We start from the raw sequence: 57671 nt of genomic DNA, 5'->3' as shown, positions 1-57671 counted from the left end.
GATGCTCGTCATGCACGCGCGCTGGTTCGGCACACCGTCGACCTCGACGAGGCAATCCTGGCAAACGCCCATGCCGCAGAAGACGCCGCGGTCGGCGCCGGTGCGCGTCGCGCGCAGACCGCGAATGCCATGGGCCGTCAGCGTTGCCGCCACCGTCTCGCCGGCGCGCGCTTCGATCGACCATCCTTCGAAATCGATGCGGATGGGATCGCGCACCGCCGGTTCGACGCTGTCGAGCCGGGCGGTCATCAGGCCGTACGCATCTTGTCCGCTGCCCAGGCCGCAACCGACGCCTCAAGCACGCCCATCGGCACCGGACCCGACTTCAGCACCAGGTCGTGGAAGTCGCGCACGTCGAAACGCGCGCCCATCTTCGCCCGCGCGGCCTCGCGCGCCGCGAAGATGCGATTGGCGCCGACCTTGAAGGCGCAGGCCTGGCCGGGGATGACGCAGTAACGCACGATCTCGCGATCGGTCGAGATCGGCGGCTCGCCGGCGTTCTCGACCATCCACTTCACCGCCTGCTCGCGGTTCCAGCGCTCGTGATGCATGCCGGTATCGACGACGATGCGCGCCGCGCGGAACAGCTGCGACTGCAGTCCGCCGATCTGGCCGAACGGGTTGTTCTCGTAGACGCCCAGCTCGTCGGCGACATTCTCGGCATAGAGCGCCCAGCCTTCGCTGTACGCGGAGAAGCGCACCAGCTGCCGGAACAGTGGCAGCGCCGGCGTATTGCGCATCACGCTCGCCTGATAATGATGGCCGGGGACGCCTTCGTGGTGGATCAGCGTCGGCATCCGCCACGCTGCATTCTCCTCCGGCTGCAGCAGGTTGACGGTGATCAGGCCTTTCCCCTCGCTGCCGAGGCCATGGTACATCGCGCCCGGCGATCCCGGCTCGACGGCCGGCGCCATGCGGCGCACTTCGACCGGGTGGATGTCCACGGTGTGGAAGCCGTTACCAAGCTTCGCCGTCGTGTCCTTGATCTGCTGGTCGGCCAGCGCCAGCAGCCTGGCACGACCTTCGTCGCCGGTGGCGCGGAAGCGCGGATCATTGTCGAGCGCCGCCAGCCGCTCGCCGACGGTGCCCTTCGTCAGTCCCTGCGCCTTCAGCAGCCGGTCGATGCGTGCGGACAGGTCCCGGCACTGCTCAAGACCTTCCTTGTGCAGCTCACCCCCGGTGACGTTCGCCGTCGTGTTCGCGCGAAGCGCCGAGGCGTAATAGGCCTCGCCATCGGGCAGCCGCCACACGCCGGCGGTATCGGAGGCGCGCGGACGCAGCGCTTCCAGCGCGGCAATCTGGCGGTTGAACGCCGGCACGATCCGCGTGCGCAGGATGGTCTCCGCGCGCTGCGTCTGGTCGCCATAGCCCTGCGCCGCGATGCGCTTCAGCATCGGCGCGATGAGCTGGCTCTTTGCCGGCGGCTCGTCGCGGATCGCCTTCAGCTGCGGGATGGTGCGGTCGATGACGAAGCTCGGCGGCGTCACGCCGTTCGCTGCGTCGTAACGGATGAGATCGGTTTCCTGGTCGAGCACGATGGCGAAGCCGTCGAGCCGCGACAGCCAGTGCTCGACATCGACGGCGGCATCGAGCGGCTGCCGCTCGCCGATGGAGCCTGGCAGCCACCACCATGCGCCGCCCATCTGCTGAACGACATAAGGGCTCGGCCGCAGGTTGAGGTCGACGAAGCCGTAGCGGCCGAGCAGGTCGTCGAGCGTCGTGTAGACGAAGCGCGCCACATCATAATCGAGGGTTGCCCCGGACGACAGCGCGCCACGGTCGATCCGCGACAGGTCGGACAGTGCGACCTTGATCGCGGCGCGATCACGCTCGCGCGCGGCCTGCGACCGATCGTCGAGCTTCCCCCGCGCGTCCGGATAAGCCTTTGGGTCGTGGCGGCTGCTGCTCGCTTCCTGCGGCATGCGGCGGAGATAGGCTTCCCCGTGACGCTGCAGCAGCGCCGCCAGCGCCGCGTCCTGCTGCCCGGCCGCCGCGAATGCCGGCACTGCGCCGCTCATGGCAAGCGCTGCCGCGCCCTGCAGGAAACTACGCCGCTCGATCATGCAACCTCCACCCGTTCAGCAGGAAGATTGTTGCGGCATCAGCGCGGCCATCGCAACGAAAATCGCGCACAGCGATTGCGCTATCGAACCGACAAGTGTTGCAGATTTTCAACTGCTCGGCTGCATATCGAATCTGCCTTTAGCGGTAAATGTACGATTACTATATGTTATAACAGGGTTTTTACGAGTTATCCACAAAGTGCAGGCGCTCGTTACGGCTCGTTGACTAAATCGTATTGCGGACACTATAGCCGCATAGCGAACAAAATTCGGAGAGATTCTCATGTTCAGGGCGGTTGGTCGTAAAGCTTTATTGTTGGCGTCGGTGGCGATGGTGAGCCAGGCTCCGGCCTGGGCGCAGGACGCCGCGTCGACGGAGGAGCCGGGTGAGGAGATCGTGGTCACCGGCTCGCGCCTGTCGTCGCGCGATAACATCAGCAGCAGCCCGGTCAACACGACCACTTCCGAAGAGCTGGCGCTGCAGGGCACCGTCAACATCGAGGACGCGCTCGTCGAGCTGCCGCAGGCGGTTCCGGGCACCTCGAGCAGCAACAACAACGGCTCGAACGGCACCACCACGGTGAACCTTCGCGGCCTTGGCGACGTGCGCACGCTCGTGCTCGTCGACGGCAAGCGCTGGATCCCGTCCGGCAACACCGGCGTCGTCGACCTCAACACAATCCCGACCGCGCTGATCAAGCGCGTCGAGGTGGTCACCGGCGGCGCCTCGGCGGTGTACGGTTCGGACGCGCTTGCGGGCGTCGTCAACTTCATCCTCGACGATTCGTTCGAGGGCGTGCGCGTCGACACCAGCTACGGCATCACCGAGCGCGGCGACGGCGGCACCTTCGACGCCAACCTGACCGTTGGCGGCGAGTTCGGCGACGGCCGCGGCAATGCGACGGCGTGGATTGGCTATACCGAGCGCAAGCCGGTGTTTCAGGGCGACCGCGACTTCTCGGAATTCGCGCTGGCCGCCAACCGCACCGACGACGGTCTGATCCGTTCGGGTTCGACGACCTCGTTCCCGACCAACATCCTGCTGTCGGCGGTTTCCAACCGCTTCATCGACACCGACGGCGATTCGACGGTCAGCTTCGGCCCCAACGGCGAGCTGGTCGGCGTCGCGTCCAACTACAACACCAACCCGGTGAACTACCTGCTGGTCCCGCAGAAGCGCCTGCTCGCGGGTGCGAACTTCACCTACGACTTCGATGGCGTCGAAGCCTTCGGTCGCCTGACCTTCGCCAACAACCGCGTTTCGACGCAGCTGGCGCCGTCGGGCACCTTCTTCTCATCCTTCTTCATCAACCCGGACAATCCCTTCATTCCCGCCGCGACGATGGCGGCACTGGCTCGCGAAGCCGGCCCGGCGGGCACCAATGCGCTCGGCCAGTACCGCGTGTCGATCGGCTACCGCTTCGCTGCCCCGCGCAAGTCGGACTTCTCGCGCAACGCCTATCAGGTGTTGACGGGCGTCCGCGGCGATATCGGCGATCGCTGGAAGTGGGAGGCGTTCGGGCAATATTCGCGCACCGAGATGCAGACCGCGCTGTTCGGTGACGGCGACGCGAGGACCGTCCAGCAGGCGCTGCTGGCGCGCAACGTGGGCGGCACCATCCAGTGCATCGATCCGTCGAACGGTTGCGTCCCGCTCAACCTGTTCACCAGCGATCCCAACAAGATCTCGCAGGCGGCCATCGACTTCATCAGCCTCGACCTTCAGGTCCAGGCGACCACCGAACAGAGCGTGCTCGGCGGCACCTTGGCCGGCGACCTCGGCGACAGCTTCACGTCGCCGTGGGCCGGGAGCCCGATCGGCCTCGCCTTCGGCGTCGAGTATCGCGACGAGGACTCGGTCAATCGTCCGGACGCCAACTATGCGGCTGGCCGCTCGTTGGGCTTCACGTCGGCACCGATCGTGGTCGGTGGCCTGAATGTGAAGGAAGTCTACGGCGAGGTTCGTGTGCCGCTGATCGAGGACAAGCCGTTCTTCCACGCGCTGACCTTCGAGGGCGGCTACCGCGTTTCCGACTATTCGACGTCGGCCGGCACCATCCAGACCTTCAAGGCCGGCGGCGACTGGGCGCCCATCGAATCGCTCCGCTTCCGCGGCCTGTACCAGCGCGCCGTTCGCGCGCCGAACATCAACGAGCTGTTCCAGCCGCAGGTCGAAGGCGCCACGACCGGCACCGACCCCTGCGCGGGTCCGACGCCGGCTGGTTCGCGCGAGCTTTGCGAAGCCACGGGCGTTCCGGCCGGTCGCTACGGCGCCGTGCCGCTGCCGCCGGCGGGCCAGTTCCAGTCGTTCCAGGGCGGTAACCCCGACCTCGACGTCGAGAAGTCGAACACCTACACCATCGGTGCGGTGTTCCAGCCGAGCTTCGCGCCGCGCCTGTCGATCACGGCCGACTATTATAGCGTGAAGATTACCGATGCGATCGCGCCGCTCGCCGGCGGTGCGCAGAACGCGCTCAACGCCTGCTATCTGACGACCAAGGACGTCAACAGCGTGTTCTGCCAGCGCATCGTTCGCGATCCGGTGAACGGCGCCCTGTTCGGCGGCAACGAGCCGGGCATCTACGCGACGCAGGTCAACACCGGCCGCATCTCGACGAAGGGTGTCGACGTCAGCGCCAACTACAGCTTCGACCTCGGCGAATGGGGTGGCCTGCGCGCCAACTTCGTCGCCACCTATGTCGACAGCTTCATTCGTCAGGGCGGCCAGGGCCTGCCGGCCTTCGAATGCGCCGGCCGCTTCGGCTCGGTCTGCAACCAGGTGACACCGGACTTCAAGACGACCACTCGCCTGACCTGGGACATCGAGCCGGTGCTGCTCTCGCTGCGCTGGCGTCACCTGGACAGCGTCGAGCTCGACCGTATCGCGCTCGGCACCGACTCCAACGGCCGTGCGCCGGTGGAGAAGCTCGGCGCTCGCGACTACTTCGACTTCGACTTCGCGGTCGACGTGCGCGAGGGAATGACGATCAGCGGCGGCATTGCCAACCTGTTCGACAAGACCCCGCCGATCTTCGGAAGCGACGTCGGCGGTAACGGCGCCAGCGCCAACACCTACCCGGGCACCTACGACGGTCTCGGTCGGTCGTTCCGCATCGGGGCGCAGCTCCACTTCTAGCGGATACGACCTGTATCATCGTGGACCGCCGCGCCGGGTGCCTGAAGCATCCCGACGCGGCGGTCGACACTTTAATTCCGGGAGCGTGCACCTCCATCCAAGCCGCTCTGCCAATGGGTAATCGCCGTGATCCTTCGCAGTGTCGCGCTTGCGCTCCTCGTTTCCCTACCGATGGTCGGACTTCACGCGCAGTCGCCAGCTCCCGCACCTGCCGCCCTTATGACGGCAGCCGTCGATCCGGCACTCTACGCCGGTCTTTCGTACCGAATGGTCGGGCCGTTCCGCGGCGGTCGCGCGACCGCCGTAGCCGGCATCGCCGAGCAGCCCCACACGTTCTTCATGGGCACCACCGGCGGCGGTGTATGGAAGACCGACGACGCTGGCGGCCACTGGAAGAACGTCACCGACGGCTTCCTCGACGTCGGCAATATCGGCGCGATCGACGTGGCCGACAGCGACCCGCGCATCATCTATGTCGGCACCGGCTCGGCGGGCATCCGCGGCAACAGCTCGGTGGGCCGCGGCGTGTGGAAGTCGACCGACGGCGGCGCGACATGGCGTTACCTGGGACTCCCGGAATCGGGCGCCATCGGCAAGCTGCTGGTGCATCCGACCAATCCTGACATCGTCTATGTAACAGCGCTCGGCCGCCCCTTCGGCCGGAACCCGGAACGCGGCGTCTATCGCACGCGCGACGGCGGCGCCACGTGGGAGCAGGTGCTGTTCCTGAACGACGGCACTGGCGCGGTGACGCTCTCCATGAGCCCGGACAATCCGGACGAAATCTACGCCGGCATGTCGCGCATCGAGCGCAAGCCGTGGACGATGATCTCCGGCAGTCCCGAGGGCGGCGTCTACCGCACCACCGATGGCGGGGCTTCGTGGAAGAAGCTTGCCGGCGGCCTGCCGACGGGGCTCGTGGGCAAGGTCGGGGTGACGGTGTCGCCCGCCAACCCGAAGCGCGTCTGGGCGCTGGTGGAGGCGGAGCCGGACGGCGGGCTCTATCGCTCCGACGACCGTGGCGAGACTTGGACGCGGATCAACACCGACGCGCAGGTGCGCGGGCGGCCGTGGTATTATGCGCACGTACGCGCCGACCCGGTCGACCCGAATACCGTCTTCGTGATGAACGTGCCGCTGCTGCGTTCCACCGATGGCGGCGTCACGTTCAAGGTGGTGCCGGTGCCGCACGGCGACGTCCACGACATCTGGATCAACCCGCGCGACCCGAGAATTTTCGGCGTGGCCGACGACGGCGGCACGGTGGTGACGCTCAACAACGGGCGCACCTTCTCGTCGATGTACAACCAGCCCACCGCCGAGCTGTACGACGTGGTGGTGGACAATCAGATTCCCTACCGCCTGTACGGGTCGCAGCAGGACAGCTCGAGCATCAGCGTGTTGCAGCGGCGGTTGAACAACTCGCTGCGCCCCCAGCAGGAGTGGGGCTATGCCTCGGGCTGCGAGACGGGGCCTATCGCGTTGCACCCGGACCATCCGGAGATCGTGTTCGGCGGCTGCTACGGCGGCCACATCAACCGGCAGGACATGCGCGACGACACGCGCGTGAGTGTGACGGTCTATCCCGAGGCGTCGGCGATCGCGCCGCGCGACAAGATCAACCGGTGGCAGTGGCTGTCGCCGATCGTGGTGAGCCCGCACGACCCGGCCACCGTGTACCACGCGAGCCAGTATCTGTATCGCAGCCGCGACCGCGGCAACAGCTGGACGCGGATCTCGCCGGACCTGACGACGAACGACAAACGCTACCAGGCGTGGCCGGGCGAGCCGATCACCGCGGACAACCCCAACGGGGCGGAGACGTTCACGACGATCTTCGCGGTCACGCCGTCGCCGCACGACGCGCGCACGATCTGGGTGGGCACCGATGACGGCCGCGTCCACATCACGCGCGACGACGGCAAGAGCTGGACCGACATCACCCCGGCGGGGCTGCCGCCGCTCACCACCGTGAACCGCCTCGAGGTGTCGCCGCATGCGCCGGGCCGCGCCATCGTGGCCGCGCATCGCTACCGGCTCGACGATTTCAGTCCCTACGTCTACCGCACCGAAGACTACGGTCGCACGTGGACGCGGATCGCCGACGGCACCAACGGCATCCCCGCCGACCACCCGGTGCGGGTGGTGCGCGAGGACGACAAGCGGCGCGGGCTCTTGTACGCCGGCACCGAATTCGGGCTCTTCGTCTCGTTCGACGACGGCGCGCGGTGGCAGTCGCTGCAGCTCAACCTGCCGGCCTCGCCGGTGATGGACCTCAAGGTGCACCGCGGCGATCTGGCGGTGGCCACCCAGGGACGTTCCTTCTGGATTCTCGACGATCTGGGACCGCTGCGAGAGCTGGCCGCCGATGCGGCTCCCCGCGCGGCGCGCCTCTATGCCCCGCGCACGGCCGCGCGCGGCGTGGTCGGGGCGCCGCTCCGCGAGGTCGACCTCGTCCTTCCCGACGACCTGCCGCACGGCGCGCTGATCCACTATCTGCTCGCCGCCGACGCGCCGGAGGCGACGGTCGAGGTTCTGGATGCGCGCGGCACGGTATTGCGACGCTTCAGCGCCGGCGGCACCGGCGCCGAAAAGCTGGCGACAAAGGCCGGATTCCACCGCCTCGTGTGGGACCTGCGCGCCGATGGGCCGTTGGCGTCGGAGCCGAACGGCACCATCAAGCGTGACGGGCAGGGGATAAAGGTTTCACCGGGGCGCTACACCGTGCGGCTCACTGCAGGGTCGCTCGTGGAGACGCGTCCGCTGACGGTGACCGGCAATCCGCGCGCGCGCAGCATCACACAGGCCGATTACGACGCTCAGTACGTCCTGGCCAAGGCCGTGCGCGACACGATCACCGGCATGAACCGCGTGCTCGCCGATGTGCGCGCGCTGCGACGCGCCGTGCCAACCGCGGCGATCACCGCCACTGGCGCCGGCCCAGAGCTGGCAAGCCGCGCCGCCGCGCTCGATGCCGCGCTCCGTGAGGTGGAGGCGTCGATTGCGCCGCTGCCTGTGCCGGGCGTACGCGACGTGCCCGCCGGCCTGAGCGCACACTATGACACGCTCTACGGCGCGCTGGTGGGCGACGGCGGCTACGGCTCGGGGAGTGCCGAAGGACGTCCGACCGCGAGCCGGTTCCAGCGCAAGGCGGACCTCGACAGGCAGTGGCAGGCGGTGCGAACGCGGCTGAAGGCGCTCGCCGCCGAGGAGTTGGTGCGATTCAACGAAGAGGCGCGCGAACGCGGCCTTCCCGAGCTTAGCCTGTCATCCGCGTAGCGGCGCACGCCACAGCGCGGTATCGACGTCACCTACGAGACGATCCGCTGCTGGTGCGCCAAGTTCGGGCCGCAGATCGCCGCTGAGCTGAAGCGCCGGCGGCCGGCGCCCCTCGACGAGATGGTCTGCAATGTCCGCGGTCAGCGGATGTATCTCTGGAAGGGCGTCGACGACGAGGGTGAGATGCTCGACATCCTGCTCGACTCGCCGAAAGATGCTGGGCTTCAAATCTTAACACACAGCGAAGCGATTTCGCTCTTCCTTCGACCTCATCTACAACACACAGCCTCATCTCGCAGCCGCAAGGCTCTGCGAGCGATGAGGGGCGAAGCAATGCGCGAGTGGCGCGAAGTCACCGCGGCATAGGTGGACGCTGGAAGGGGCCTTTTGGCCTTTGAAAAGTTAACCTGACAGCTCTTGATGTCATTGCAAGGCCGAAGGCGCTAAGTTGAAACTCCCAAATCGCTCCAGAATTCTTGCCGCTCGCTAATCGAAGAAAGCCAATGATCGGCGTGTAAGCATCCCGTTCGGATCGCCTAGAGCGCGCGCGATGCTGAAATGGTCGTCGCCGGGCGTGGTGAGCAATGACACGGACGACCCCGCTGCCTTGGCGGCAGCGTAAAAGCTTCGGGTCTGCGCCTGGAATCCTGCCGGCTCCGTACTGCCCACGGCCAGGACAACATTGTTGGCGCCGGCAAGCGCCGCGCCGCTGATCGAAAGGCGCCGGCAATCATCTGCGCTGAGCGCAAGCGCCTTGATCTTCCCCAGCTCGGCGATGGCGGTCAGATCGAACAGCCCGCTGATCAACTGCGTGGCAAGCGGGTCGAAGGGTCGCCTGGGTGATGCCGTCAGTGCGGCGGCCAGATAGGCGCCGGCCGAATGGCCGACGACCGCTATGCGATCCAGGGCGAGTCCCCACCCCAGTGCCTCGGCGGCGATGCTCGCCGCCGCCGCTTCGACATTGGCGATAATCGCGTCGAGCGAATGGGCGGGCGCCAGGCCGTAGGTGACGGAGATATACGCGATACCGGCTTTGGTGAAGCAGGGCGCGGGAAACGCGACGGCATCCTTGTTGCCCTGTACCCAGAAGCCGCCGTGCAGGAAGATCAGCGCACCGCGCAGTCGACCGGTCGGGAAGAAAACGTCGTAAGCCAGTCCGGGCGCATTGCCGTAGGCGACGGTATGCCGCGACGGCGCCACAGCGACTGCAGTGCGGCTCGCTGCCACCCATTCGGCGACGATGTCGGGCATCGATGCAGCGACGCCCGACATCACGTCATAGTCGGCTTCGAGCCGCGGGTCGCTCATCCGAAACGGTAGCGGACCCGCACCCCGAAGGTGCGCGGCGGGGCGAGCAGCGCGTTCCGCGGAAAGCCCGTTCCGGTGCTGAGGAAGGTGGTCGTCACGATCAGCTTGTCGGTCAGGTTGCGACCATAGACGTCGAACGACCAGCGCTCATCCTTGGTAGTGAAGCCGATCGATGCGTTGATCTGCGTATAGGCTTCTTGCTCCTGAACGGGGCGGTTGTAGAAGTCGAGGAACACATCATCCTTGTAGCGCATCTCGCCGCGCGCCTTGACCTGTCCGGCCTCCAGGGGGATGTCGAGATTGATGCCGGCGGTCACCGCATGCTTCGACGTATTGGGCAGCACGTTGCCCGACAGGTTGCGGCTGACGTTGGTGATGTTGTCGACCGCGATCAGCTCGTCATACTGGGCGTCGAGATAGGCATAGGCAATGTCGAAGTTCAGCCCGTCGGTCGGCGCCAGGACCGTCTCAACCTCAAGACCGTTCACGGTGGAGTCCGCGGCGTTGGCGGTACGAACGAAGCCACCACGCGTGCTGGTGATCTGCAAGTTACTATAATCATAGTGGAACGCCGCGAGATTGAGGCGGAAGGCGCGATCGAGCGAGGTGTATTTGACGCCCGCTTCATACGACCAAACGAATTCCGGATCATAGGCTGGCGAGAACTGACCCATCGAGAAGCCGCCGCTGCGGAAGCCGCGCGCTGCCTGTAGATAAATCATCGCCTGATCGGTCGGACTGTATTCGAGCGTGAAGCGCGGCGTAACGGCGCTGGTCTTGTCGGTCTGGTCCTTGAGACATAGTCCTCCGCACAGCGGCGGGAATACCAGCGTCCCTTCCGGCACGCCGAGCAGGATACGGTCGGCATATTCGACCGCGCGGCGCTTCTCGCTCGACCAGCGCAGGCCGGCAGTGGCGCGAAGCTCGGGCAGAATCTGCACCGCGACACGACCGAACAGCGCATAGCTGCGGATGTCCTGCCGGGCGCCGGCGCGGAGGCCGGTGATCGCCGGCGCGAGGCCGATCGATCCTTCGGAGTCGACATTCTCGTCGAAATAGCTGGCGCCAAGCAGCCACTCAAACCCGCTGCTGTCGCCGACCAGCGTCAGTTCCTGCGAAATCTGCTCCGCCGATTCCTCCTGCGTGAAGCCGTTCAGACCGGGAAGGTCTGTTCGATAGAGGGCGGTCGAGGCGTCGAGTTCCGATTTGAAGAAATAGGAAGTGTCGCGATAGCCGGTGACCGAGGTCAGCTCGATTGAATCCGAGAGCGAAAACTTTGCCTCGATCGTCGCGGCAGCGAGATCCTGCTCGTTGAACGGATCCTGCTCGTTGCTGATGTTGCGCGGGTTGATCGCCGTTTCGAGACCATTCACGATCCGCGTCGGCACCGTGACGCCGCCCGCCAGCACCGGCGGCCGGACGTTGTTGAGGCCATTGCCGAGATAGACGAACGGGCCGGAACGGTCGCGCGCCCGGTAATAGTCGCCGATCACCGTCAGCTGGAAGGTATCGGACGGGTTGAATTCGATCGTGCCCCGGCCGGCGAGCGTATCGAGCGTGTCGATCTCGGTGCCGGTTGCGAGGTTGGTGCCGAAGCCGCCGCGCTTTTCGGCAGCGAAGACGAAACGGGTGCCGACCTTGTCGCTCAGCGGCGCATTGAGGATCGCCTCGGCGCGGCGCTGTTCGTCGCTGCCAACGCCGAGCTCGATCTCGCCTTCGAGGCGATCGGTCGGGCGCTTGCTGATGATGCTGACCGCGCCGCCGGTTGCGTTGCGGCCATAGAGGTCGCCCTGCGGCCCCCGCAGGATTTCGATACGCTCCATGTCGAGGAAGGACGAGCCGCCCTCGATGCTGCGGCCGATGTAGACGCCGTTTTTGTAGAGTGCCACCGAGGCGTCCGACGCCTGCGAGGTGTTGGTGTTGCCGATGCCGCGAATGTTGATGCGGGTGTTGCCCGAATAGGTCGAGATATTGAGCGAGGGAACCACGCCGTCGAGGTCGGCGAGATTGCTGTAGCCGCGCTCTTCGACGAGATCGCCCGACAGCGCAGTAATCGCGATCGGAATGTCCTGGATGCTCTCGCCGCGACGCTGCGCGGTGACGATGATCTCTTCCTCGCCCTCCGCCTGGGCAAGCACCTGCGCCGCCGATCCTCCAAGAAAAGCAATAAAAAGCATGCGAAAAGCGGTCGATTTGGACGAAGAGATGCGCGTCATGAGCCTTGCCCCACATGCTGCGGATGAATTTGTGTACAACAAAATACTGAACACGTTCATAGGCAACGTCAAACGACTGTCATCTTCTTGAGAATTGTTATCACTAAACAATTCGCTGAGTGAAAAGTCGGGTGCACCAGCAGGAAACTTCGTATTAACGTCTGTAACCTTGGGCGAGTATTTCAAACTGTTGCTGCGTGCTGAACCCGCACTCAGACGATCAGCGTGATGCGCCCGTGTGGCCGCAGCGCCTCCATGTGAAGCGTCGATTTCTTCTCCCTGATCCTTAGCGCGCCGCCGACCGCGACGAAGCGATACTCGTGGCGGCCGACATAGATGTCCTGATGCCCGCGCTGGTGCCGATAGGTGACGAAGCAGGAGGCGGCGCGCGCGGTGTCGGCGGTCGCTTCGAGCAGCTGCACGTTGGTAATGGTGTGAAGCACCTTCGACCGCGGATACTCGGCGTGGCAGGTCTTCTTCATCAGCCGTTTCACCCGCTCGCTGAGGCGAAAGCCGTTGTCAGCGATATAGTAGAGCGAGCTGGTCGACGAGGCGCCGGCCGGCGTGTCGCAGGCCGGGACGTAATAATGGCAATCCTCGGTCAGCAACTCGCGCCATTCGGGCAGCTTCCACGCGTCGAGCAGCGCGGCCTCGTGATAGAGGAAGTCCTCAACCTGGCGAGGGGTCAGCGTTCTCAGGTCCATGGCCTACGCCGCCTCCCCGCTCATGAGCCGATTCCACTGGGCCCAGAAGCCACGCATATGGCCTTCGTCCATCCAGTCCTCATTGTCCTCGCGCGGAATGCCCTTTGATACCTCGTTCCACAGCTCCTGCCGGCTGCTGAGCTCGTAGCTGACCTGGCAGGTTTCGAGCGCCTCGATGTCGTCGGGGGTAGCGAAGCCGCCAGGCCCCAGGAATTCGAGGAAATTGTTGAGCCGCGCCGAGCGCATTTCCTCGCTGTCGTCCTTGGGCGACAGCATCCACATGAAGGCATCCATGTAGCCCGGGCGAACCGGTTGAAACGATCGGATCGCGATCGCGTGGATGTTAAGTAACGCGAGATTGGGGAAAATCAGTAGGTTGAAACTTTGCCTGGTCACCCGCTCGGCGCGCTCGGCGCCGAGGCGCGCCTCGACCTCCTGCGCTTTCGCCTCGACCTGTTCGCGCACCGCCTCCCCCAGCGGCGGCTTCCAGTCGGCAACCGGCCGGCCCCAGGGGCCATAATATTGGGCGACGCCGTGACCGTTGCTGAGCTTGCGAACATAGCCTTGCGCAGTCGAAAGGTCGGGCGTCACGCCGGGCGACGCGTTGACCAGATAGTCGATGTAGCTCGGGTGCGTGCCGGGGCCGTGGTAGATGTCGATGCTATTCTCGGCGAGGCCCTTCCAGTTGCAGCGGATGCTGTATTCCTGGGTGCCGCCGACGACCTCCATGTCGGCGACGCTCTGGTCCATGATGACGTCGATATACTCCTTCGCGTCGGCCAGATAGTCGGACAGCGACATGATGGCGGGGTCGAAGCTGATGAAATAGAGGCCGCGGTAGGAGTCGATGCGCGGCACCGACACAAGGTCGACCTCACCGCACGAATTGAACTTCTCGCAGAAGCCATCGGCTCCCTGCAGGTGGATCATCTCGCCTTTGTTGTTCCACGACCAGCCATGGTAGATGCAGGTGAAGCTCTTCGCGGTGCCGCTGCGCTCCCGCGCGATCTGCGCGCCGCGGTGCGGGCAGATGTTAAGGAAGCAGCGATAGGCGCCATCGGCGCCGCGCGAGAAGATCAGCGGCCGCCGCGCGATCGTCCGCGTCAGATAGCTGTTGGGCTTCGCGAGCTCCGATTCATGGCCGACATAGAGCCAGCAGCGGTCGAAGACGCGCTCTAGCTCGGCGTCGAAGGTCTGCGGGTCGGCATAGGCCTTCCGGTTGACGCGGAACGAGCCGCGCGCCGGGTCGATCTGCACATATTCCGTCGCGGGCATGGTGTCGGTTCGACTTTCATTGAACATGTTGACTGAGCCCCAGTTCGCTGGCGGGCGCGAGCGCGTCAATCGACACCCGGCCCGAACGCGTTCTTGACTGCGCTGGCGCACCGATCGCGGCACTCGGCGACAATGATCGCTCGCTCAATTGATGCCGCGCCGCAGCGTCTCCGAGGGCGCCTCGCCGAAGCGGACCTTATACTCGCGCGAGAACATGCTGAGATTCTGGAAACCGCAGTTCATCGCGGTCTCGGTGACCGATCCGCCGAAGCCCGCGGTCTGCAAGAGCTCCTTGCGCGCCTGCTCGAGCCGGAGTTTCTTGAGCAGCGCCATCGGCGTGGTGCGGCGGAACTGGCGAAAGCCGTAGAATAGCGCCCGCGGGCTGACGCCGGCGACCTTGTGGATCTCGTCCATCGTCACCTGCTCGCGCAAATTTCCGAGTAGAAAGCGCTCGACGCGACGCACGTAATAGGGCGCCACCTGGTTGTCGCCGTGGTCGAGTTCGGCGCTGTAGCTGTTTGGGATCGAGGTGATCAGTTCGATCATCATCAGATGCTCGATCTGCCGGACGGTTCGCCAGTGCAGCGGCATGTCGTCCGCGTTGCGAAGCTGAAGCAGAATGTCGGACACGCGCCGCCACAAAGCAGCGATCCGCAAGCTCTGGTCGATGGTCGGAAAGTCGAATAGTAGCGGCCGGTCAAGGTCGTAGCCCAGCTCCTTTTCGAGCGAGCGCTGCAACGCGCTACGGCTGATCCATACCATCAGCTGGCGGCAACCATGGTTCCAGGTCTTGCGCGACCGGGTGTCGGGATTGATCACGAACATCGATCCGGCGCCGGCAAGGAAACTTTCGCCGCCCTGTTCGACGACGCACTCGCCGCCGATGTTGAGCTGGAGGAGATATCGATCGTCGAGACTTGGCGCCGTCACGTCGAAGCGACCCTCGCAGGCCACCGTAAGATGATCGAACGTCATATGCTCGAACGAGCGCTGCTCGTGCGTCAGCCTGAACCCCGGCCGCAACATGTGATGCGTCAGTTCATAGGGCCGTGTGATCCGATCCGAATAGGCGCGCGCCTCTCGGAATTGATCGGTGTCGAACAGCATCCGGCCGAAGCTCGGAAGCGCCTGTGCGGCAGCGTAGCAATCCGGTGTCATGACTTGGCCTCCCGTTCGTAGCGTACCACTCGCGCAAAGGAATCCAAGCGGCAAAATGAACATGTTCAGCAACAGGGCGATCCGGAATATGCGTTGGTCGGAAAGGCGCTGCATTGTGCGAAATTCCGTGCGCCTCACCCCCATGCGATGCCCGGCACCGAAATCTGAGCCGGGAGAATGATCGATGAGCGAGCCGAAGCTGTTCCAGCATGCGCAAGGAAAGCTGGCCTATCATGAGTTCGGCAGTGGGTCCGAAGTGCTGGTATTGCTGCATGGCGGCGGCCCCGGTGCAGGAGGCCTCAGCAATTATCGCCGCAATGTCGATACGCTGGGCGCCGAATATCGGCTGATCGTTCCTGACTTCCCCGGCTTCGGCGATTCCGATCCCATCGACATGAGCGGCGGCGTGTTCGCCTCGTTCGCCGGCGTCATCGTCGAACTGCTCGATCATCTCGGCATCGCAAAGGCGCATTATGTTGGCAACTCGCTGGGCGGCGCGGTGTCGCTCAAGACGGCGCTCGACCATGGCGACCGTGTCGACAAGCTGATCCTGATGGGCGCCGCCGGCGGCAAGCAGATCCTCACTCCCGCGCTTTCCGAGGGGCTGAAGCACCTGTTCGGCTATTACCGCGGACCCGGCCCCTCGCTCGAAAAGCTGCGCGTCTTCCTGTCGACGATGGTGCACGACGTCACCGCACTGACTCCCGAACTGATCGAGGAGCGCTACCGCGTCAGCACCGACCCGCGCCAGATTGCGCATAATCCGTTTGGTCAGGACCCGATGCCGGTGATCGAGGAGCTATGGCGCGAGCCGCTGGCGCGCGTCACGCACAAGACACTGATGATCTGGGGCCGCGACGACCGCACGATCCCGCTCGACAGCGCGCTCATCTATCTGGCGCAGCTCCCCGATGCCGAGCTGCATGTCTTTTCCAACTGCGGGCATTGGGCGCAGTGGGAGAAGGCGCCCGAATTCAACCGGCTGGTCTCGGAATTCCTGACGCGCTAACCAGAGCCACAGCATGTCAAACCCACTCTCGCTGGTGCGCGGCGATACCGGCACGCCGCTGTTCGAACTGACGATCGGCCAGGTGCTCGGCCGGGCCGCTGCCTCATGGCCCGACGATATCGCTGTGGTGTCGAGCCATCAGGATATCCGGCTGACCTTCCGCGAGCTGAAGGCGGCCGCCGACCGCATGGCGAAAGGCCTGATCGCCATGAGGCTCGCGCCCGGTGCGCGGATCGGCATCTGGTCGCCCAACCGCATCGAATGGGTGGTGACGCAGTACGCTGCGGCACGCGCCGGGCTGATCCTCGTCTGCATCAACCCCGCCTATCGATCCTCCGAACTAGAGCATGCACTCAACCTCGTCGGCTGCGAGGCACTGGTCATGGCCGAGCGATTCAAGACCTCGGACTATGTCGCAATGCTCCGCGAGCTGGCGCCCGAGCTCGACGCGGCGACCCCGGGCGGGCTGCGCGCCGCGCGCCTGCCGGCGCTGCGCTGGGTGGTGCTGATTGGCGGCGCGTCGCCGGCCGGGATGATCGGCTTCGACGATGTGGCGGCGCGCGGGGCGGCGGTGGACGACCCGACGCTCGATGAACGTCAGGCGACGGTCGGCCTCGATGACCCAACCAACATTCAGTTCACCAGCGGTACCACCGGCCGCCCCAAGGGCGCGACGCTGACGCACCGCAATCTCGTCAACAACGCTTTCTTCAACGGCCAGCGGCAAGGACTGGCGCGCGGCGATATCGTCTGCGTGACGGTGCCGCTCTATCACTGCTTCGGCATGGTGGCAGGCAGCCTCTGCTGCATGGTGACTGGCGCGACCGCGGTCTATCCGTCGCTGTCGTTCGAACCAGGCCCGACGCTCGAGGCGGTGGCGCGCGAGCGTTGCACCTCGGTTTACGGCGTGCCGACGATGTTCATCGGCATGCTTGAGCATCCGGACTTCGCCGACATCGAGCTGGGCTCGCTGCGTACCGGCATCATGGGTGGCGCGCCCTGCCCTGAAGCGGTGATGCGCAGCGTCATCGACGACATGGGGATGACGGGCGTCACCATCGCTTTCGGCATGACCGAGACCAGCCCGACCAGCTTCCAGACCGGCACCGGCGATGACATCGCGCACCGCGTCGAGACGGTGGGGCGCGTCCACCCGCATATCGAGGCGAAGGTCGTCGGCACCGATGGAGAGATCCTGCCGTGCGGCGAGCCGGGTGAGGTGCTGGTGCGCGGCTATTCGGTGATGCGCGGCTATTGGGACGATGCACCCCGCACCCGCGAAGCGATCGATGAGGATCGCTGGATGCACACCGGCGACATCGGCACGATCGATGCCGACGGCTATTGCCGGATCGTCGGCCGCGCCAAGGACCTGATCATTCGTGGCGGCGAGAATATCTATCCGCGCGAGGTCGAGGAACTGCTCCACACGCATCCGGCGATCGCTGAGGCGCAGGTGTTTGGCATCGCCGACGCGCGGCTGGGGGAGAAAGTCTGCGCGTGGGTTCGTGTCACTGAGGGTAACATGATTACCGCCGACGAGCTTCGCGCCTTCTGCAAGACGCGGCTCAGCCACTTCAAGGTGCCCGAGCATGTTCGCACCGTTGACGCCTTCCCGATGACGGTAACCGGCAAGCCGCAGAAATTCCTGATGCGCGAGGCGATGCAGGCCGAACTCCTGGCCGAGGGCCTGCACTAGCCTCCGATGTCGACGAACACCTCGCCGTTTTCGACAACGGCGGGGTAGCTGCGGAGCGCGTGAATGCATGGCGACGAGATCACCGCGCCGGTGCGGATGTCGAACCGCCCGAAATGCCAGCCGCACTCGATCGCGAAGCCGTCGAGTTCGCCTTCCTCGCTGAGCGACGACTGGCCGTGCGTGCAGGTATCTGACGTGGCGTAGAAGCCGCCGTCGACGCGATACAGCGCGATCGGCTCGTTGCCCTCGAGGCGCAGGATGCCGCCATCGGACAGTTCGTCTTCCCGGCAAGCTCGAATACGCGGCACGATCATCTCCCTGCTGATCATCAGAATCTACTGAACATGTTCATTTTCGTCAACCAGCAGTCGTTCCAGCTATTGACTGCCTAGCATGTTCAGGCAAACTGAACACGTATAGCAGACAAGGCACGGTCATGGCGGAACGCTCGTTCACCAAAGAGATCGACAAGCTTCGGCTTGGCAGCGGCGAAGAGTTCAACGGCGAGGGCATCCTCGCCGTGACCAAGGCGCTGCTCGAATCGGGCGTCAGCTATGTCGGCGGCTATCAGGGTGCGCCGATCTCGCATTTGCTCGACGTGCTCTCGGACGCGCGCGACATTCTCGCGGATACCGGCATCGAGTTCGTTGCCTCGAGCAGTGAAGCGGCGGCGGCGGCGATGCTCGGCGTGTCGGCGACCTATCCGCTGCGGGGCGCGGTGGCCTGGAAATCGACCGTCGGCACCAACGTCGCCAGTGACGCGCTCGCCAATCTCGCCTCGACCGGGGTGACCGGTGGCGCGCTGATCATCCTCGGCGAGGATTATGGCGAAGGGTCGAGCATCATGCAGGAGCGCACGCACGCCTTCGCGATGAAGTCGCAGGTCTGGCTGCTCGATCCACGGCCCAATCTGCCCAGCATCGTCAAGGCGGTGAAGACCGGCTTCGAGTTGTCCGAAGCGAGCCGGACGCCGGTAATGCTCACCTTGCGCATCCGCGCCTGCCACCTCTACGGCCGCTTCACCTGCGGCGACAATGTGCGGCCAGCCATGACGATGCGCGAGGCGATGGAAGAAACGCGCGACTTCGGTGCCGAGGGCTATACCGGCCCGCCGCACACCCTCCGCCATGAACAGGAGAAAATCCACAGCCGCTTCCCGGCGGCGCTCGACTTCATCCGGCGTGAGAAGCTCAACGAGATCTTCGACGGCCCCGACGACGATCTCGGGATCATCGTCCAGGGCGGCATGTACAATAATCTGATCCGCGCGCTGACCCAGCTCGACCTGTGCGACGTGTTCGGCGCCTCGCGCATCCCGATTTACGTCCTCAACGTCACCTATCCGCTCTGCAACGACGAGGTGGAAGATTTCTGCCGTGGCAAGCGATCGGTGCTGGTCGTCGAGGAAGGGCAGCCCGAGTTCATCGAGGAAGCGGTTCGGGCGATCCTCCACAAATCGGCGCTCGCGACGACGGTGATGGGCAAGGGCGAACTGCCCCGGGCGGGCGAATATAGCGTCGAGGTGATCCGCAACGCACTGGCGGTGTTCGCCGCGGGCAAGCGGCCGAACGCGTCACGCGATGTCATCCGCGTCGACGCCGCGGTCGGGACGACGCCGGCCGGTGCCGCGGGGCTTGCGCAGAACATCGCGCCGCGCTCGCCTTCGCTGTGCACCGGCTGCCCCGAGCGGCCGGTGTTCACCGCGATGAAGATGCTGCGGCAGGAGCTGGGACATTTCCATGTGAGCGGCGATATCGGCTGCAACGGTTTCGTGTTGCTGCCGCCGTTCGGACTCGGCCAGGGCACCTTCGGCTACGGCCTGTCGGCTGCGAGCGCCTCGGCGCTGCCCGGCGTGCCCGGCAAACGCAGCATCAGCGTGATGGGCGACGGCGGCTTCTGGCACAACGGCCTGAGCAGCGGCGTCGTCAACGCCATTTACAACAAGAGCGACAACGTCATCCTCGTCGTCGACAACGACTATTCGGCGGCGACGGGGGGCCAGGACATTCCCTCGACACGCGCCACAAACATCGCACGCAGCACCAAGCATGATATCGGCGACGCGGTGCGCGGGGTCGGCGTCAACTGGGTGCGCGAGGTCACATCCTACGACATCGAGGAAGTGAAAGGCGCGTTGCGCGACGCGCTCACTACCGAAGAAACCGGCCTCAAGGTTGTGATCGCTACCTCGGAATGCATGCTCAACCGGCAGCGCCGCGAAAAGCAGGTGGTAAAGAAGAAGCTCTCTGCCGGGCAACGCGTCGTCCGTCAGAAGTTCGGCGTCGACGCCGAGACCTGCACCGGCGACCGCAGTTGCATGCGGCTGTCGGGCTGTCCGTCCCTCGGGCTGCGCGACAATCCCGACCCGCTGAAGCGCGAGCCCGTCGTCCATGTTGAGGAATCCTGCGTCGGCTGCGGGCATTGCGGCGAGGTCGCGCATGCAGCGGTGCTCTGCCCGTCTTTCTACCGGCTCGACATCGTGACCAACGAATGTCCCTCGGAGCGTTGGCGCGCGCGGTTGCGCCGATCGGTGATTGGTTTCCTGCAGCGCCGGATCGAGCCGATCGAGGCGAACGCGTCATGACGGCGCGCATCACCACGATCGCGATCAACGCGATGGGCGGGCACGGCGGCGGCGTGCTCGCCGACTGGATCGCCGAGACTGCCGAAGCTGAAGGCTATTTCGCGCAGATCACCTCGGTACCCGGCTTCGCCCAGCGATCGGGCGCGACGATCTATTATGTCGAGATCTACCCGCGCGCCGGCGCGCCCGCCGCCCCGGTCTTCGCGCTGATGGCCGTGCCGGGCCACACCGACATCGTCATCGCCTCCGAGCTGGCAGAAGGGGGGCGTTCGGTGCTGCGCGGCTTGGTCACGCCCGACCGCACGACACTCATCACCTCGTCGCACCGCGAATATACCACTGAGGAGAAACTCTCGCGCTTCGACGGGCGTCGCGATTCGACCGTGGTGTTCGACAATTGCGTCGCCGCGGCGAAGCGCTTTGTCGCCTTCGACATGCGCGAGATCTCCGCTCAGGCAGGCTGTCCGCTGAGCGCGGTGCTGTTCGGCACGCTCGCCGGCGCGGCGGTGCTGCCCTTCGCGCGCGACGCGTTCGAGCGGACGATCCGTCACGGCGGGATCGCGGTGGCGGCGAACCTGCGCGGCTTCGCCACCGGTTATGACCGCGCGGTCGCGGGGACGCAGTCGCTCCCCGACGTGGAGGTCCGCACAACGGTTCCGGAGGCGCCGATCGGCACCGACCTGGCGGCCGAGGTGCGGCGGCGCTTTCCGGCGCAACTGCACGACCTGCTCGACCTCGCGGTCGCGCGCCTCATTGAATATCAAGGTGCGGGCTACGCGCGTCGCTACCTTGATCGACTGCAGCCGATCGTGGCGACCGACACCGCAGGACGCGGCTACGCCTTGTCGTTGGAGGTTGCGCGCCTGCTCGCGCTGCGCATGGCGCATGAGGACGTCATCCGCGTCGCCGACATCAAGACGCGCCGTCGCCGCTTTGCCAGCGTCGCCTCGGAGAACCGGCTGGTGGCCGATGGCACCTGGGACGTCACCGAATTTCTTGCGCCGCGCCCCGAAGAGGCCTTCGATCTGCTACCGGCCTCGATCGGCAAGCGGCTCGCCGCATCGCCGCTGGCGCACCGGATGTTCGGCAAGTTGCTGCACGGCGGCTTTACCATTCGCACCTCGCGCCTGCGCGGCTTTCTCCTGCTCTACGTGATCGCCCGGCTGCGCGGGTTGCGCCCGTACAGCCTCGGGCAGCAAATCGAGAGTCGCCTCATCGATGAATGGCTCGACCTGTTGCGCGGGATGAGCGCCGATTACGCGCTAGCGCTGTCCACCGCGCAATTGCTTACATTGGTGCGCGGCTACGGCAGCACGCTCGAACGCGGCCGGCAGAGCTATCACGCGATCGTAGCGGCCTTGTCATTGCTCATCGGGCACGCCGACGCGGCCGAACGCGTCGACGCCCTGCGCGAGGCGGCGCTCGCCGATGAGGACGGCAAGGCGCTCGACCGGGCCATCGACGCCTTGTCGCAATCGCTGCCGGCGCGCGCCGCCTGAGGAGATTCTATGCCAGCCTTCGTCCAGGAAAAGCTGATCCGCTTCCAGCATTGCGACCCCGCGGGGCTGATCTTCTACCCCAAGGCCTTTGAGCTTGGCGGCGAGGTGATCGAGGACTGGTTCACCTGCTTCGCCGGTCGCACGCCGCATGCCTTCCATGCCGTCGAGCACAAGTCGCTTCCGACGGTGAAGACGACCTGCGAATTTTTCGGCCAGATCCACGTCAGCGACTTGCTGAGCTACGAGCTGGTGGTCGAGGAAATCGGCCAGAGTTCGGTCAACGTCGCGATCACTGCATCGAAGGACGGCCAACCGCGCTATCGGATGAGCTCGACACTCGTTCAGGTTGGTCGCAAGTCCGACGGACGCTACGGCGCGCTGGCATTTGCCGACGACATGCGCGAAGCGCTTGAGCGATACCGGCGGCAACCGGCTGAAGCCAGCGGGGAAGGGGCGTAGATGGCGGCAAATCCGAAAGCACAGAAGGCGGCAAAGTCCGTGCCGAGCGACGGCCTTCGCCAGAGCATTATCGAGGCTGCGCGCCGCTCCTTCGCTGAAGAAAGCTACGCCGGCCTCACCATGCGCAAGATCGCGGCGCGCGTCGGGTGCACCGCGGGTGCGATCTATCTCTATTTCCCCGGCAAGGAGGATCTGCTCCGCCATGTGTGGGAAGACGAGTTCGCCAACCTCCATGTCTATATGCGCGGCGCGGTCGACCAGACGCGCGACCCGATCGAAAAGGTGCGTCAGATCTTTCTCGCCTGGGTGCGTTATTTCCTTCAGCACGCTGAGGATTTCCGCATCATGTTCGTCTGGCAGGGGCCGGGCGTTGAACGCGACCGGGTCGATCCCGCCTCAAGCTTCGGCCGTTCAACCGAGTCCTACCAGTATTTCCGCACAATGCTCAGCGAAGTCATCCGCGACGCACCTGCCGCGCCACGCGATCTCGACATGGCGATGCAGAGCCTGCTCACCGCTACCTTCGGCGTCGTGGCGATGGCCAACGGCCCGAGCCAGTTTCCCTGGTTCGACCCCGAGGAGGTCGCCGAGACGATCGTCGACTCGATCCTGCGCGGCTGGGGCGTCGAGGTACGGCGCGTCGCCTGACATGTTGCGTCGCTTCGACATCGTGGTGGTCGGCGCCGGCCATGCCGGCGTCGCGATCGTTGGCCGGCTGCGGCAGGCAGGCTTCGCGGGCAGCCTCGCGCTGGTCGGTGACGAAGCCTGCGCCCCCTATCAGCGCCCGCCGCTGACCAAGGGCTTCCTGGGCGGCGGCATGGCAGTGAAGGAACTGGCGCTGGCGGACGACCTCGCCGCGGTCGGCGTTGAGCATCTCGCGGGCGTCCGGGTCGAACTGATCGACCGTGACCGTAAGCAACTCCGGCTCAGCGACGGGTCAGCGATCGGCTTTGGAAAGCTGGCGCTTGCCACCGGCAGCCGGCCGCGACGGCTGGTGGTTCCAGGCGCTGAGGCCGCAGCGCCATTCTATCTGACGACGATGGACGATTGTCTCGCCTTGCAGGCGCGGCTGCCCGCCGTCGCCGGTGTCACGATCATCGGCGGCGGCTTCATCGGCCTCGAAGCAGCGGCGACGCTGCGTGGCCTGGGGCGCTCCGTTGCCCTCATCGAGATGCAGGATCGCCTGCTCGCACGCTCGGCCAGTCCGATCCTGTCGGCCTATCTCGAGGTTCTCCACCGCCGCGAGGGAGTGGATATCCGCACCGGCACCGGGATCGAGGCCATCGGCGCCGCAGGTGTCCGCTGCACCGACGGCAGCGAGGTCGCGGCCGATGCGATCATCGTCGGTATCGGCAGCCTTCCCAACGATGACCTCGCGCGCGCCGCCGGGCTGCGCTGCGACGATGGCATCGTCGTCGATCGCCACGGCGTCACCTCCGACCCCGACATTGTCGCGGCGGGCGATTGCACACGCCATCCGAACGACTTCGCGCCGACCGGCACCTGCCGCCTCGAATCGGTGCAGAACGCCGTCGATCAGGCCGAGGCGGCGGCGGCCACTTTGCTCGGCACGCCGACACGCTATCGGAGCGTCCCGACCTTCTGGTCCGATCAGTTCGACGCGCGCATCGGCATCGTCGGCATCGGACAGGGCGCGGAAGAGCTGGCGATCCGCGGCGAGATCGAATCCGGGTCTTTCTCGGTCTATGCCTTTCGCGATGGCCGGCTGGTCGCGGTGGAATCGATTAATCGACCGAAGGACCAGCGGCTGGCGCGCAAGATCATCCTGTCGCGCAACATCACCCCTGCGCAGGTGCGTGACCCCTCGATCGACCTCGCCGCAGTGCCGGCATGAGCCGCGTCGCTTGGCTGCGCTGATGGACACATCGTTGCGGCGCCCCGGTTGCCGCGGCGGCGTGGTCCGCGCTTCCTAGCGGGATCGTCGCTTGCCGAGGGGGCCATGCCGCAGTCGTTTCCGTTCCGTCACCGCGAGCTCGGCTATCTCGCGCTCACCGTTTCCGATCTGGCCGCATCGCTCAAGTTTCACCTCGACGTCGTCGGGCTCGAGGATCGCGGGCAAACAGATGGTGCGCAATTCTTGCGCTGCGGCGATCGCGACTATCAACTGCTGCTCGTCGAGGGCCCCGTACCCGGCCTGCAGCGTGTCGCCTGGGAGGTCGAAGACGACCGCCAGCTCGACGCCGCTTTCGCGCACTATGCGGTGCAAGGCTATCAGCCGGCGTGGATCGACGCTGCCGAAGCACGCGCGCTCCGCCTCGGTCGCGCCTTCCGCATCCGTCAGCGGGCGACCGGCATCGCCTTCGAATATTTTACGGGAATGAGCCGTCCCGTCGAACCCTTCCGCTCCGACCTCGCTGGGATCGACCGCCTCGGGCATGTCGTGTTCACCGTCGAGCACTTCGACGAATGCCTCGCCGAACTCACCGGCACGATGGGCTTCCTCGTCTCCGACTATGCCGGCGACGGCGTCGCCTTCCTCCGCGCCTTCCCCAATCCGCTGCACCACAGCTTCGCCATCCAGCGCGGCAGCGACGACCATCTCCAGCACGTCAACTTCATGGTCGACGGCATGGACACCATTGGCACCGCGGTGAACCGCCTCAACGACAGCGGCACGCCGATCGTCTTCGGCCCCGGCAAGCACTTCCCGTCGGGAAGCATCTTCCTCTACTTCCTCGACCCCGACGGCATGACCTTCGAATATTCGGCGGGGATGGAGGAGTTCCCCGAGGTCGCGGCGCGCGACGCGCGGCGGCTCGAGCCGAGCCTCAAGACCATCGACCTCTGGGGCGGCCGGCCCGATCCGCGCTTCGGCCGCACCGGCGCGATCGACCGCGGAGGTGACCGGCCCGGCGCATGATCGACATCCACACGCATGTGGTGCCCGAACATTTCCCGCAGCCGCCGCACGCCGGCTGCGGCGGCTGGCCCTGCATGCGCCACGGCGGCAGCGGCGCGATGCTGGCGATCGGCGGCAAGGACGTGCGGCAGCTCGACGCGCGTAGCTGGGACGTCGACACGCGGCTCGCGGCAATGGACGTCGAGGGCGCCGATATCCATGTGCTGTCGCCGATGCCTGACCTGCTCGGCTATGCACTCGGCGCTGACGACGGGCTGTCGCTGGCGCGCGCCGTCAACACCGCCATCGCCGCGATGGTGCGCCGCGCCCCCGCGCGCTTCGTCGGCCTCGGCACCGTGCCGCTGCAGGACGTTGATCTGGCGATCGCCGAGCTGCCGCGCCTGAAACACGACCTCGGGCTCGCCGGCATCGAGGCAGGCGCCTTCATCGGCGGCGATCCGCTCGGCAGCCCGCGCTTCCTGCCGCTGTTCGAGGCGCTGCAGGCGCTCGATCTCGCGCTGTTCGTCCACCCCGTGCGCACCGGCGTCGCCGCGCCGTCCTGCGGTCTGCCGCCCGAACTTGCCGTCAATCTGATCGACTATCCGGTCGATCAGGGGCGCTGCGTCACCGCCTTTCTGGGCTACGCCATCCGCGCGCAGGTTCCCGGGCTGCGCGTGGCGTTCGCGCATGGCGGCGGCAGCTTCGCGACGATCCTGCCGCGCCTGCAGGTGGCGTGGGAGCGCAACGCCCGCACCGCCGCGCTGTTCGGCGCCTCGCCGATCGAGCTCGCGCGCGGCCTCTTCTTCGACACGCTGGTCTACGAGCCGCCGCTGCTTCGCATGCTCGTCGACCTGCTCGGCGTCGGCTCGCTGTGCATCGGCAGCGACGAGCCCTTCGAGATCCGTCAGCCGCGGCCGGGTGACCGGCTCGATGCACTCGGTCTTTCGCCCGCCGACCTGACCGCTATCCTGGCCGGCAATGCCCGCCGCTTCCTGGGGATGACGACATGAACCAAGCCAGCCCGCGACTCGATGCGGATGTCGGCAGCGCGGCGACGCGTGGCGGCGGTTATGCCTGGTACGTCGTCGCGGTACTGACGCTCTTCTACATTTTGTCGTTCGTCGACAGGCAGATATTGAACCTGCTCGTCGATCCGATCCGGGCGCATTACGGGCTCAGCGACACGCAGATCAGCCTGCTGCAGGGCCTGTCCTTCGTATTCTTCTACAGTACACTCGGCGTGCCTATCGCTTGGCTCGCCGACCGTTCGCACCGCCGCAATATCATCGTCGTCGGGGTGGTCTTCTGGTCGCTGATGACTGCGATGTGCGGCTTGGCGCCGACCTTCCTGCTGCTCTTCCTCTATCGCATGGGCGTCGGCGCCGGCGAGGCAGCGCTGGTCCCCGCCGCCTATTCGATGTTCAGCGACTATTTCGGCAAGGAGGACCTCGGCCGGGCAACGAGCTTCTTCCAGGCGGGCGGTTTCTTCGGGGCCGGCCTCGCGATGATGGTCGGCGGCGCTGCGGTCGCCGCCGCCCAATCGCTCGACATCGTCGCGGCGATCGGTCTCGCGCCGTGGCAGAGCGTCTTCCTGCTCGTGGGAATCCCCGGCCTGCTGCTGGCGCCCTTGCTGTTCACCATTCGCGAGCCGGTTCGCTACGATGGCGCCCGCCTTGCGGACGGCACCGCGCCAACGCTTGCCGAAACGCTGGCCTTCGTCCGCTCGCGCCGCGCCTGCCTCGGCTCGATCTTCGTCGGCTTTTCGCTGCTCTGCATGGTCGGCTATTCAAGCCTCGCCTGGCTGCCGTCCTTCCTCATCCGCACGCATGGACTGACCCCGGCACAGGCCGGCTTCAGCTACGGCGCGGTATTCTGCATTTTCTCTACGCTCGGCGTGATCAGCGGTGGCGCGGTAGCAGCACGGCTGTTGCGCCGCGGCGTGAACGATGCGGCGCTGGTGGCGGCGCTGTTCAGCGCCGCCGGCCTCCTGCCGTCGATGGCGGTGTTGCCCTTCATCGAGTCGGTGCCGCTGCTGATGGTCGCAATCGCCGCCTCGACCTTCTTCGTTTGCTTGCCCTTCGGTATCGCGCCGGCTGCCATTGCCTCGCTCACCCCCAACCGGCTGCGCGCGCAGGTCTCGTCGGTCTATATCTTCCTGCTGAACGTGATTGGCCTCGCCGTCGGAGCGACGCTGGTGGCGCTCGTGACCGATTATTATTTCGCTGATGCCGACCAGGTCGGCGCGTCGCTGGCGATCGTCGGCTGCAGCGCCACGCTGCTCGCGGCAATCGTGCTCGCGTGGGGCCGTCCGCACCTGCGAAATGCAATGACTGCACGTTGAAAAGTTAACCTCGCCGCAGCCCACTAGTCAGCGGATGGCCAGCATATATTGGGATCGGAGTTGTCAGGCATAAATTCAACATAATGAGTGCCGCTTAAACCGGGTGCTGTCAGGTTAAAGCTACAATTGACTTTTGGGCGTGAACTTCGTCGCTAGTGTAGAAGAAATTTCCAAGCCTTCAGTATCTCGGCGGCAAACATCGGGCCGAAGCGGTTCCGCCAGAAGCGAACCGTCTCATGGCAGATATCGATACCGCGCTCGTGAAGAAGATCCTCAACGTTGCGCAGCAACAGCGGGTATTTCACATACATCATCACCCGAGGCGGATGACTTCGGGCGAGGAATTGAAACAGCGAAACGGGCTGGGTGGCTTGGCTCTGCCGCGGCTGCTCTTCCGGCGTCGACCACAGCATGCCACACAAGTCTGACAGTGCCATCCGAACATGTGCACCTGCCTGCCCTTTGATTTTCGCCTCAGTCGACGCCCCATTCGCCGAGCGCGTTGGCTCCGCCTTCGCCGGAGAGCGTCGGCTTGCCGGTGCGACCCGGCGTCCGGTCGAAGCGCGGCGCGGCGGCCGGCGCGCCGCCGATGAACACATCGCGCGCGGCGTTGGCGTGATAGGCCGGCGCCTCGGCGGGCGTCAGTACCGGCGACACGCAGGCGTCGAACGGATCGAACGCCGCCACCCAGTCATCGCGCGTGCGGCTACGCACGACCTCGGCGATGCGTGCAGCGCGCGCCGCCCAGTGGCGGCGGTCCATCTGGCCGTCGAAGTCGGCCGGGTCGAGGCCAAGGCCCTCAATGAAGGCGCTGTGGAACTGTGGCTCGATGGCACCGACCGCCAGATAGCCGCCGTCCGCGGTCTCGTAACATCGATAGAAATAGGCGCCGCCGTCGAGCAGGTTTTCGCCGCGATCGTCGGTCCAGAAATTCATGTCGCGCCACGCATAGGCCTGCGCCAGCAGGGTGGTCGCGCCGTCGACCATCGCGCAGTCGATCACCTGGCCCTTCCCCGAGGTCGCGCGCTCGACCAGCGCGGCGAGGATGCCGGTGACGGCGAACATGCCGCCGCCGCCGAAATCGCCGACGAGGTTGAGCGGCGGCGGGGGCGGCCGGTCGCCGGGGCCGATCATGTGCAGGCCGCCGGTCAGCGCGAGATAGTTGATGTCGTGCCCGGCCTTCAGCGCCAGCGGCCCTGTCTGTCCCCAGCCGGTCATCCGCGCGTAGACGAGGCGCTGATTGATCGCGTGCAGCGCGTCGGGGCCGAGGCCCAGCCGCTCGGCGACGCCGGGGCGGTAGCCTTCGATCAGCACATCGGCCCTGGCGACCAGCGCGGCGATCGTCGCCATCGCCTCGGGCGACTTGAGATCGAGCGCCAGCGACGGCCGGCTGCGGTTCAACGTGTCGAGGCGCGAATCGCCCGCCGACACCGCCGGCCCGCCGGTGCGGTCGATGCGCAGCACCGAGGCGCCGAGGTCGGCGAGCATCATCGCCGCAAAGGGGGTCGGGCCGAGCCCGGCGAGTTCGAGCACGCGGACGCCGACCAGCGGTCCCGCCGGCGAATGGTTGTCGTTCATGCGATCAGTCGATCCGGTAGTCGCGGCGCCGGAGGCGGCGGGTCTTCAGCCAGAAGTCGGTCGAATAGCTCGGCCACAGCAGCGTGTTGCGGCCGGTTTCGGGATCGAGGAACCAGCTGGTGCAGCCGCCGCCCTTCCAGACGCTCTTCTCCATCCGCCGGTCCATGTCCTCGGCGAAGGCGCGCAAGGCGACCGAATGGACCTCGATGCGGTCGGCCCCGCGCAGCAGCTTCAGCGCCTGCATGATGTAGTGGACCTGCGCCTCGATCATGAAGACTTGCGAGTTGTGGCCGCCGCCGGTGTGCGGGCCGGTGATCAGGAACAGATTGGGGAAGCCAAGCACCGCCGTGCCAAGCAGGGCGTTCTTGCCCTCCGCCGCCCACACCTGCTGCAGGGTGCGGCCGCCCATGCCGCGGATCGGCAGGTGCGAATGCGGGTTCTGCGCATCATAGCCGGTGCCGAGCACGATCGCATCGACCGGGTGATGCACGCCATCACGCGTGACGATGCCGGTCGCGTCGATGCGTTCGATGCTGTCGATCACCAGCTCGACATTGGGTTTCTGCAGCGCCGGGTAATAGTCCGACGCCACGATCAGCCGCTTGCAGCCGACCTTGTAGTTGGGGGTCAGTTTCGCCCGCAGCACCGGATCCTTCACCTGCCGATCGAGCAGGCCACGGCACATCGCCTCCGACTTGGCGAGCGCGCCCGGATCGGCCTTGGTGAAGCCGGTGGCGCGCTTCTCGTGCGCCCAGAACAGCTGCGCGCGGAACCACCAGCGCGCGAGGCGGCTGCGGCGGAGCTGCGCGCGCTTAGCGTCGTCGAAGGCGCGGTCGAAGCGCGGCGCGATCCAGGCGGCGGTGCGCTGGAAGACGCTGAGCTTGCCGACCTTGTCGACGATGGCGGGGACGACCTGCACCGCGCTGGCGCCGGTGCCGATTACCGCCACCGCCTTGCCGGCGACGTCATAGCCATGATCCCATTCGGCGGTGTGGATCAGCTTGCCGCCGAAATCCTTCAGGCCGGGAATGTCGGGATAGTTCGGATGGTGAAGCACGCCGATCGCCGAGACGAGCGTGCGCGCGTGGATCACCTCGCCATCGGCCAGCGCCACGCGCCAGATCTTGCCGCGCTCGTCCCAGGCGGCGCCGGCGACGTCGGCGCCATAGCGGATATGCTTGCCGAGGCCGAAGCGATCGATCACCTCCTCGAGATAGTCGAGGATTTCCGCCTGCGACGCGAACATGCGCGACCAGTCGGGGTTTGGCGCGAACGACAGCGAATAGAGGTGCGCGGGGATATCGCAGGCGCAGCCGGGGTAAGTGTTGTCGCGCCAGGTGCCCCCGGCACGCGTCGCCTTTTCCAGGATACGGAAGCTCAGGTCGCCGCGCTTCGCCAGCGCATGCGCCATCGCGATGCCGGCGAAGCCGGCGCCGATGACGGCCACGTCCAATGTCGTACCCGCGACCATGTCGCGCTGATCCCCTCGCATAAGCTAACGGCTACTCGTGGGTAGATATTGGGTCAAGCGGCATTTAACTACTGATCACAATAAATATACTGGACAGTAGCAGTACGCCTCTGCCACGCTGTCGGCAACAACGAAGCGCTGGCACTGGGAGGTTGATCATGCGTTCGGGCGCATTGACGTTTACCGCGACCGAGAAGGTCATCATGGGGCGCCCCGCCGCCGAGGTTATCGCCGAACTGGCCGCCGAGCGCGACGCGGTTCGCGTGTTCCTGCTCGTCGGCGACACGCTGCGCCGCGATACCGGCGAGATCGCGGCGATCGAGGCGGCGCTGGGCCGGCGCCACGCCGCGACCTGGAGTGGGATGCGCCCGCACGCGCCGCGCACCGACGTGCTGACCGCCACCCTTGCCGCGCGCGAGGCGAAGGCGGACCTGATCGTCACCGTTGGCGGCGGTTCGGTCACCGACGCCGGCAAGATCGTCGCGCTGCTGCTGGCGCATGGCGTCACCAGCGTCGAAGGCTTCGAGCCGCTGCACATCTACGTCGATCCTGACGGGCAGGTGATCAACCCGCTGAAGTCCGGCCCCGAGGTTCGTGTAATCTGCGTGCCGACGACACTGTCGGGCGGTGAGTTCAACACGCTGTCGGGCGCCACAGACGAGGGGGTCCAGCACAAGCAGGGCTATGACCATCGCGCGATGGCGCCGGTCGCCGTGGTGCTCGACCCGGCGCTGACGCGGCACACCCCCGAATGGCTATGGCTGTCGACCGGGGTGCGCGCCGTCGACCATGCGGTGGAGACGCTCGCCTCGATGCAGTCGAACGACTTCGCCGACGGCATGGCGGACAGCGCGCTGCGCCTGCTCGTCGAGGGGCTGCCGCGCGTGAAGGCGGACCCGTCCGATCTCGACGCGCGGTTGAAGTGCCAGGTCGGCGCCTGGCAGTCGATGATCTCGATCATCGGCGGCGTGCCGATGGGCGCCAGCCACGCGATCGGCCATATTCTCGGCGGCACCTGCGACGTGCCGCACGGCTATACGTCTTGCGTGATGTCGCCGTATGTGCTCGCGTGGAATGCGGAACATGACGCCAGCCGGCAGGCGCGGATCAGCGCCGGACTGGGGTCGCCCGGCGAGTCCGCTTCGGTGGCGCTCGACCGGCTTATTCGGGGATTGGGAATGCCACGGACGCTGTCGGAGGTCGGAGTGAGCGAAGACCGCTTCCAGCAGATCGCCGACTACACGCTGCTCGACATCTGGGGCCGCACCAACCCGCGCCCGGTGAGCAGTGCCGACGATATCCTGCAGATCCTGCGGAAGGCGGCATGAGCGCTGCCCCCGCCCGTCCCGCCGAGCCGGCGAACGACGAAGCGCCGGCGCGCGCCTCGCGCAAGCTGAAGCCCGAGGTCGCCGCCTACAAGCGCGGCCGCATCCTCGAGGAAGCATCGGCGCTGTTCCATACCAATGGCTATGGCGGCACCACGCTCGACCAGGTGGCGGAGCGGCTGCACGTCACCAAGCCGTTCCTCTATTCCTATTTCCGCAACAAGGGCGACATCCTCGCCGCCATCTGCGAGATCGGCATCCGTGAATCGCTCGCCGCGGTCGAGGATGCGGAGGGCCAAGCGGCCACCGCCGTCGAGCAGCTGCGCCTGACGCTGACCCGCGTCGCCGAGATCATCATCGAGCGGCACGAGTATATCGTCGTCTACCAGCGCGAGATGATGTACCTCGACCGCGTCCGCGCGCAGCAGATTCTGCGGCTGCGGCACGAGTTCGATTCGCGCATCGCCAAGCTGGTCGAGCGCGCCCAGCGGGAGGGTGCGATCACGCTCAACGACGCGCCGGCGATGTCGGTGTGGATGGGCGGGTTGCTGTCGTGGCTGCCCAATTTCTACCGGCCGACCAGCCGGCGCCCGAAAGAGCAGATGATCGACCAGGTGGTTCACGCCTGCATGAGGCTCGTCGGCCTCAACTGATCGGCCCGCCGGCGCGGAACGCGCGCGGCATCCCTGCCCAGATTTCCGGAGATCGATGATGAGCGATACGGCATCGCGCGATTTCAGCGACATTCGCATTCCCGATCGGCGCGCCTGCGTGCTGCGCTACCAGCTCGACCATTGGGCGAGCGTATCGCCCGAAAAGACGCACGTCGTTTTCCAGGATGGCGAGGAGTGGAGCTTCGCCGAGGTGCGGCGGCGGGTGCGCGCGGTGGCGGCAGGCTTCGCACGGCTCGGCGTGAAGCGCGGCGAGCATGTTGCGGTGTGGCTGCCGAACGGGCGCGAAGCGTTCCTGACGCTCTATGCCGTCAACTATCTCGGCGCGGTGTTCGTACCGTTCAACACCGCCTATCGCGGCAATCTGCTGGCGCATGTCGTCGCCAATTCGGACGCGAAGCTGATCGTCGTCCACGCCGATCTCGCGCCGCGCCTCGCCGACATCGATCGGGCGAGGCTTGAGCAGGCGGTCATCGTCGGGCGCGGCGATAGGGGAAGCCTGCCGGCGACGCCGTTCGAGGCGCTGTCGGGCAGCGGCGAGCCGCCCGAACTCGACCGGCCGATCGATCCCTGGGACATCCAGTCGATCATCTACACCTCGGGCACCACCGGCCCGTCGAAGGGCGTTCTCTCGTCCTACCTGCACATGTACAGCAACGCCGGGCCGGAGAGCTGGCCGATGGTAACCGGCGAGGATCGCTACCTGACGGTCGGGCCGTTCTTCCATATCGGCGGCATGGGCCCGCCGGTGGTGATGCTGGCGCGTGGCGGATCGGTGGCGATCGTCGAGAGCTTCTCGACCGACAGCTTCATGCCGCTGGTGAAGGCGACGCGCGCCACGGTGATCTTCCTGCTCGGCGTGATGGCGACCTTCCTGGTGAAGCGCCCGCCGTCGCTCGACGACCGCGACCATCATGTCCGTGTCGCGATGATGGTGCCGCTGACCGACGATGCCGCCGCCTTCAAGGAGCGGTTCGGCATCGATATCCACACCATCTTCAACATGACCGAGATTTCGTCGCCGATCGTGTCGGAGGCGAACCCCGCCAAGCCCGGCACCTGCGGCCGCGTGCGCCCCGGCGCAAAGGTGCGACTGGTCGACAGCAATGACTGCGAGGTGCCCGTTGGCAGCGTCGGCGAGATGCTGGTGCGCACCGACCGGCCGTGGGGAATGAACAGCGGCTACTACAAGGACGAGGCGGCCACTGCGAAGGCTTGGCGCAACGGCTGGTTCCACACCGGCGATGCCTTTCGCCGCGACGAGGACGGCTATTTCTATTTCGTCGACCGAGTGAAGGACGCCATCCGCCGCCGCGGCGAGAACATCTCCTCCTTCGAGGTTGAGCTGGAAGTCTGCGCGCATCCTGATGTGCGCGAGGCGGCGGCGATCGGCGTGCCCAGCGAATATTCGGAGGACGATGTGATGGTCGTGGTGGCGCCGGTGCCGGGCCGCAGCGTCGATCCGGTCGCGCTCACCCACTTCCTCGCCGACCGCATGCCCTATTTCATGGTGCCAAGGTATCTGCGCGTGCTCGACGAACTGCCCAAGACGCCGTCGGCCAAGGTGATGAAGGCGGAGCTGCGCGGCGAGGGCATCACCACCGAGACCTGGGATCGCGAGAAAGCGGGCATCCGCATCAGCCGCGACAAGCTGTCTGGCTAGATTCTACCGTTTGACTGAAATTATACTCACCGGTAGATACAAGAAAAACATATGCAGGGAGGGCGTCGATGAAGAAGCTGCCGGATTGGCCGTACCGCACCTACAATCGCGGTCGCTGGGCGAACGACCTCGGCACGCTCAACCTGCTCGGGCCCAAGGTCGTCGAACGCGCGGTGCGCTCGATCAAGAGCTACGAGAATTTCTCGATCGGCAGCGACCTGGTCCGCGAAGGGCTGGCGCCGGGCAGCGTCGCCTATAAGCATGAGATGACCTCGGTCGGCGCCTATTCGTTCAGCGCCGCTGAGGAGCAGCTGCAGAACGCATCGGATCGCATCACCGTCGAGGTCCACGGCATGGTCAACACGCATATCGATGCGTTCAGCCACGTCGGCCACAAGGGCGTGTCGTTCAACGACGTGCCGTTCGCCGAGGTCGCGAACAAGGACGGCGCGGTTCGCTTCACCGTGATGGATATGGCGTCGATCGTCACGCGCGCCTGGTTCGTCGACGTGCCGCGGCAGCGCGGGCTGAAGGCGCTCGTTCCCGGCACGCCCGTGCTGAAGGCCGATCTCGCGCATCTCGACGGCAAGGTCGAGCCCGGCGACGCGCTGATCATCCGCACCGGCCGCCACGCGGTCGCCGAGGTGTCGCCCGACGATCCCGCCGCCAAGGACAACCACGGCAACTGGTCGGGCCTTCACGTCGATTGCCTCGAGTTCGTGTCGAAGTGGGACGTGGTGCTGGTCGGCACCGATGGCCCCGGCGACAATTTTCCGAGCACGATCAAGGAATGCTCGGTGCCGATCCATGTGATTTCCGAAGGCTATCTCGGCATGCCGCTCGTCCACACGCTCAATCTCGAGAAGCTGGGCGAGGCGATGGCGAAGCGCGCCGACAAGAGCTTCATGCTCAATATCGCGCCGCTGCGCATCGGCGGCGGCACCGGCTCGCCGGTCAACCCGACGGCGATCATCTGATGAAGCGGAAGGACGATACGCCCGACGGCGGCCGTCGCGCTTTCCTGCGCGGCGCGCTGCTCTCGACGGCGGCGCTGCCGGTGGCGGCGGTCGAGGCGCAGGCGGACGTAATCGCGCCGAAGCCCGCCTACGACGACATCCGCGATCATCTCGATCACATCATCTAGCGCAACGGGGGCACGTATGCGGGCAATGTGGAAGCTGGCGCTGGCGGGCGTCGCGGCGATGGCGCTGGTGAGCGGCGCGACCGCGCAAGAGGCGTCGGGCGCAGGCTCTGATCGGGGCTGGGTCACGACCTGGACCACCGCGCTGCTGAAGCCCACCTTCGTGTTCAGCAACCCTGGCAACTACGGGTTCGAGAACCGCACGCTGCGCATGACCGCGCTGACCAGCAGCGGCGGCTCGAAGGTGCGCGTGCGCCTCACCAACCGCCACGGCAAGGCGCCACTCGTCATCGGCAAGGCGGCGATCGGCCCGCGGCACAAGCCATTCAACGCCGACCTCGTCCAGTCGCACATCCGCAACCTGACCTTCGGCGGGCAGGCGGGCGTCACCATTCCGCCGGGCGGCGACATCGTCAGCGACGCCGTGGCGATGGACGTGCTGCCGAGCCAGCTGCTCGGCGTCGACGTGTTCCTCCCCGAAAAGACCGGCGCCATCGCCTATAATTTCGCGACGGCGACCACCAGCTACAGCGCCGAGGGCGACCGCGCCGGCACGGCGAGCGGCAAGGGCTTCGAGCCGACGACGAGCTGGTATGTGGTCGAGGGTATCGAGGTCGAGAATCCGAAGTCGGTCGGCACCATCGTCGCCTGCTGCGATTCGGTCAGCATTACCGGGCAGGTCGATGCCGGCATGCGCTGGCCGGAGATCCTGTCGCGCGAGTTCCGCGAGCGCTGGGACGACCGCGCGCCAAGCATCGTGCAGACGACGCTCAGCGGTCAGCGACTGCTCACGACCTCGCACTATGCCGAAAGCTCGGTGTCGCGTTTCGAACGCGACGTGCTCGACGAGACCAACGTCAGGGCGGTGCTGCTGTTCGTCGGCGTCAACGACCTCGGCGTACCGCAGATGCCGCCGGTCGATATCTACTCGCCGACCAACGACGTCAGCGCCGAGGAGATGATCGAGGGCTTCAAGCGCGTGGTCGCGATGGCGCGGGCGCGCGGCGTGCCGATCTTCGGCGCGACGATCGCGCCGGGGTCGGGCTACGTCCACCTCGGCAGCCCCTATTGGAGTCCGGCGCAGGAAGTGAAGCGCCGCAAGATCAACGCCTGGCTGCGGTCGACCGACATATTCGAGAAGGTGTTCGACTTCGCCGCCGCGGTGCAGAATCCGCTCGACGAGGAATATTATCGGCCGGGCGCCAGCTTCGACAATATCCACCCCTCGGATTCCGGCCAGTATCTAATCGCCAAGTCGATCGATGTCGGACTGGTGATGAAGGCGGCCGAGCGCGCGAAGCCGAAGCCGGCGAAGCCGTAAAATCCAGTTTGACGGGCGCCGCTTTCGTTTCGCGCACGCTCATATCTACTGACAAGTATATTTTAGTATTGACGGGTATAAGTTGGACTTGTAGCCATTCTGGAGCCGTACCCGAGGACACGTCGGGAAGGCAGGAGACGGGGAGGGCATGATGCGTTACCGGATGAGCCTGTTCACCACCGCCGCGACGATCGCGGTGATCTGCGGCTCGGGCGCCGCGTTCGCACAGGACGCCGCGACGACGCCGCCGGCCGACGCCGTGGTCGCCGAAACCGACGAGACGGATTCGGGCGAGATCGTCGTCACCGCGGAGCGCCGCGCCACCTCGCTGCAGAAGGTCAGCGCCGCCATCCAGGTGGTCACCGGCGAGAACCTCACCAAGATCGGCATCGTCGATACCGAGAATCTTCAGGTTCGCGTGCCGGCCATGGTCAACTCGCGCCTCGGCGGCCCGACGCAGCGCCCGTACATCCGCGGCATCGGCAACGATCTCTACGGCATCGCCTCGGGCAACAGCATCGCGACCTACGTCGACGGTGTGTACATCCCGAACTCGACACAGAGCTTCCAGGCGTTCCTCGATACCGAGCGTGTCGAAGTGCTCAAAGGTCCGCAGGCCGTGCTCTACGGCCGCAACGCGACCGGCGGCACCGTGCTGATCAGTTCCAAGAAGCCGGAGTTCGAGTTCGGCGGCTCGGGCGACATCTCCTACGGTAACTATAACGACTTCCAGGTCCGCGGCGCGGTCACCGGCCCGATCGTCGATGATGTCATCGCCGTGCGCATCGCCGCGCAGTATCTGGACCGCGACGGCTTCGGCAAAAATATCCCGAGCGGCAAGGATCAGGACTTCTTCAGGAATTTCGCGGTTCGCGGTTCGATGCTGATGCGCCTCGGCGAGAATCTCACCGCGCTCGCGGTCGCCGACTATTCTAAGATCGAGACCGGCGACTATGTGAAGACGCCGAACCAGAACGCCTGGAACTATCAGGCAACCGTCGGCCAGTACGTCGAGGATCCGTGGCTGCGCTACGGCAACCACGACAGCTTCGCGCCGCTGACCGACGCGGGCATGCGACTGACCCTGAACTGGGACACCAGCTTCGGCGAGATCACCTCGACCACCAGCTTCCGCGAGTTCAAATACGGTCCCTTCACCTACGACAACGACGATGTCGGCATGCCGCTCAGCCTGCCGACCAATCCGCGCACGGTGCTCGGCGAACTGGCGATCGTCGGATCGGTGCAGGAATCCGACCAGTTCTCGCACGAGACCTACCTCGCCACGCCGACCGACAAGCCGCTGCGCCTGATCGTCGGCGGCAGCGTCTTCCTTGAGGATGCGATCGACCAGCAGCGCAGCTTCTTCTTCGCGCCGCGCTTCTCGAACCGCGCGCTCGACAACCCGGCCTATGCCGCCTTCGCCGATGCGAAGTTCGACTTGACCGAGAAGCTGACCTTGTCCGCCGGCGCGCGCTACTCGTCGGAGAAGAAGCGCTACACGCTGCAACCGCTCAACGCGACGCTGGCCGGCGTGATCACCGGCACCCGTCCGACGGTTGAAGGCAATTCGAAGTGGAACGACTTCACGCCGCGCTTCGGCGTCGAATATCGCCCGACCAACGACGTGATGCTGTTCGCCACCGCGACCAAGGGCTTCAAGTCCGGCGGCTTCAACACCGACAACCCGGCCAACGAGTTCGAGCCGGAGGACATCTGGTCCTACGAAGGCGGCATCAAGTCGCGCTGGGGCGGCTTCCTGACGGTCAACCTGTCGGCGTTCTATTACGACTACTCGAACCTGCAGGTGCAGCAGGTGCTGTTGCCAGCTGGCACCTCGATCGTCACCAACGCGTCGGAAGCCAAGATCAAAGGCCTCGACGGCGAGATCATCGTGCGCGCCGCCGACGGCCTGACGATCGGCACCAACTTCGCCCTGCTCGACAGCGAGTACGGCGACCTGACGTTGTTCAACGACCTGCTTGCGGTACCGACCAACGTCAGCGTCGAGGGCAACGTCCTGAAGCGCGCGCCGAAGACCAGTGTCGTCACCTATGTCGACTATGACGTGCCGATCGGTGCTGGTGAGCTGAGCTTCCACGGCGAGGCGATGTACCGGTCGAAAACCTACTACACGCCGTTCCAGGACGAGCCGCACGCCCAGCCGGGCTTCTGGCTGCTCAACGCCAACATCCGCTACAGCTTCGACGACAACCGCCAGTATATCTCGCTGTACGGGCAGAACCTCGCCAACAAGCTGTACGCGACCTCGATCGAGGACGTGGCGCGGTTCCTCGGGCCGCTCGACGGCGCGCCGCTCTACACCCACTACGGCCAGCCGCGCACCTACGGCGTGCGCTACGGCATCAGCTTCTAGACGAAGCCAGGTCAACTTTCCGGATCTCCCCGTCGGAGGAGAAGCGCGAGGCCTCGGCCCGCGCCTCTCTGCGTTGAGCGCGGTCATCGCCTGACAGAAGACCGCGCCGAGCCGCGCGTCTGGAACGGCGCCACGGCGGCTTTAATCGGCGGGAAGGGGCAGTCTAAAGCTATCAGCCATGTTTAACATAATGAGTGTCAGTCAAATCGAGACTATCAGGTTAAAACCATAATTGGTTTTCGAGGGTGATTTCCGCTCCCGCAGGCAGAAAATTTCCGCGCGTTTCCAACGCGGCTTGCACGTACTACCCGGTCAGTTTCGGATCGCGAGCTCAATTGTGGCTTTAACCTGACAGCGCCCCCTCAGGTTCTAGCGAGCCCCGGAAACTGCCGCCCGTATTCTGGCCGACGCTATGGTCAACGGCGGTCGTGCACCGCTCGCGCCGGCAGTAACTCCCATCTTGCAGCGGCGGAACGATCGCGCAGAGAGTTCGTCCTATCAGGGTGACATTGCGGAGAGTCTTGGCCGATCGACGATTGCACTTGGCGGCCGGCGGTGTGGTCGCAATTGCGGTCGCGGTGCTGCTCATCATAGCTGCGATGCCGTGGGGCGCCTTTAGACCGACAATCGAAGCTCAGCTGTCCAAGCAGTTCGACCGGCCGGTTAAGATCGCTCAGGTCGAGCGGATAGACAGTATTTCGTTCGTGCCGACCATCGAGCTTCGCGATGTCCGCGTTCCTCAGGCGGCTTGGGCCGGGACCGGCGATTTTGCCCGGATCGGGAAGGTTCGTATTCGCGTGCCGATCGTGCCGCTGTTGTTCGGACGGTTCGACCCGCGCTCTATCACGCTGTCAGATGCCCGCGTGTGGCTAGTCCGCGATGCGGCGCGCCGGACGAACTGGACGCGAGACAGCTCGGCCGATACCAGAAGTGACATTGTACCGACGCTGGACGCTCTCACCGTTGCCGATACGGTGGTCGACTATCGAGATGCGCTGCAGGACCGCCATCTGACCATCGCTGTCCTGGCCGATCCCGTTAGCGGGCTGCAGCTGGCCGGCAGGGGCACAATTCGAGGGGCGCAGGTCAAGGTCGCCGCGACCGCCCCCGCCGTCGGCCCCTCGACCGTCGGTCGTCCGTGGCCGTTCCACGCTCGGATCGACGGCAAGATGCTAGCGATGGATGTGCGCGGGATGATGAACCGTCCGCTCGACATCTCCCATCTTGAGATGCAGGTTGAGGCCCGCGCCGACGACCTGAAGCTGATCGACGCCGTTATCGAGGCCGGCCTCTTCGCGACGCAGCCAGTACGGCTGTCGGCGCGTGCTCGCCGCGACGGGCAGACGTGGAAGATTGATCCGATCCGCGGCAGCATCGGTCGGTCGGATATCGCCGGCACGCTCACCGTCGTGAAAGGCCAGCGCACAAATATTGAGGGTAGGATCGTTTCCAATGAGCTCAGTTTCGACGACTTCGCGTCGGACGCCGGCAGGGCTGCAGCAATCGCCTTGGAGAAGGCGGAGGGGCTGAAGCTGGTACCCAACACGCGGATCAACATCCGCAAGATCGACAATACCGACGGCGTGATCGCGTTCGATGTCAGGCGCCTGGTCGGCGGACGGCGACCGTCGTCGCTGACAAGTTTGAAAGGTCGCCTGACGCTCGACCGCCAGCTGATGACGGTCTCGCCGCTGACGATCGGGCTGAAGCGCGGTGCGATCACCGGTGTAGTAGAGGTGGATCAGCGCGGCGGCCGCGCGGTGCCGACCGTCACGCTCGACCTGACCATGCGCGATAGTAGCATCTCCGCGCTGGTCGGCGGCGCTGACGGCGAGGTTGACGCGCGCGTTGACGGCCGCGGCCAGCTGCGCGGGGCCGGCAGCACGATCCGTGAAGCGGTTGGTGCATCGAACGGCTCGATCGGACTTGTCGCGAAAAATGGATCTCTGCCAGCGAAGATCGCAGCTTTGATCGGGTTCGACGTGGCACGAGGGCTGACCACCGATAAGGACGAACGCGCTGGTCTGCGCTGCTTGGTGGCCAAGTTTGTGGTCAACGACGGTCGCGGGCGCGCCGAACCGTTGATCATCGACACGACGCTGAGCCAATCGCGTGCCACCGGTACGCTGACATTTCCGAGTGAAGCCTTCTCCCTCACCTTGACCGGAGCGCCTAAACAGAAAGCGATTCTACGTTTGCCAGGGTCGGTTAGCGTCGCCGGCACGATCCGCGCGCCGGACATCGTTATACCGCGCGAGACCAAGTCAATCGGTAATATCTTCAAGGCGATCGGTCGATCGATCAGTGGCGATCAAGAACAGCGGGCGACCGATGCTAATTGCGCTGCATTAGCAGCTCAAGTGCTCCGCTAGTGGCAAAAGTCGACCAACGTCGCCTAGTTGGTTTTGGGGAGGCGGGTTAGGTTGACGATGCTCGGAGAGGGAACTGGTCGCGACCGAGCCGCGCGTTCTTCGCGATCGTACGCACATCAACATGCGGCCAGGCCTCAATGTAGCGAGGCGGGTCTCCCTAAACTTCGATCTCATTCATACGCCTCAATAGCCCTCGTTTTTTATGGGCCCTCATTGGGGCTGCCTAATTGTTCGAAGATAGCTTGAAATTAGACGCCCGCGTCCTGCGTTCGGTCGCTTAGAGACGGCGCGCGGTTGATGTGAACTGGCAATCCGAAAAATCCACGCAGCCAGAGGCCGCTCAGAGGGTGTAAACCTCTGACCTCCTGATTTCAGCGCAACTTACGAGGAAGAGCAGGGGGAAGTGGCGGTGCTGTCAGTCTAATGCGAACTCGTCTCCTGCCGTGGGCTGACGGTTGGCGCCGAACGGGTCTGATGCATTGCAGCCGATCAGCCACAAACGTCACCGATCTCCACCGGACGTCATCCGCTATGCGGTCTGGCTCTAAGTTGACGATGCCAGGATTGAAGTGGCGCAAGGGATTGAAAGAGCGGCTCAGGCCGGCCCGCCTGTCACAATCGGGAAACCGGAGCCAGAATTTTGGGCTGACAGTGCCATCCCGTTACCCCAGCCTCTTTCGTGCCTCCACTTACATATATAAGATATCCTCTTTAACATGAGGGTCGGCACGTGAGCGACAGCCTGTTCGGGACACGTTATCCTTTTCACCCCTATCCTACCGGTTGGTTCGCCGTAGGTTTCTGCGAAGATGTCGCTCGGGGCAGCGTTCGCCCTTTGCGCTATTTCGGTAGAGACCAAGTGCTGTTTCGCACCGAGGCGGGGGTTGCCGTCGTCACCGACGCGCATTGCCCGCACCTCGGCGCGCATCTCGGCTACGACAGCTGGGTCGAGGGTGAGACGATCGTCTGTCCGTTCCACCAGTGGCGCTACGATACCGGCGGCAAGTGCGTCCATGTGCCGTTTGCCAAGAGCGTCCCGCCGCAGGCAAAAGTCCGCGTGTGGCCGACGGCGGAGCGCGGCGGCATGATCTTCCTGTGGCACGACCTGCAGGGCAGCGAGCCGCAGTGGGAGCTTCCCACCTATGACGAGTCGCGCAAGATCGCGGGCGCCGGCTTCCGCAAGCTCCACGACGACTTCGGCGCGGCGCATCCGCAGGACGTGTTCGAAAATGGCGTCGATTTCGCGCATTTCCCCGGCGTTCACGGCACCGGGCGCGCGATCTCCAACGGCGCGATCGACATGCGCGGGCATTTGTTCGCCAGCCCGGTTCGCATCCTGCCCGCCGGCTATGAAGGCCCGCTGACCGGCATCGACGTCGGGTCGACCGTCGACTCGGTGGTGATCGGCGGCGGCCTGTCGCGCGTCGAAAGCCGCACGCCGCACGCGCCCGGCATTTCGACGGTCTATTATGTGTCGGTGACGCCGGTCGACGCATCGCTGAGCCACTATTTCGTCCACCAGTTCTTCCTGAAGGACAACGACTGCCCGATGACCGACGCGCAGATCGAGGCGTTCACGACGCTCGCGCGCGACCATGGCCTCAAGGAACAGTATAGCGACGGCAAGATCTGGCCGTACAAGGCCTATGTCGAGCGTCCGCTGCTGAGCGCAGCGGACGGCCCGATCCTCAAATATCGCGAGTGGTACAAGCAGTTCCACCCGGAGATGGCATAGCTAAGGCTCAGCCGAGCGCGGCCTCGATCGCCTGGGTCAGCTCGGGCGCATCGGGGGCCGTGTCGGGGGCGAAGCGCCCGACGACTTTGCCGTCGCGGTCGACGATGAACTTCTCGAAGTTCCAGAGAACGTCGGTCTCGCTCTTGGGCTTGATCCCATAGCCCGCGAGCTTGGCGCGGAAGTCGCCGTTGGCGCTGGTGGCGGCCGGCTGCGCGGCGACGAGCGCGTCGTACAGCGGGTGGCGGTCGGCGCCGGTCACCGCGATCTTTTCGAACATCGGGAAGTCGACGCTGAAATTGGTGCGGCAGAAATCGGCGATCTCTTCGTTGCTGCCCGGCTCCTGCGAACCGAAGTCGTTCGCCGGGAAGCCCAGCACCTCGAAGCCGCGGTCGCGGTAGCGCCGATACAGCGCTTCCAGCCCTTCATATTGCGGCGTCAGCCCGCATTTCGACGCGACGTTGACGATGAGCAGCGCCTTGCCGGCGAAATCGCCGATCGACGCCGGTGCGCCGTCGATCCGCTTCAGCGGAATTCCACTCAGACCGTTCACTTTTGACTCCCTCTCTTTATGCGCGCATCTTATATATATAAGATAGACATCTAAAACCCGAATAGGTTAACGGGGCCCCTGGGGAGGAGCAACAACATGCTCGATTCACGCGAAGGCGAGGGAAGTCGTGAGCGCACGGCCGTCGATGCCGGCACCTACCTGCGCGACATTGAATCGCTGACCCGCCGGTCGGCCGGCATCTCCTCGCCCGAGGAGATCATCGACGAGGCGAAGAACGGTCGCATGTTCATCCTCGTCGACGACGAGGACCGCGAGAATGAGGGCGACCTCGTCATCCCCGCGCAGATGGCGACCCCCGACGCGATCAATTTCATGGCGAAGCATGGCCGCGGCCTCATCTGCTTGTCGATGACGCGCGAGCGTGTGGATCAGCTCGGGCTGCCGATGATGAGCCGCATGAACGGCACGCGGCATGAAACCGCCTTCACCGTCTCGATCGAGGCGAAGGAAGGCGTCACCACCGGCATCTCCGCCGCCGACCGCGCCCGCACCATCGCCGTCGCCATCGATTCGGCGAAGGGGCCGGAGCAGATCGTGACGCCGGGGCATGTGTTCCCGCTGGTCGCCCGCGACGGCGGAGTCCTCGTCCGCGCCGGCCATACCGAGGCGGCAGTCGACGTGGCCCGCCTTGCCGGCCTCAACCCGTCGGGCGTGATCTGTGAGATCATGAAGGACGACGGCACGATGGCGCGCATGGACGACCTCATGTCGTTCGCGCAGCTCCATGCCCTCAAGGTCGGCACCATCCGCGACCTGATCGCCTATCGCCGCCGCTACGATCACCTCGTCGAACTCGTCGCCGAAAGCCCGCTCGACAGCGTTCATGGCGGCACCTGGAAAGTCTGCACCTACGTCAGCCGCCCGACGCATTCCGAGCATCTGGTGCTGGTGAAGGGCAAGATCGATCCGAAGAAGCCGACGCTGGTTCGCATGCATCCGGTCTCTCCCTTCACCGATATGCTCGGCGAGAAGTCGGAGCGCACCGGCCAGCTGCAGCGCGCGATGGAGGTGATCGGCGATGAAGGCGCGGGCATAGTGGTGATGCTCGTCGACAATTCGCCCGACCGGCTGAAGCAGTTCGTGATCAAGCGCGCCGGCGCGCAGGACGTGGTCGAGCAGCGCGATTACGGCATCGGCGCACAGATTCTCAGCGACCTCGGCGTCCGCGACATGGTGCTGCTGACCAACTCGCTGCGCACCTACGTCGGCCTCGGCGGGCACGACCTGCGCGTCGTGGACCAGCGGCCGCTCGGCTGAGCGATTTGGATTCGAGATATTAAACTTATATAAGTTAGTAAGCTGATTCCCGGGGAGAGAATGATGACGCAGATCTTGATTCGCGGTGGCACCGTCGTCGACGGAACCGGCGCACCTGCCTATCGCGGCGATGTGCGTGTGCGCGACGGCGTGATCGACGCGGTGGCGCCCGCGCTGACCGCCGAGGATGGTGATCGCGTCGTCGAGGCCGATGGCTGCTTCGTCACCCCCGGCTTCATCGAATGCCACACCCATATGGATGCCGTGATGTGGTGGCAGCCGAGCCTCGACCCCCTCCCAGGCTACGGCGTAACCACCGCGGTCATCGGCAATTGCGGCTTCACCGCCGCGCCGATCTCGACGATCCCCGAAGTCCGTGAGGAGATGGTCAAGATCTTCTCCTTCTTCGAGGAGGTGCCGACCAAGCCGTTTCTCGAAAGCCTGCCGTGGGATTGGCAGACCTGGTCCGAATACAAGCGCTCGGTTGAGGCGAACGCCAAAACCGCGGCGAACATCGCCGGCTATGCCGGCCACATCGCCATCCGCCTGACCGTGATGGGCATGGACGCCTGGGACCGCGCCGCGACGCCCGCCGAGATCGAGAAGATGGCCGCGCTGCTCGAGGACGCCTTGCAGGCCGGCGCGATTGGCCTGTCGTCGAACTTCATGGACCATGACAGCAAGGACCGCCCGGTCCCGTCACTGCAGGCCGACGATGCCGAGATCAGCGCCTTCTTCGACGTGCTGGAGCGCTACCCGGGATCGAGCATGCAGCTCATCCTCGACACCTTCTTCCACCTGAAGGCACCGGAAACGATGGAGCGCCTCGCCCGTCTGGCACGCGGCCGCAACGTGCGCCTGCAGCTCGCCGGCGCCGGCGCGCTGCTCAACTTTCAGAAGGGCATCCGCGACAAGCTCTGGGAGCTGAACGCCAAGTTCAAGGCGGAAGGCCTCGATTTCTGGCCGAGCTTCGCGCACGTCCCGCCGACGACTGCGCTCAACTTCTTCAGTTCCTCGTCGTTCGCGCAGGCGAATGAATATGTCTGGCACGAAGTGGTGCAGGCCAAGAGCATCGAGGAAAAGACCGCGCTGATTACCAGCGAGGAATGGCGCGCGCGCGCCCGCGATTCATGGGACAACAAGGCGTTCAAGCAGTCACTTGTCGCCAATCCGCATATGATGATCCTCAATGACTCGGAGACCGGCGCCGGCCCGCTCGGGCTGACTCTGCGCCAGCTCGCCGACCAGGAAGGCAAGCACCCCGCCGACGCGCTCGCCGACTGGGTGCTGGCGAACGGTTTCCAGTCGATCGTCAGCCGCGAGCCACATGCGATGGACGACAAGCTGACCATCCAGATGCTGAAGGACGACCAGACCGTCGGCGGCATTTCCGATGCCGGCGCTCATGGCCAGATGCTGTGCGGCGGCGGCGAGAACATCCTGTTCTTCACCAAATTCGTGAAGAATGGTGACCTCACCATCGAGGAAGCGGTTCACGTCCAGACCGGCAAGCAGGCCGAGCATTTCAACTTCACCGACCGCGGCGTGATCAAGCCCGGCTACAAGGCCGACATTGCGGTGTTCGACATCGACGAGGTCGAGACCCGTCCGCTGAAGCGCGTGTTCGACGTGCCCGACGGTGACGGCGGCATGACCTGGCGCTTCAGCCGCGACGCCGCGCCGATGCGCCTGACCCTGGTCAACGGCGTGCCGACCTTCGAGAATGGCCAGTTTACCGAAGCTTTCCCGGGCAAGGTGATCGGGCCGACGATCACATCCAAGGCTGCCGCCGAAGCGGCGTAAAGACAGCCGGATCCAAGGGGAGAAATGGCGATGAACGAAGACAATCTTCCGTATCTGATGCGCGGTCGCAAGAAGGTCGAAACGACGAGCACCGCGCTGATCAGCTCGTCGAAATATCTCAACGACTATCGCATCCGTGAATGGGTCACGACGCAGTGCCTGAAGCGCAACGGCACCGACGTTCCGCCGACCTACGGCATCCCGATGCTGATCGAGGCGGTGCGGGAGGTCCAGGACCAGGACCGCATCGAAGAGCTGTTCAAGGAGGCACGCCGCACCTGGCCGGAGCTCGATCGCTGGTTTGACGATCGCTACATCTCGACGCTGCGCCGCGACGACATGAAGTCATGTCCCGAAGGCTCGATCGGCGGCATCTGGTACAAGCAGCTCAGCGGCGCCAACATGGAAGTCGATATCATTCCGGGCTTTGAGCCGAAGACGAGCTTCGAATATTTCTTCCTGCGTGGAGTTCAGATCCACGATTTCATGCACATTCTCGGCGGCGGCGGCTTCGACGGCCTCGGCGAGGTGATCCCGGCGTTTCTGAAGTACGGAAATCTGTTCCGCTGGCTCTCTCCCGAGTTGGCCGGCCTGCTCAACGTTCAGAACACGCTGCTGACCATCCCGATGTTCATGCGCACGCCGCTCCACTATCCGGAACTTTGGATGCGGATGTGGGAGCTCGCCGAGCGTGGCATGAACGTCGGCCGCACCTCGGACGCGCTGTTCCTCCATCGCTACGAGGATTATCTCGACCTGCCGCTCGCCGAGGCGCGCGTGAAGTTCGGCGTGCGCAACGCCGAGACAATCGATACCGCGCGCGAGTCGGCTTTCTGGAGCGAGACGGCGCCTGAGTTGATGGCCGCCGAATAGCTTTCGCTTTCGTCACGGGAAAAGGCGCGCCCGGCCGGGCGCGCCTTTTTTCCTTTTTACCAGCCTTCGATTTCTGCGAGGCCGATCCCGTCTACGACCCCCATGGCACGGACGGTCGCATCGTCTTCGGCGACAACGCGTGGCAGCCGCGGATAGCCGCCCGCCAGGCCGAGCCGCTCCAACACTGCCTTGGTGACGCGGATGCCGCCGTTGCCGTAGAGCGCCATGAACAGGCGCATGAGCTTGCCATGCATTTCCAGCAGCGCCGCCGCGTCGCCGCGCTTCCAGGCGTCAACCACCGACAGGCAGAGCTTCGGCGCCAGATTACCTTCCGAGCTGAGATAGCCGTGCCCGCCAAGCGCAAAGCACAGCAGCGCTTGGTGCGGGCCGCCGGTGCAGATGTCGATGCGGTCGGCGAGCGCGTCGATCAGCGTCCGCAGATAATTCGGATCCTGATGGCTGATATTGAGACCGACCAGCCGGTCATTATCCTTGAACAGATCGGCGATGACGTTCGTCGGGATGACGTAGCCGACCGACTGGTGCGTGGACATGATCATCGGCATGTCGACGGCGCGCGTCACCTCGGAGAAATAGCGGTCAAGTTCGCGCGGCGTCGGCGAGTGGCCATGGCCGACATCCAGCGAGTAGATCTGGGCTGCATCAACGCCGGCGGCTTTCGCAGTTTCAAGGAAGGCGACCATCTGCTCGGCGGTGCGCGGCTCGATACCCATGGCCCGGATCGGCGCACGGCCCTTCAGTTCATCGACGGCTATGTCGAGCACGCGGCGAGTCTCCTCAGCGGATAGCGTGTAGCCCTCGCCGCTTCCGCCACCACCGACATAGACTCCCATTCCTGCGTCGCCCAACTTCCTCAGGTGGCGCCGGAAGCGGCCTTCGTCGATCTGTCCGTCCTCGGTGAAAGGCGTGATGCTGATTGTAAAGACCTGGGCGCGATCGGTCTGCGATGTCATCGGTTGCTCCTCTCCGCTCAATGGCGACCGCCATCGGCGTTGGATGTTTTGTGAGTGGCATTGTAAAGATAAGTGCTGCAGGTAGATGATCGGTGGCCATTCCCACCGCAGCCACGTCGCGCGGGAGTCGGCGGAGCGATCCGCCCCGGCCGTGCGGCGTGGGACAAAAGGACCAGGGGCTAAGGTGAACGTCGAACGTCCGATTGCGCCGCGGCGCCTCAAGCAACCCCGAATCGCCGAGATCGTGGCCGATGGTCTCCGCCAGCGTATCCTGTCGGGCGAACTCAAGGACGACGATGTCCTCCCCAAGCAGGAGGATCTGATGGCCGAATTCGGCGTCAGCCCGCCGTGCATCCGCGAGGCCTTCCGCATTCTCGAGACCGAAGGTCTGGTGACGGTCTTGCGCGGCAACGTCGGCGGCGCCATCGTCCATGTCCCGCAGCCTCTCACCGCGGCCTATATGATGGGATTGGTGCTCGAATCTCGACGCGCGTCCTTGTTCGACCTGCTGACAGCGATGCGCATCCTGGAGCCAGCTTGCGCGGCCACATGTGCCGAACGCGCCGATCGCCACGCAACGGTTCTTCCCAAGCTTCGCAAGGTCCTCGACGACGGCATCGCCGCCATCGAGGACCCTAACGCCTTCATCGGGCTGGCGCGTCAGTTCCATACCGTGCTCGTGGCTAACTGCGGCAACGAAACGATGAGCCTGGTTGTGGGCTCGCTCGAGGTGTTGTGGTCGGCGCAGGTCGACACGTTGGCTCGCAACGCCTCGCAGCACGGCAGTTTCGCAGACCTTGCCGTCCGGCAATCGCTCGCCGACGAGCATGAGCGGATCTACCGGCTCATCGCCGAAGGCGATGCTCGCGGTGCCGAACAGGCGATTCGCGAGCATTACTCGGCCCACGCGGGCGAGCGGAAGCATGGTTTTGACATAGAGGCTCCGATCAGCGCAGCGCGTCTCAAGGCCTAGCATCCCAACCTAGGCTGCGGCGATCGATGCGGCGTCCAGCCAGGTGGTGACGGCTTCGATCGCAGGCCGCGGGCGCTCCGGAGCCGACTCGAGCGGCGTTCCAATCAGAATGAAGCCGGCGATGCGCTCTCCGGCGCCGAGCCCGAGCATGGCGCGAGCCCGCTCGTCGTACGCGTACCAGCCGGTGACCCAGTTTCCACCGAAGCCAAGCGCGGTCGCGGCGAGCAGGACATTCTGGCAAAGCGCCCCTGCCGAAAGGATCTGTTCCCATTCGGGAATGCGACCCTCCACAGCGCAGGACGCTACCGCGATCGCGAGCGGCGGCGTGCGTAGCTTCTTGATGCCGGCGCGTGCCTTCATCGCATCTTCGCGCTCGCCCGCGAGGAGGTCGAGACGATCCGCGAGCGCGTCCTTGGCGGCGCCCTCGAGGATGATGAAACGCCAGGGCGACATGCGCCCATGATCAGGAACGCGAAGCGCCGCGCCGAGCAATATGCTGAGCTGGGCAGCATCGGGGCCCGGCGTAGAAAGCGATAGCGCCGGCGGCGAGCGGCGGGCGCTCAGGAGCGCCATCATGTCGATTCCCCCGCGCTCCGCCGCCGGTGCGCATGTCGTTTCGTCGCCCATCATCATACTCCCCAATCAGATCATTTCATTATTGTCTTATCAAAGATGGTCAGTAAAGTGCGGGTAAGGACCGACATCAAGTCGGCTAACGGGGAGGTTACTCATGAATTTTGCTGATGCTCGGTTGTCTCATGCCAGGACGCGTCTCGCTATTCACGCGTCGTTAGCGGCCATTGCCCTGGCTACGCTCACCGGCACCGCCGCCGCGCAGGAAGCTGCCAGCGCAGCTCCAGTGTCGGCCGCGGCCGATGACCAGACGGTCATCGAGGACATCATCGTCACGGCGCGCCGCCGCGCCGAGAGCGCGCAGAGCATTCCGGTCGCTGTCACGGCGATCGGTGGCGACAAGCTCGAAGAGATGACCACCGTGCGTCTCAGCGACATCGCGGCGCTTGCGCCCAGCATCAAGGTGACTTCGGCGTCGGGAAGCGCCAATGCGCCTGTCATCTTCATCCGCGGCATCGGCACGATCACCACGGCGATGTACGCTGAACCGTCGGTCGGCCTCTATGTCGACGGCGTATACATGCCGCGCCCGTCGGGCAACGCTTTCGACCTCCCCGATGTGGAGCGCCTCGAAGTGCTGCGCGGCCCGCAGGGTACGCTGTTTGGCCGTAACACCACCGGCGGCGCCGTGCTCATTACCACGCAGACCCCGCGTGATGAGGCCAGCGGCAAGGTGACCTTTGGCTATGGCACCAACAACGAAGTGATCGTCGGCGGTATCATCCACACCGGCGAGATCGGCGACAGCGGCTTCAAGGCGAAGATTGCCGGCCAGATCCACAATCGCGACGGCTGGGTCGAGTCGCCCAACTTCAACCCGTCCGATTGGGGCGGCAACGAGAAGGGTGTCAATTTCAATGCCGCGCTCGTCGGCGAGATCGGCAACCTCCGCATCGACAACCGCGCGCGCTACGCGAAGATCGACTCTTTCACCTCGTGGGAAATCCTTGGCGGCACGCCGGCGGCGCTGGCGGCCTACACGTCGTCGGCGGCGGCGAACCCCGCGGGCCCGCCGTTCGTGGTCAGCGGCAACAAGCCTCGCGATTTCAGCTATCGCGACCCGCGCTCGACCGGCAATGCCGAGATCGAGGGCTACGGCAACGTACTGACGCTCGACTACGAGTTCAGCGAGGCCGCCAGCCTGAAGTCGATCACCGCCTACCAAGTGCTCGACCAGGATCTCTCGATCTTCCTGGGCGGCAGTTTCGTGCTTGGCCGCGTTATCAACCCGCGTGTCGTCGGCAATCCGATCGAGCCGGTCAGCGTCCATGTCACCACCGACAATCCGGGTCATCAAAAGCAGTTCAGCCAGGAGTTCCAGCTGGCCGGCGACCTCGGTGATTTCAACTACCTTGGTGGCTTGTTCATCTATGACGAGAGGGTCAGCGAGACGATCAACACGGAGCTGGGATCGGTGGCGACCACGACGCCCATCACGACCTTCATCCGGGTGAATCGCAGCGTTCCTTACAGCCAGAAAACCAAGTCGTGGGCAGGTTTCGGTCAGCTCAGCTTCCAGCCGCAGTCGCTTGACGATCGGCTCGAGATCAGCGCCGGCCTGCGTTACACGAAGGACACCAAGGACGAAGAATCGCGGACGATCGCGACGACCACGACCACGACCACGACCAGCCATACCGCGAAGGACAGCTGGGACAACTGGGGCTACGCGGGCTCGATCAGCTACAAGTTCGCGCCGAGCATCATGGCCTTCGGCCGGATCGCCTCGAGCTATCGTGCGGGCGGCTTCAACAACATTGCCGTGGTGGCGGCACCTTACGATCCGGAGAAGGCGCTCAGCTACGAGGCGGGTATCAAGACCGACCTGTTCGACCGGCGCGTTCGCTTTAACGCCACCGTCTACAAGACCGACTATGACGATCTGCAGATCACGCAGCTCGTCACCACGCCGAACGCTGCGGGCGGAACCACTTCGACCTCCTTCATCTCGAACGCCGCCAAAGCCGAATACAAGGGGTTCGAGCTTGAGGGCACCGCGCTGCTCGGCGAGCATTTCCAGATCGACGGCAACATCGGCTACATCGACCCGAAGTATAACAGCTACAACTTCGTTGTCCTCGGCGTGCCGACCGATGTGACCGCCGAGGCCAACTTCGCATATGTGCCGACCTGGACGACGCACATCGGTGCCGCCGTCAACACGGGCGACACCTCGGCGGGCAAGTTCACCTTCCGGGCCGACTATTCGCAGAAGAGCAGCACCGACCTGGCGTCGGTCGACCGGCTGTCGCCGACGGTGCGCAACTTCAAGTCTGGCAAGGACAAGGACCTCTCGGCGCGCATCATCTGGACCGACATCCCGGTCGGCGACGTCAAGCTGACGGCGCAGATATACGGCGAGAATCTGACCAACAACCGGTTCATCAATTTCGCCACGGATTTCTCGTCGCTCGCGACCGTCGTTTTCAATCGGCCGCGCAACTACGGAATCCGCATCAGCGCCGAATTCTGATTTGACTCGGGCGACCAAAGTTATCTATCTTATAGATGATTAGAGCGAGGGAGTTTATTGTGCCGCTAGGAAGTACCCGCCTCATTTCGGCTGACAGCCACTTCAATGAGCCTGGCGACCTCTTCATCAATCGCGTGCCGGCGAAGTTCAAGGACCGCGCGCCGCACATGAAGAAGTTCGAAGAAGGCGACGGCTGGATCTTCGAGGGCCTGCCCGAGCCGCGTAATTTCGGCTGGAACGCCTGCGCCGGTCTCGAGCCGGAGCAGATGAAGGCTTGGATGCACTTCGAGGATATGCGCAAGGGCGGGTGGGACCCGGCCGAGCGTGTCAAGGAACAGGACCGCGACGGCGTTACCGCCGAGGTCATGTATCCGACCCCGTCGCTGCAGGCCGCGATGGCGTTGGTCGAGGACGAGGAGTTCCACCTCGCGCTCGTCCGCGCCTACAATGACTGGGTCAGCGAGTATGTCGCCTATGATCCGAAGCGCTTCTGCGGCTTGGTGCTCCTGCCCAATCGCGGCGGCGCCAAGGTGGCGGTCGAGGAGATGAATCGCGTGCTCGGTCGTCCGGGCATGCGGTCGGTGATGTCGCAGGCCTATCCGAACGGCTCGGCCGTGATGAGCCCCGACGAGGATTACCTGTGGGCTGCGATCCACGAGCGCGACGTTTGCTATAACATTCACGTCGCTCTCGGCATCTACAAGCCGAGCCCGCACAAAGCGAAGCTGCCGGGCTATGGCCGCTTCTTCGATGCGCCGAACCGCTGCATCGAGTTCATCTTCAACGGCGTGTTCGATCGTTTCCCGAATCTGAAGGTCGCCTTTGCCGAGGTCGACTTCGGCTGGGTGCCCTACGTCAAGGAGCAGATCGACAACAACTACCAGCGCCTGGAGAAGGTGAACAAGTTCGGCCTCGAGCGGCTGCCCAGCGAGTATATCGATGAGCATTTCTACTTCGGCTACATGACCGACTCGTTCGGGCTGAACAATCTCGAGTTCATGAACCCGGATCGCGTGCTGTGGTCGACCGACTATCCGCACATCAGCGCCGATTATCCCTATTCGTGGCGCACGATCCAGGCGTCGATGTCGGGCGTCCCTGGACCGGTGAAGCAGAAGATTCTGCACGAGAATGCCGCAAAGCTTTACGGCTTCGACACCGAGGCCGCGACGGGCGTCAAGACGTCGCCGGTCGCTGCTGCGGCTTGAGTTTTCCCCAAGCGTAAACTCCCAATGCGCCGGCGGGCCCATCCCGCCGGCGTCTTTCTCCGGAACCCAGGCCATGCCGCAGCTCGATTTACGCCGCTTCAAGGATGTTCGCGTCGGTGAGGCGCTTCCCGCTACCGTCGCGACGGCGCTTGGCGACATGCCGAGCTGGTCGGAAATGGCAAGGCGCTATGTGCGCAACTGGGCCGGGCCCGGCGCCTTGATCGCCGAGCACCTGGCGACAGTCGGTAACGACACCGGCGCCGATGAGATCGAAGACATTGCGGGCTCGATCTACGCTCGCCACCTGGACGACAGCTATAATATCGATGTGCGGGTGGTCGCTCGCACGCGATCAGGCACCCGCCTCGTCGACATCGTCCGCGTCCGCCTCCACTGATCGCGGTGCAATCGCTCGGCGAGCTCTGCGCGCTCGACGGGCAGGTCGCCGTTGTCACCGGTGCGGCCACCGGCATCGGCGCCGCCGTCGCGCGGCGCTTCGCGGCAGCCGGCGCGCGCCTTTTCCTCATCGATCTCGATGAAGCCCGGCTGGTGCCGCTTGCCCGCGACCTTGGCGCGGACTGGCAGACCGTGGACGTCTCCGACTGGGCCGCCGCCGATCGGCAGGGTTACAGCATCGAAGCCGACATCCTTGTGAATTGCGCGGGGCTCTATCCCTCAGGACCGGTGCTCGAGCTCGACGAGGCGCACTGGGACAGGTTGCTCGACGTGAATCTCAAGGCTGTTATGCGGATGACGCAGCAATTCGGGCGGGGCATGGTCGCGCGTGGGCGCGGAGCCATCGTCAACATCGCTTCGGTTCAGGCGCTGCGGCCCACTGCCGGCAAGGCGGCCTATGCCGCTTCGAAGGCCGGCGTTGTCGCCTTCACCCAGGTGGCAGCGCGCGAGTTGGCGCCGGCGGTGCGGGTGAACGCCGTCGCGCCCGGGCCGATCCTGACCGAGGCGGCGCGCAATGCCGCCGCGCAGCTGACCGATGAGGCCTCGGCGCGTGCGGCAAAGCGGCTGGCGCAGGTGCCGCTCGGCCGCATGGGCGACCCCGACGAGGTAGCGCGCGTTGTCCAGTTCCTCGCCAGTCCTGCCGCCGCCTTCGTCACAGGGGCCACCTGGACGATCGACGGCGGCGTGCTGCTCGGCTGACCTTCAGATCACCGTATTGCGGTTGCGAGAGGCGGCGATCCACAGCGTCATCGCGATCGCGCCGATCACCAGGAAGCTACCCACCGCGATGAAGGTACCGTGGATGCCGAGGCTGTGACGCAGCGGCGCGGTGACGATCGGGTTGAGGAAGTGGCCGAGGAATAGCGAGCTCGACAGCAGGCCCATCGCCTGGCTGCGCTGCAGCGGAGATACGCGATCGAGCAGGCGGTTCTGGAAGAACGGCATGTTCCAGCCGGCGCCGCTGCCCTCGATGATGATGAATACCAGGATCATCGTGTAGGTGGTGGCATTGCCGACCCCGATGAAGCCCAGCCCCATCAGCGTCGCCGCGAACACCAGCGTCATGCGCTGCGCCCGGCCATAGACGAAGGCAAAGGCGCCCGCTGCCATGATCGAGATGAACGCGCTGAGCGCCGGCACGCGCGAAATGAGTACCGCGTCGGTGACGCCGATTTCCTTCAGCAGGAACGGCATCTGGAACGACGGCATCGTGTGCGCCACCGAGAAGAGCAGCGAGAGCAGGTAGATCGGCCAGAGCTGCCAAACCGAGAATTTCTCGCTCGACGTCATTTGCCGCGCCGCCGCGATCGGTTTGTCGAAGGCGATGACGCAGAGCAGCAGCATCACTGCCGGCACGAGGAACATCCAGGCTGGCGAGCGCCAGCCGTGGTTCTGGACCAGCCAACCCGCAAACAACATCGTCGAGACCGTTCCGATCGACGAGATCGCCTGGCGGAACCCGACCATGCGCGAGCGTGCCTTGCCGGCGAACTCTGCGGCAAGAATCGTCGTCAGCGCGATATCGACGGTAACGACCGAGGCGCCGAGCAGGAATCGGCTGACCAGCAGCACCACGAAATCGTCGAGGAAGAGCTGCGACAGGCCGGTAATCGCCGAAAGGCCGAGCCCCACGAACAGCGATTTACGCAATTCCCAGCGCGCGACGATCCAGCCGGCGAACAGGCCGGCGACCGCCATGCCGGCGGGCGCCATCGTCACGACGAACTGCGCGCCGAGGATGGCGTCGCCCTGGCTGCCGAAATGCTCGGCGATTTTCTGGAGCGCCGGAACGACGGTGGTGAACGCCAGCGTCGTCTTGATGCCGCCGGTGAGGAGGATGAACATGACGAGCCAGCGGCGCCACGCCGGCCGGGTGTCCGGCTCGCGGTCCTCTATCTCGGTATCGTCAGCAGGTACGATCAAGGCCGCCAATGTAACCTCCCCCTGTCGGCGGCATCGCCGCCTTGCCCCCGCGACGCTGACCGTCGGCTTTCGGGCGATGATTCAACTATGGCGGCGACTGATGCCGCCGTCTGTATAAGTTCAGGCCGCCGCAGCTTCCCTCTCGGCTGCGAGCGCACGGCCCTGTTGGGCGAAGCGTACAACCTGCGCCGCCATCAGAGCCGCCTGGTCGGCAAGCTTCGGGTCGCGCCAGCTACCAGCATCGTCGAAGACCGGCTCGATGGTGTTGATCGTCATCCCGATAGGCGTGTTCCAGCCCCGTAGCGCATGGACGATGGTGCGCAGTCCGGTCAGCGCCGCCGCAGCTCCCTGCCAGCCGGCGCCGGTTCCGATGCAGCCGACCGCGCGTCCATCGAGATAGCAGCGCGTATCGCTGCGCAGATCCTCAGTGTAGTCGAGCACGTTCTTGACGAGGCCGGACACACCGCCGTGATAGCCGGGCGAGCCGATGATGACGCCGTCCGCTGTTCGCAGCGCCTCGATCAGGCGCGAGGTCAGCGGGCAGCGGTCGCTGATCCCAGGTTCGTACATCGGCAACGCGAGGTCGGCGCCGCTGAACAGCGTGGTACGCGCGCCGAGGCGCTCGGCGGCGGCGAGCACCTGCCGCAGCGCCTTTTCCGTCGAAGAATTGGGCCGGGTCGTACCGCCAATGGCCACGATCGAAATTGCTGAGTCCGCAGATGCCATTCTCAACTCCATCATATATAAGATACGGGGTTGGAAGGGGGCGCGCAATCGAGCGTCTCGATGCCACGCGCGCTTAATCGCGATTGCACCAATGCCAAAAGAATATCGCGGAAACGCGAGACGTTGCGCGGGATTTGCCACCTTGCAGTAGCGGGGGGTTCGGGTTGACCGGCTTCAAGTTATAAAAGATAGTTACGACTAGAAGCGGCGACCCTGAAAGCGGGCTTAGCCGCCGCTCGCACGCCGGGCTTTGACGGATCGGCGAACGGGCAATGGGGGAATGGTGGTCGCTGTGCTCGACAAGATCGTGGATATTGACGCGGCGGTTGCAGGCCTGTCGTCGGGCATGACGCTGGGCATCGGCGGCTGGGCGACGCGGCGCAAACCGATGGCGCTGGTGCGTGCGATTGCGCGCTCGTCGCTGACCGACCTGACGGTGGTCGCCTACGGCGGCCCGGAGATCGGTCTGCTGGCGGCGACCGGCAAGCTGAAGAAACTGGTCTTCGGCTTCGTCTCGATGGACCATTATCCGCTGGAGCCGCACTTTCGCGCCGCGC

Annotated in this window: 46 protein-coding genes and 1 pseudogene (1 of these 47 running past the window's edge); 30 read left to right on the top strand and 17 right to left on the bottom strand. The window is 65.1% G+C overall.

What is annotated here, in order from left to right; genetic code table 11:
* Positions 1–249 carry the start of an FAD-dependent oxidoreductase gene (locus ACFOMD_RS10075; RefSeq protein ID WP_380860741.1) on the bottom strand. Its footprint begins 1476 nt before the window's first position, so 249 of the gene's 1725 nt are visible here — the first part of the coding sequence; its start codon is at positions 247–249; its stop codon lies off the left edge, out of view.
* Complete coding sequence (locus tag ACFOMD_RS10070) at positions 249–2063, bottom strand: DUF885 domain-containing protein (RefSeq protein ID WP_380860739.1); 1815 nt, start codon at positions 2061–2063, stop codon at positions 249–251. The genes ACFOMD_RS10075 and ACFOMD_RS10070 overlap by 1 nt, the downstream gene beginning before the upstream one ends.
* A gap of 331 nt (positions 2064–2394) precedes the next feature.
* Here ACFOMD_RS10070 and ACFOMD_RS10065 point away from each other — a divergent pair, with 331 nt between their 5' ends.
* The gene (locus ACFOMD_RS10065; protein WP_380861036.1) at positions 2395–5199 is read left to right on the top strand and encodes a TonB-dependent receptor plug domain-containing protein; all 2805 of its coding nucleotides are present in this window, start codon (positions 2395–2397) and stop codon (positions 5197–5199) included.
* A gap of 219 nt (positions 5200–5418) precedes the next feature.
* Positions 5419–8478 (top strand): hypothetical protein, encoded by a 3060-nt coding sequence (locus tag ACFOMD_RS10060; RefSeq protein WP_380860736.1) that lies wholly within the window; start codon positions 5419–5421, stop codon positions 8476–8478.
* On the opposite strand, the gene ACFOMD_RS10055 is transcribed toward ACFOMD_RS10060, so the two are convergent.
* The 6 genes from ACFOMD_RS10055 to ACFOMD_RS10030 form a co-directional block, all read right to left on the bottom strand.
* A complete protein-coding gene (locus tag ACFOMD_RS10055) occupies positions 8467–8706 on the bottom strand; it encodes a hypothetical protein (RefSeq protein ID WP_380860733.1) in 240 nt (79 codons plus the stop codon). The genes ACFOMD_RS10060 and ACFOMD_RS10055 overlap by 12 nt on opposite strands.
* Before the next feature lie 258 nt (positions 8707–8964).
* Complete coding sequence (locus ACFOMD_RS10050) at positions 8965–9786, bottom strand: alpha/beta hydrolase (RefSeq protein ID WP_380860730.1); 822 nt, start codon at positions 9784–9786, stop codon at positions 8965–8967.
* Positions 9783–11963, bottom strand: coding sequence for a TonB-dependent receptor (locus ACFOMD_RS10045; RefSeq protein WP_380860727.1), 2181 nt, complete (start codon positions 11961–11963; stop codon positions 9783–9785). Before ACFOMD_RS10045 ends, ACFOMD_RS10050 begins: the two co-directional genes overlap by 4 nt.
* Before the next feature lie 251 nt (positions 11964–12214).
* Positions 12215–12706 (bottom strand): aromatic-ring-hydroxylating dioxygenase subunit beta, encoded by a 492-nt coding sequence (locus ACFOMD_RS10040; RefSeq protein ID WP_380860724.1) that lies wholly within the window; start codon positions 12704–12706, stop codon positions 12215–12217.
* A 3-nt stretch (positions 12707–12709) separates the two neighbouring features.
* Positions 12710–13981: an aromatic ring-hydroxylating oxygenase subunit alpha gene (locus ACFOMD_RS10035; protein WP_380860721.1), complete on the bottom strand. Its 1272-nt coding sequence runs from the start codon at positions 13979–13981 to the stop codon at positions 12710–12712.
* A gap of 144 nt (positions 13982–14125) precedes the next feature.
* Positions 14126–15253, bottom strand: coding sequence for an AraC family transcriptional regulator (locus ACFOMD_RS10030; protein WP_380860718.1), 1128 nt, complete (start codon positions 15251–15253; stop codon positions 14126–14128).
* Positions 15254–15323: 70 nt separating this feature from the next.
* Here ACFOMD_RS10030 and ACFOMD_RS10025 point away from each other — a divergent pair, with 70 nt between their 5' ends.
* Positions 15324–16148, top strand: coding sequence for an alpha/beta fold hydrolase (locus ACFOMD_RS10025; RefSeq protein WP_380860715.1), 825 nt, complete (start codon positions 15324–15326; stop codon positions 16146–16148).
* Positions 16149–16161: 13 nt separating this feature from the next.
* On the top strand, positions 16162–17847 hold the full coding sequence (locus ACFOMD_RS10020; RefSeq protein WP_380860712.1) for an AMP-binding protein: 1686 nt from the start codon (positions 16162–16164) through the stop codon (positions 17845–17847).
* Here ACFOMD_RS10020 and ACFOMD_RS10015 read toward each other — a convergent pair.
* Positions 17844–18155, bottom strand: coding sequence for a non-heme iron oxygenase ferredoxin subunit (locus tag ACFOMD_RS10015; RefSeq protein ID WP_380860709.1), 312 nt, complete (start codon positions 18153–18155; stop codon positions 17844–17846). The genes ACFOMD_RS10020 and ACFOMD_RS10015 overlap by 4 nt on opposite strands.
* A gap of 128 nt (positions 18156–18283) precedes the next feature.
* Between ACFOMD_RS10015 and ACFOMD_RS10010 the strand changes: the two genes are divergently transcribed.
* The 8 genes from ACFOMD_RS10010 (at position 18284) to ACFOMD_RS09975 (ending at position 27590) form a co-directional block, all read left to right on the top strand.
* A complete protein-coding gene (locus tag ACFOMD_RS10010) occupies positions 18284–20431 on the top strand; it encodes a thiamine pyrophosphate-dependent enzyme (RefSeq protein ID WP_380860706.1) in 2148 nt (715 codons plus the stop codon).
* Entirely contained in the window at positions 20428–21930 is a 1503-nt protein-coding gene (locus tag ACFOMD_RS10005) for an indolepyruvate oxidoreductase subunit beta family protein (RefSeq protein WP_380860703.1), read from the top strand. The genes ACFOMD_RS10010 and ACFOMD_RS10005 overlap by 4 nt, the downstream gene beginning before the upstream one ends.
* A gap of 9 nt (positions 21931–21939) precedes the next feature.
* Positions 21940–22389, top strand: a complete 450-nt coding sequence (locus ACFOMD_RS10000) for an acyl-CoA thioesterase (RefSeq protein WP_380860700.1) — start codon at positions 21940–21942, stop codon at positions 22387–22389.
* The gene (locus ACFOMD_RS09995; RefSeq protein WP_380860697.1) at positions 22390–23037 is read left to right on the top strand and encodes a TetR/AcrR family transcriptional regulator; all 648 of its coding nucleotides are present in this window, start codon (positions 22390–22392) and stop codon (positions 23035–23037) included.
* A gap of 1 nt (position 23038) precedes the next feature.
* Entirely contained in the window at positions 23039–24244 is a 1206-nt protein-coding gene (locus ACFOMD_RS09990; RefSeq protein WP_380860694.1) for an NAD(P)/FAD-dependent oxidoreductase, read from the top strand.
* 105 nt (positions 24245–24349) lie between these two features.
* Positions 24350–25270, top strand: coding sequence for a VOC family protein (locus ACFOMD_RS09985; RefSeq protein WP_380860691.1), 921 nt, complete (start codon positions 24350–24352; stop codon positions 25268–25270).
* Positions 25267–26259, top strand: a complete 993-nt coding sequence (locus ACFOMD_RS09980) for an amidohydrolase family protein (RefSeq protein WP_380860688.1) — start codon at positions 25267–25269, stop codon at positions 26257–26259. The genes ACFOMD_RS09985 and ACFOMD_RS09980 overlap by 4 nt, the downstream gene beginning before the upstream one ends.
* Positions 26256–27590, top strand: a complete 1335-nt coding sequence (locus ACFOMD_RS09975) for a spinster family MFS transporter (RefSeq protein ID WP_380860685.1) — start codon at positions 26256–26258, stop codon at positions 27588–27590. Before ACFOMD_RS09980 ends, ACFOMD_RS09975 begins: the two co-directional genes overlap by 4 nt.
* Positions 27591–27772: 182 nt before the next feature.
* Here the strand turns inward: ACFOMD_RS09975 and ACFOMD_RS09970 are convergent.
* From ACFOMD_RS09970 to ACFOMD_RS09960, 3 genes and pseudogenes are all read right to left on the bottom strand, one after another.
* A pseudogene (locus ACFOMD_RS09970) lies at positions 27773–28008 on the bottom strand (hypothetical protein); the annotation flags it as partial.
* Positions 28009–28064: 56 nt separating this feature from the next.
* On the bottom strand, positions 28065–29168 hold the full coding sequence (locus ACFOMD_RS09965) for a CaiB/BaiF CoA transferase family protein (RefSeq protein WP_380860679.1): 1104 nt from the start codon (positions 29166–29168) through the stop codon (positions 28065–28067).
* A 4-nt stretch (positions 29169–29172) separates the two neighbouring features.
* Entirely contained in the window at positions 29173–30639 is a 1467-nt protein-coding gene (locus ACFOMD_RS09960) for a flavin-containing monooxygenase (RefSeq protein WP_380860676.1), read from the bottom strand.
* Between the two features lie 158 nt (positions 30640–30797).
* On the opposite strand from ACFOMD_RS09960, the gene ACFOMD_RS09955 reads away from it, so the two are divergent.
* From ACFOMD_RS09955 to ACFOMD_RS09915, 9 genes are all read left to right on the top strand, one after another.
* Positions 30798–31967 carry an iron-containing alcohol dehydrogenase gene (locus ACFOMD_RS09955; RefSeq protein WP_380860673.1) on the top strand — a complete coding sequence of 390 codons (1170 nt, stop codon included), beginning with the start codon at positions 30798–30800 and terminating at the stop codon, positions 31965–31967.
* Entirely contained in the window at positions 31964–32617 is a 654-nt protein-coding gene (locus ACFOMD_RS09950) for a TetR/AcrR family transcriptional regulator (RefSeq protein ID WP_380860670.1), read from the top strand. The genes ACFOMD_RS09955 and ACFOMD_RS09950 overlap by 4 nt, the downstream gene beginning before the upstream one ends.
* Positions 32618–32672: 55 nt before the next feature.
* On the top strand, positions 32673–34298 hold the full coding sequence (locus ACFOMD_RS09945; RefSeq protein WP_380860667.1) for an AMP-binding protein: 1626 nt from the start codon (positions 32673–32675) through the stop codon (positions 34296–34298).
* 68 nt (positions 34299–34366) lie between these two features.
* Positions 34367–35275, top strand: a complete 909-nt coding sequence (locus ACFOMD_RS09940) for a cyclase family protein (RefSeq protein WP_380860664.1) — start codon at positions 34367–34369, stop codon at positions 35273–35275.
* Positions 35275–35442, top strand: a complete 168-nt coding sequence (locus tag ACFOMD_RS09935) for a hypothetical protein (protein ID WP_380860661.1) — start codon at positions 35275–35277, stop codon at positions 35440–35442. The genes ACFOMD_RS09940 and ACFOMD_RS09935 overlap by 1 nt, the downstream gene beginning before the upstream one ends.
* Positions 35443–35458: 16 nt before the next feature.
* Positions 35459–36760: a GDSL-type esterase/lipase family protein gene (locus ACFOMD_RS09930; protein ID WP_380860658.1), complete on the top strand. Its 1302-nt coding sequence runs from the start codon at positions 35459–35461 to the stop codon at positions 36758–36760.
* A 148-nt stretch (positions 36761–36908) separates the two neighbouring features.
* Entirely contained in the window at positions 36909–39137 is a 2229-nt protein-coding gene (locus ACFOMD_RS09925; protein WP_380860655.1) for a TonB-dependent receptor, read from the top strand.
* A gap of 521 nt (positions 39138–39658) precedes the next feature.
* Positions 39659–41509, top strand: a complete 1851-nt coding sequence (locus tag ACFOMD_RS09920) for an AsmA family protein (protein ID WP_380860652.1) — start codon at positions 39659–39661, stop codon at positions 41507–41509.
* A gap of 730 nt (positions 41510–42239) precedes the next feature.
* Positions 42240–43244, top strand: a complete 1005-nt coding sequence (locus tag ACFOMD_RS09915; protein WP_380860649.1) for a Rieske 2Fe-2S domain-containing protein — start codon at positions 42240–42242, stop codon at positions 43242–43244.
* A gap of 7 nt (positions 43245–43251) precedes the next feature.
* Here ACFOMD_RS09915 and ACFOMD_RS09910 read toward each other — a convergent pair whose 3' ends face one another.
* Positions 43252–43794: a glutathione peroxidase gene (locus ACFOMD_RS09910; protein WP_380860647.1), complete on the bottom strand. Its 543-nt coding sequence runs from the start codon at positions 43792–43794 to the stop codon at positions 43252–43254.
* Between the two features lie 96 nt (positions 43795–43890).
* On the opposite strand from ACFOMD_RS09910, the gene ribB reads away from it, so the two are divergent.
* The 3 genes from ribB to ACFOMD_RS09895 all read left to right on the top strand — a co-directional run bounded on the left by ribB (position 43891) and on the right by ACFOMD_RS09895 (position 47748).
* Positions 43891–45072 carry a 3,4-dihydroxy-2-butanone-4-phosphate synthase gene (gene ribB / locus ACFOMD_RS09905; protein ID WP_380860644.1) on the top strand — a complete coding sequence of 394 codons (1182 nt, stop codon included), beginning with the start codon at positions 43891–43893 and terminating at the stop codon, positions 45070–45072.
* A 63-nt stretch (positions 45073–45135) separates the two neighbouring features.
* Complete coding sequence (locus ACFOMD_RS09900) at positions 45136–46875, top strand: N-acyl-D-amino-acid deacylase family protein (protein WP_380860641.1); 1740 nt, start codon at positions 45136–45138, stop codon at positions 46873–46875.
* 30 nt (positions 46876–46905) lie between these two features.
* A complete protein-coding gene (locus ACFOMD_RS09895; protein ID WP_380860638.1) occupies positions 46906–47748 on the top strand; it encodes a hypothetical protein in 843 nt (280 codons plus the stop codon).
* Positions 47749–47804: 56 nt separating this feature from the next.
* On the opposite strand, the gene ACFOMD_RS09890 is transcribed toward ACFOMD_RS09895, so the two are convergent.
* Positions 47805–48722, bottom strand: a complete 918-nt coding sequence (locus ACFOMD_RS09890) for a dihydrodipicolinate synthase family protein (RefSeq protein ID WP_380860635.1) — start codon at positions 48720–48722, stop codon at positions 47805–47807.
* 184 nt (positions 48723–48906) lie between these two features.
* Between ACFOMD_RS09890 and ACFOMD_RS09885 the strand changes: the two genes are divergently transcribed.
* Positions 48907–49695 (top strand): FadR/GntR family transcriptional regulator, encoded by a 789-nt coding sequence (locus ACFOMD_RS09885; protein ID WP_380860632.1) that lies wholly within the window; start codon positions 48907–48909, stop codon positions 49693–49695.
* A 9-nt stretch (positions 49696–49704) separates the two neighbouring features.
* Here ACFOMD_RS09885 and ACFOMD_RS09880 read toward each other — a convergent pair whose 3' ends face one another.
* On the bottom strand, positions 49705–50322 hold the full coding sequence (locus tag ACFOMD_RS09880; RefSeq protein ID WP_380860629.1) for a nitroreductase family protein: 618 nt from the start codon (positions 50320–50322) through the stop codon (positions 49705–49707).
* A gap of 232 nt (positions 50323–50554) precedes the next feature.
* On the opposite strand from ACFOMD_RS09880, the gene ACFOMD_RS09875 reads away from it, so the two are divergent.
* The 4 genes from ACFOMD_RS09875 (at position 50555) to ACFOMD_RS09860 (ending at position 55164) form a co-directional block, all read left to right on the top strand.
* Positions 50555–52801, top strand: a complete 2247-nt coding sequence (locus ACFOMD_RS09875; RefSeq protein ID WP_380860626.1) for a TonB-dependent receptor — start codon at positions 50555–50557, stop codon at positions 52799–52801.
* A gap of 59 nt (positions 52802–52860) precedes the next feature.
* The gene (locus ACFOMD_RS09870; protein ID WP_380860623.1) at positions 52861–54009 is read left to right on the top strand and encodes an amidohydrolase family protein; all 1149 of its coding nucleotides are present in this window, start codon (positions 52861–52863) and stop codon (positions 54007–54009) included.
* 73 nt (positions 54010–54082) lie between these two features.
* Positions 54083–54406 (top strand): hypothetical protein, encoded by a 324-nt coding sequence (locus ACFOMD_RS09865; protein ID WP_380860620.1) that lies wholly within the window; start codon positions 54083–54085, stop codon positions 54404–54406.
* Positions 54407–54411: 5 nt separating this feature from the next.
* Positions 54412–55164 carry an SDR family NAD(P)-dependent oxidoreductase gene (locus tag ACFOMD_RS09860; protein ID WP_380860617.1) on the top strand — a complete coding sequence of 251 codons (753 nt, stop codon included), beginning with the start codon at positions 54412–54414 and terminating at the stop codon, positions 55162–55164.
* 3 nt (positions 55165–55167) lie between these two features.
* On the opposite strand, the gene ACFOMD_RS09855 is transcribed toward ACFOMD_RS09860, so the two are convergent.
* Together ACFOMD_RS09855 and ACFOMD_RS09850 are read right to left on the bottom strand one after the other, a co-directional pair.
* Positions 55168–56397 carry an MFS transporter gene (locus tag ACFOMD_RS09855; protein ID WP_380860614.1) on the bottom strand — a complete coding sequence of 410 codons (1230 nt, stop codon included), beginning with the start codon at positions 56395–56397 and terminating at the stop codon, positions 55168–55170.
* Between the two features lie 111 nt (positions 56398–56508).
* A complete protein-coding gene (locus ACFOMD_RS09850; RefSeq protein WP_380860611.1) occupies positions 56509–57114 on the bottom strand; it encodes an NADPH-dependent FMN reductase in 606 nt (201 codons plus the stop codon).
* A 292-nt stretch (positions 57115–57406) separates the two neighbouring features.
* Between ACFOMD_RS09850 and ACFOMD_RS09845 the strand changes: the two genes are divergently transcribed.
* Positions 57407–57671 (top strand): CoA-transferase (locus tag ACFOMD_RS09845; protein WP_380860608.1); only part of this gene is annotated, 265 nt, incomplete at its 3' end.

Origin of the sequence: Sphingoaurantiacus capsulatus, assembly GCF_042648405.1 — a bacterium.
In the GTDB taxonomy this organism is placed as follows: domain Bacteria; phylum Pseudomonadota; class Alphaproteobacteria; order Sphingomonadales; family Sphingomonadaceae; genus Sphingoaurantiacus; species Sphingoaurantiacus capsulatus.
The sequence above is the reverse complement of the archived record's forward strand: the minus strand, read 5'-3'. Positions and strand labels throughout refer to the sequence as shown.

What these genes read in the sequence shown, in the direction of transcription:
- ACFOMD_RS09850 (WP_380860611.1), bottom strand. Translation starts at nt 57,114, where the DNA reads ATGGCATCTGCGGACTCAGCAATTTCGATCGTGGCCATTGGCGGTACG.
- ACFOMD_RS10040 (WP_380860724.1), bottom strand. Translation starts at nt 12,706, where the DNA reads ATGGACCTGAGAACGCTGACCCCTCGCCAGGTTGAGGACTTCCTCTAT.
- ACFOMD_RS10005 (WP_380860703.1), top strand. Translation starts at nt 20,428, where the DNA reads ATGACGGCGCGCATCACCACGATCGCGATCAACGCGATGGGCGGGCAC.
- ACFOMD_RS09990 (WP_380860694.1), top strand. Translation starts at nt 23,039, where the DNA reads ATGTTGCGTCGCTTCGACATCGTGGTGGTCGGCGCCGGCCATGCCGGC.
- ACFOMD_RS10070 (WP_380860739.1), bottom strand. Translation starts at nt 2,063, where the DNA reads ATGATCGAGCGGCGTAGTTTCCTGCAGGGCGCGGCAGCGCTTGCCATG.
- ACFOMD_RS10060 (WP_380860736.1), top strand. Translation starts at nt 5,419, where the DNA reads ATGACGGCAGCCGTCGATCCGGCACTCTACGCCGGTCTTTCGTACCGA.
- ACFOMD_RS10025 (WP_380860715.1), top strand. Translation starts at nt 15,324, where the DNA reads ATGAGCGAGCCGAAGCTGTTCCAGCATGCGCAAGGAAAGCTGGCCTAT.
- ACFOMD_RS09965 (WP_380860679.1), bottom strand. Translation starts at nt 29,168, where the DNA reads ATGAACGACAACCATTCGCCGGCGGGACCGCTGGTCGGCGTCCGCGTG.
- ACFOMD_RS09925 (WP_380860655.1), top strand. Translation starts at nt 36,909, where the DNA reads ATGATGCGTTACCGGATGAGCCTGTTCACCACCGCCGCGACGATCGCG.
- ACFOMD_RS09985 (WP_380860691.1), top strand. Translation starts at nt 24,350, where the DNA reads ATGCCGCAGTCGTTTCCGTTCCGTCACCGCGAGCTCGGCTATCTCGCG.
- ACFOMD_RS10035 (WP_380860721.1), bottom strand. Translation starts at nt 13,981, where the DNA reads ATGCCCGCGACGGAATATGTGCAGATCGACCCGGCGCGCGGCTCGTTC.
- ACFOMD_RS10065 (WP_380861036.1), top strand. Translation starts at nt 2,395, where the DNA reads ATGGTGAGCCAGGCTCCGGCCTGGGCGCAGGACGCCGCGTCGACGGAG.
- ACFOMD_RS10050 (WP_380860730.1), bottom strand. Translation starts at nt 9,786, where the DNA reads ATGAGCGACCCGCGGCTCGAAGCCGACTATGACGTGATGTCGGGCGTC.
- ACFOMD_RS09995 (WP_380860697.1), top strand. Translation starts at nt 22,390, where the DNA reads ATGGCGGCAAATCCGAAAGCACAGAAGGCGGCAAAGTCCGTGCCGAGC.
- ACFOMD_RS09955 (WP_380860673.1), top strand. Translation starts at nt 30,798, where the DNA reads ATGCGTTCGGGCGCATTGACGTTTACCGCGACCGAGAAGGTCATCATG.
- ACFOMD_RS09890 (WP_380860635.1), bottom strand. Translation starts at nt 48,722, where the DNA reads ATGACATCGCAGACCGATCGCGCCCAGGTCTTTACAATCAGCATCACG.
- ACFOMD_RS09960 (WP_380860676.1), bottom strand. Translation starts at nt 30,639, where the DNA reads ATGGTCGCGGGTACGACATTGGACGTGGCCGTCATCGGCGCCGGCTTC.
- ACFOMD_RS09895 (WP_380860638.1), top strand. Translation starts at nt 46,906, where the DNA reads ATGAACGAAGACAATCTTCCGTATCTGATGCGCGGTCGCAAGAAGGTC.
- ACFOMD_RS10045 (WP_380860727.1), bottom strand. Translation starts at nt 11,963, where the DNA reads ATGCTTTTTATTGCTTTTCTTGGAGGATCGGCGGCGCAGGTGCTTGCC.
- ACFOMD_RS09935 (WP_380860661.1), top strand. Translation starts at nt 35,275, where the DNA reads ATGAAGCGGAAGGACGATACGCCCGACGGCGGCCGTCGCGCTTTCCTG.
- ACFOMD_RS10010 (WP_380860706.1), top strand. Translation starts at nt 18,284, where the DNA reads ATGGCGGAACGCTCGTTCACCAAAGAGATCGACAAGCTTCGGCTTGGC.
- ACFOMD_RS09865 (WP_380860620.1), top strand. Translation starts at nt 54,083, where the DNA reads ATGCCGCAGCTCGATTTACGCCGCTTCAAGGATGTTCGCGTCGGTGAG.
- ACFOMD_RS09900 (WP_380860641.1), top strand. Translation starts at nt 45,136, where the DNA reads ATGACGCAGATCTTGATTCGCGGTGGCACCGTCGTCGACGGAACCGGC.
- ACFOMD_RS09940 (WP_380860664.1), top strand. Translation starts at nt 34,367, where the DNA reads ATGAAGAAGCTGCCGGATTGGCCGTACCGCACCTACAATCGCGGTCGC.
- ACFOMD_RS10020 (WP_380860712.1), top strand. Translation starts at nt 16,162, where the DNA reads ATGTCAAACCCACTCTCGCTGGTGCGCGGCGATACCGGCACGCCGCTG.
- ACFOMD_RS09930 (WP_380860658.1), top strand. Translation starts at nt 35,459, where the DNA reads ATGCGGGCAATGTGGAAGCTGGCGCTGGCGGGCGTCGCGGCGATGGCG.
- ACFOMD_RS09950 (WP_380860670.1), top strand. Translation starts at nt 31,964, where the DNA reads ATGAGCGCTGCCCCCGCCCGTCCCGCCGAGCCGGCGAACGACGAAGCG.
- ACFOMD_RS10000 (WP_380860700.1), top strand. Translation starts at nt 21,940, where the DNA reads ATGCCAGCCTTCGTCCAGGAAAAGCTGATCCGCTTCCAGCATTGCGAC.
- ACFOMD_RS09880 (WP_380860629.1), bottom strand. Translation starts at nt 50,322, where the DNA reads ATGGGCGACGAAACGACATGCGCACCGGCGGCGGAGCGCGGGGGAATC.
- ACFOMD_RS10030 (WP_380860718.1), bottom strand. Translation starts at nt 15,253, where the DNA reads ATGCAGCGCCTTTCCGACCAACGCATATTCCGGATCGCCCTGTTGCTG.
- ribB (WP_380860644.1), top strand. Translation starts at nt 43,891, where the DNA reads ATGCTCGATTCACGCGAAGGCGAGGGAAGTCGTGAGCGCACGGCCGTC.
- ACFOMD_RS09945 (WP_380860667.1), top strand. Translation starts at nt 32,673, where the DNA reads ATGATGAGCGATACGGCATCGCGCGATTTCAGCGACATTCGCATTCCC.
- ACFOMD_RS09975 (WP_380860685.1), top strand. Translation starts at nt 26,256, where the DNA reads ATGAACCAAGCCAGCCCGCGACTCGATGCGGATGTCGGCAGCGCGGCG.
- ACFOMD_RS09980 (WP_380860688.1), top strand. Translation starts at nt 25,267, where the DNA reads ATGATCGACATCCACACGCATGTGGTGCCCGAACATTTCCCGCAGCCG.